The 57,671-nt window shown below is 60.3% G+C and carries 48 protein-coding genes (1 of these 48 running past the window's edge); 29 read left to right on the top strand and 19 right to left on the bottom strand.

What is annotated here, in order from left to right; genetic code table 11:
* The 7 genes from PIB16_RS14030 to PIB16_RS14000 form a co-directional block, all read left to right on the top strand.
* Positions 1-86, top strand: partial view of a branched-chain amino acid ABC transporter permease gene (locus PIB16_RS14030; protein ID WP_065657338.1) — the end only. Its footprint begins 922 nt before the window's first position; only the last 86 of its 1,008 coding nucleotides appear in the window; its start codon lies beyond the left edge, outside the window; its stop codon occupies positions 84-86.
* A gap of 74 nt (positions 87-160) precedes the next feature.
* Complete coding sequence (locus tag PIB16_RS14025; RefSeq protein ID WP_065657337.1) at positions 161-1,756, top strand: GMC family oxidoreductase; 1,596 nt, start codon at positions 161-163, stop codon at positions 1,754-1,756.
* Positions 1,757-1,769: 13 nt separating this feature from the next.
* Positions 1,770-2,654 carry a 3-hydroxyisobutyrate dehydrogenase gene (gene mmsB / locus PIB16_RS14020; RefSeq protein WP_065657336.1) on the top strand — a complete coding sequence of 295 codons (885 nt, stop codon included), beginning with the start codon at positions 1,770-1,772 and terminating at the stop codon, positions 2,652-2,654.
* Positions 2,651-4,606, top strand: coding sequence for an acetoacetate--CoA ligase (locus PIB16_RS14015; protein WP_271045780.1), 1,956 nt, complete (start codon positions 2,651-2,653; stop codon positions 4,604-4,606). Before mmsB ends, PIB16_RS14015 begins: the two co-directional genes overlap by 4 nt.
* Positions 4,607-4,610: 4 nt before the next feature.
* A complete protein-coding gene (locus PIB16_RS14010) occupies positions 4,611-5,396 on the top strand; it encodes a 3-hydroxybutyrate dehydrogenase (protein ID WP_065657334.1) in 786 nt (261 codons plus the stop codon).
* Between the two features lie 137 nt (positions 5,397-5,533).
* Positions 5,534-5,872: a hypothetical protein gene (locus PIB16_RS14005; RefSeq protein ID WP_065657333.1), complete on the top strand. Its 339-nt coding sequence runs from the start codon at positions 5,534-5,536 to the stop codon at positions 5,870-5,872.
* Between the two features lie 103 nt (positions 5,873-5,975).
* The gene (locus PIB16_RS14000) at positions 5,976-8,312 is read left to right on the top strand and encodes a glucose/quinate/shikimate family membrane-bound PQQ-dependent dehydrogenase (RefSeq protein ID WP_065657332.1); all 2,337 of its coding nucleotides are present in this window, start codon (positions 5,976-5,978) and stop codon (positions 8,310-8,312) included.
* Between the two features lie 71 nt (positions 8,313-8,383).
* On the opposite strand, the gene PIB16_RS13995 is transcribed toward PIB16_RS14000, so the two are convergent.
* A complete protein-coding gene (locus tag PIB16_RS13995; protein ID WP_065657331.1) occupies positions 8,384-8,884 on the bottom strand; it encodes a YciE/YciF ferroxidase family protein in 501 nt (166 codons plus the stop codon).
* A gap of 172 nt (positions 8,885-9,056) precedes the next feature.
* Between PIB16_RS13995 and PIB16_RS13990 the strand changes: the two genes are divergently transcribed.
* Positions 9,057-9,542 carry an MgtC/SapB family protein gene (locus PIB16_RS13990; protein ID WP_065657330.1) on the top strand — a complete coding sequence of 162 codons (486 nt, stop codon included), beginning with the start codon at positions 9,057-9,059 and terminating at the stop codon, positions 9,540-9,542.
* Positions 9,543-9,548: 6 nt separating this feature from the next.
* Here PIB16_RS13990 and PIB16_RS13985 read toward each other — a convergent pair whose 3' ends face one another.
* The 6 genes from PIB16_RS13985 to PIB16_RS13960 all read right to left on the bottom strand — a co-directional run bounded on the left by PIB16_RS13985 (position 9,549) and on the right by PIB16_RS13960 (position 13,427).
* Positions 9,549-10,775: an NAD(P)/FAD-dependent oxidoreductase gene (locus tag PIB16_RS13985; RefSeq protein WP_065657508.1), complete on the bottom strand. Its 1,227-nt coding sequence runs from the start codon at positions 10,773-10,775 to the stop codon at positions 9,549-9,551.
* 17 nt (positions 10,776-10,792) lie between these two features.
* Positions 10,793-11,203: a TIGR02588 family protein gene (locus PIB16_RS13980; protein WP_065657329.1), complete on the bottom strand. Its 411-nt coding sequence runs from the start codon at positions 11,201-11,203 to the stop codon at positions 10,793-10,795.
* Between the two features lie 7 nt (positions 11,204-11,210).
* Entirely contained in the window at positions 11,211-12,071 is an 861-nt protein-coding gene (locus PIB16_RS13975; RefSeq protein ID WP_065657328.1) for a TIGR02587 family membrane protein, read from the bottom strand.
* Positions 12,072-12,124: 53 nt separating this feature from the next.
* On the bottom strand, positions 12,125-12,565 hold the full coding sequence (locus tag PIB16_RS13970) for a PPC domain-containing DNA-binding protein (protein WP_065657327.1): 441 nt from the start codon (positions 12,563-12,565) through the stop codon (positions 12,125-12,127).
* 61 nt (positions 12,566-12,626) lie between these two features.
* Positions 12,627-13,187, bottom strand: a complete 561-nt coding sequence (locus PIB16_RS13965) for a type 1 glutamine amidotransferase domain-containing protein (RefSeq protein WP_065657326.1) — start codon at positions 13,185-13,187, stop codon at positions 12,627-12,629.
* Between the two features lie 18 nt (positions 13,188-13,205).
* Complete coding sequence (locus tag PIB16_RS13960; protein ID WP_065657507.1) at positions 13,206-13,427, bottom strand: hypothetical protein; 222 nt, start codon at positions 13,425-13,427, stop codon at positions 13,206-13,208.
* Positions 13,428-13,720: 293 nt separating this feature from the next.
* Here PIB16_RS13960 and PIB16_RS13955 point away from each other — a divergent pair, with 293 nt between their 5' ends.
* From PIB16_RS13955 to PIB16_RS13945, 3 genes are read left to right on the top strand one after another with little or no spacing between them, the layout of a single operon-like run.
* On the top strand, positions 13,721-14,551 hold the full coding sequence (locus tag PIB16_RS13955) for an N-formylglutamate amidohydrolase (RefSeq protein ID WP_065657325.1): 831 nt from the start codon (positions 13,721-13,723) through the stop codon (positions 14,549-14,551).
* Positions 14,548-16,425, top strand: coding sequence for a flavohemoglobin expression-modulating QEGLA motif protein (locus tag PIB16_RS13950; protein ID WP_271045779.1), 1,878 nt, complete (start codon positions 14,548-14,550; stop codon positions 16,423-16,425). The genes PIB16_RS13955 and PIB16_RS13950 overlap by 4 nt, the downstream gene beginning before the upstream one ends.
* 10 nt (positions 16,426-16,435) lie before the next feature.
* Complete coding sequence (locus tag PIB16_RS13945; RefSeq protein ID WP_003522515.1) at positions 16,436-17,482, top strand: glutathione synthase; 1,047 nt, start codon at positions 16,436-16,438, stop codon at positions 17,480-17,482.
* A gap of 2 nt (positions 17,483-17,484) precedes the next feature.
* Here PIB16_RS13945 and PIB16_RS13940 read toward each other — a convergent pair whose 3' ends face one another.
* Both PIB16_RS13940 and PIB16_RS13935 read right to left on the bottom strand, forming a co-directional pair.
* A complete protein-coding gene (locus PIB16_RS13940) occupies positions 17,485-18,507 on the bottom strand; it encodes an NAD-dependent epimerase (RefSeq protein WP_065657323.1) in 1,023 nt (340 codons plus the stop codon).
* An 86-nt stretch (positions 18,508-18,593) separates the two neighbouring features.
* The gene (locus PIB16_RS13935) at positions 18,594-19,925 is read right to left on the bottom strand and encodes a UDP-glucose dehydrogenase family protein (protein WP_104679830.1); all 1,332 of its coding nucleotides are present in this window, start codon (positions 19,923-19,925) and stop codon (positions 18,594-18,596) included.
* Between the two features lie 384 nt (positions 19,926-20,309).
* Between PIB16_RS13935 and PIB16_RS13930 the strand changes: the two genes are divergently transcribed.
* Complete coding sequence (locus PIB16_RS13930; protein ID WP_104679831.1) at positions 20,310-21,197, top strand: DMT family transporter; 888 nt, start codon at positions 20,310-20,312, stop codon at positions 21,195-21,197.
* Positions 21,198-21,301: 104 nt separating this feature from the next.
* Positions 21,302-22,282: a glutathione S-transferase family protein gene (locus PIB16_RS13925; RefSeq protein WP_104679832.1), complete on the top strand. Its 981-nt coding sequence runs from the start codon at positions 21,302-21,304 to the stop codon at positions 22,280-22,282.
* Between the two features lie 12 nt (positions 22,283-22,294).
* Here PIB16_RS13925 and PIB16_RS13920 read toward each other — a convergent pair whose 3' ends face one another.
* Complete coding sequence (locus PIB16_RS13920; RefSeq protein WP_104679833.1) at positions 22,295-23,197, bottom strand: LysR family transcriptional regulator; 903 nt, start codon at positions 23,195-23,197, stop codon at positions 22,295-22,297.
* A 202-nt stretch (positions 23,198-23,399) separates the two neighbouring features.
* On the opposite strand from PIB16_RS13920, the gene amaB reads away from it, so the two are divergent.
* The 4 genes from amaB (at position 23,400) to PIB16_RS13900 (ending at position 27,756) form a co-directional block, all read left to right on the top strand.
* Complete coding sequence (gene amaB, locus PIB16_RS13915; protein WP_080858188.1) at positions 23,400-24,929, top strand: L-piperidine-6-carboxylate dehydrogenase; 1,530 nt, start codon at positions 23,400-23,402, stop codon at positions 24,927-24,929.
* A gap of 242 nt (positions 24,930-25,171) precedes the next feature.
* The gene (locus PIB16_RS13910) at positions 25,172-26,125 is read left to right on the top strand and encodes an aliphatic sulfonate ABC transporter substrate-binding protein (RefSeq protein WP_065657317.1); all 954 of its coding nucleotides are present in this window, start codon (positions 25,172-25,174) and stop codon (positions 26,123-26,125) included.
* A gap of 21 nt (positions 26,126-26,146) precedes the next feature.
* Positions 26,147-26,926 carry an ABC transporter permease subunit gene (locus PIB16_RS13905; RefSeq protein ID WP_065657316.1) on the top strand — a complete coding sequence of 260 codons (780 nt, stop codon included), beginning with the start codon at positions 26,147-26,149 and terminating at the stop codon, positions 26,924-26,926.
* An 8-nt stretch (positions 26,927-26,934) separates the two neighbouring features.
* Positions 26,935-27,756, top strand: a complete 822-nt coding sequence (locus PIB16_RS13900) for an ABC transporter ATP-binding protein (protein ID WP_104679834.1) — start codon at positions 26,935-26,937, stop codon at positions 27,754-27,756.
* Between the two features lie 40 nt (positions 27,757-27,796).
* Here the strand turns inward: PIB16_RS13900 and putA are convergent, their stop codons facing one another.
* On the bottom strand, positions 27,797-31,471 hold the full coding sequence (putA, locus tag PIB16_RS13895; protein ID WP_065657314.1) for a trifunctional transcriptional regulator/proline dehydrogenase/L-glutamate gamma-semialdehyde dehydrogenase: 3,675 nt from the start codon (positions 31,469-31,471) through the stop codon (positions 27,797-27,799).
* 177 nt (positions 31,472-31,648) lie between these two features.
* Here putA and PIB16_RS13890 point away from each other — a divergent pair, with 177 nt between their 5' ends.
* Positions 31,649-32,119: an Lrp/AsnC ligand binding domain-containing protein gene (locus PIB16_RS13890; RefSeq protein WP_003522526.1), complete on the top strand. Its 471-nt coding sequence runs from the start codon at positions 31,649-31,651 to the stop codon at positions 32,117-32,119.
* 248 nt (positions 32,120-32,367) lie between these two features.
* Here PIB16_RS13890 and PIB16_RS13885 read toward each other — a convergent pair whose 3' ends face one another.
* Together PIB16_RS13885 and PIB16_RS13880 are read right to left on the bottom strand one after the other, a co-directional pair.
* Positions 32,368-32,934, bottom strand: coding sequence for a sigma-70 family RNA polymerase sigma factor (locus PIB16_RS13885; protein ID WP_065657313.1), 567 nt, complete (start codon positions 32,932-32,934; stop codon positions 32,368-32,370).
* The gene (locus PIB16_RS13880; RefSeq protein WP_003522527.1) at positions 32,934-33,140 is read right to left on the bottom strand and encodes a NepR family anti-sigma factor; all 207 of its coding nucleotides are present in this window, start codon (positions 33,138-33,140) and stop codon (positions 32,934-32,936) included. Before PIB16_RS13880 ends, PIB16_RS13885 begins: the two co-directional genes overlap by 1 nt.
* A gap of 138 nt (positions 33,141-33,278) precedes the next feature.
* Here PIB16_RS13880 and PIB16_RS13875 point away from each other — a divergent pair, with 138 nt between their 5' ends.
* Positions 33,279-34,073 carry a response regulator gene (locus tag PIB16_RS13875; protein WP_065657312.1) on the top strand — a complete coding sequence of 265 codons (795 nt, stop codon included), beginning with the start codon at positions 33,279-33,281 and terminating at the stop codon, positions 34,071-34,073.
* 101 nt (positions 34,074-34,174) lie between these two features.
* Positions 34,175-35,158, top strand: coding sequence for a sensor histidine kinase (locus PIB16_RS13870; RefSeq protein WP_065657311.1), 984 nt, complete (start codon positions 34,175-34,177; stop codon positions 35,156-35,158).
* A gap of 293 nt (positions 35,159-35,451) precedes the next feature.
* Here PIB16_RS13870 and PIB16_RS13865 read toward each other — a convergent pair whose 3' ends face one another.
* Positions 35,452-37,176, bottom strand: coding sequence for a sensor histidine kinase (locus PIB16_RS13865; protein ID WP_065657310.1), 1,725 nt, complete (start codon positions 37,174-37,176; stop codon positions 35,452-35,454).
* Positions 37,177-37,412: 236 nt separating this feature from the next.
* Here PIB16_RS13865 and PIB16_RS13860 point away from each other — a divergent pair, with 236 nt between their 5' ends.
* Positions 37,413-37,988, top strand: a complete 576-nt coding sequence (locus PIB16_RS13860; protein ID WP_059756996.1) for a PRC-barrel domain-containing protein — start codon at positions 37,413-37,415, stop codon at positions 37,986-37,988.
* Between the two features lie 104 nt (positions 37,989-38,092).
* Here PIB16_RS13860 and galE read toward each other — a convergent pair whose 3' ends face one another.
* From galE to PIB16_RS13845, 3 genes are all read right to left on the bottom strand, one after another.
* Entirely contained in the window at positions 38,093-39,076 is a 984-nt protein-coding gene (gene galE, locus PIB16_RS13855) for a UDP-glucose 4-epimerase GalE (protein WP_104679835.1), read from the bottom strand.
* A gap of 181 nt (positions 39,077-39,257) precedes the next feature.
* Complete coding sequence (locus tag PIB16_RS13850) at positions 39,258-39,695, bottom strand: hypothetical protein (RefSeq protein ID WP_065657308.1); 438 nt, start codon at positions 39,693-39,695, stop codon at positions 39,258-39,260.
* 10 nt (positions 39,696-39,705) lie between these two features.
* The gene (locus PIB16_RS13845) at positions 39,706-40,050 is read right to left on the bottom strand and encodes a DUF883 family protein (RefSeq protein WP_003522534.1); all 345 of its coding nucleotides are present in this window, start codon (positions 40,048-40,050) and stop codon (positions 39,706-39,708) included.
* Positions 40,051-40,323: 273 nt separating this feature from the next.
* Between PIB16_RS13845 and nspC the strand changes: the two genes are divergently transcribed.
* On the top strand, positions 40,324-41,421 hold the full coding sequence (nspC, locus tag PIB16_RS13840) for a carboxynorspermidine decarboxylase (protein ID WP_065657307.1): 1,098 nt from the start codon (positions 40,324-40,326) through the stop codon (positions 41,419-41,421).
* Between the two features lie 60 nt (positions 41,422-41,481).
* Entirely contained in the window at positions 41,482-42,720 is a 1,239-nt protein-coding gene (locus PIB16_RS13835) for a saccharopine dehydrogenase family protein (RefSeq protein WP_065657306.1), read from the top strand.
* A gap of 298 nt (positions 42,721-43,018) precedes the next feature.
* Here the strand turns inward: PIB16_RS13835 and PIB16_RS13830 are convergent, their stop codons facing one another.
* Positions 43,019-44,866: a DEAD/DEAH box helicase gene (locus tag PIB16_RS13830; RefSeq protein WP_065657305.1), complete on the bottom strand. Its 1,848-nt coding sequence runs from the start codon at positions 44,864-44,866 to the stop codon at positions 43,019-43,021.
* 390 nt (positions 44,867-45,256) lie between these two features.
* Between PIB16_RS13830 and PIB16_RS13825 the strand changes: the two genes are divergently transcribed.
* From PIB16_RS13825 to clpB, 6 genes are all read left to right on the top strand, one after another.
* Positions 45,257-46,534, top strand: coding sequence for an aspartate kinase (locus PIB16_RS13825; protein ID WP_003522538.1), 1,278 nt, complete (start codon positions 45,257-45,259; stop codon positions 46,532-46,534).
* 174 nt (positions 46,535-46,708) lie between these two features.
* Positions 46,709-48,976 carry a phosphoenolpyruvate--protein phosphotransferase gene (ptsP, locus tag PIB16_RS13820; RefSeq protein ID WP_065657304.1) on the top strand — a complete coding sequence of 756 codons (2,268 nt, stop codon included), beginning with the start codon at positions 46,709-46,711 and terminating at the stop codon, positions 48,974-48,976.
* Positions 48,977-49,106: 130 nt separating this feature from the next.
* A complete protein-coding gene (gene prfA / locus PIB16_RS13815) occupies positions 49,107-50,186 on the top strand; it encodes a peptide chain release factor 1 (protein ID WP_065657303.1) in 1,080 nt (359 codons plus the stop codon).
* A complete protein-coding gene (gene prmC, locus PIB16_RS13810) occupies positions 50,183-51,052 on the top strand; it encodes a peptide chain release factor N(5)-glutamine methyltransferase (RefSeq protein WP_065657302.1) in 870 nt (289 codons plus the stop codon). Before prfA ends, prmC begins: the two co-directional genes overlap by 4 nt.
* Positions 51,053-51,448: 396 nt before the next feature.
* Complete coding sequence (locus PIB16_RS13805) at positions 51,449-52,228, top strand: DUF4167 domain-containing protein (RefSeq protein ID WP_065657301.1); 780 nt, start codon at positions 51,449-51,451, stop codon at positions 52,226-52,228.
* 366 nt (positions 52,229-52,594) lie between these two features.
* Positions 52,595-55,219 carry an ATP-dependent chaperone ClpB gene (gene clpB / locus PIB16_RS13800; RefSeq protein WP_271045778.1) on the top strand — a complete coding sequence of 875 codons (2,625 nt, stop codon included), beginning with the start codon at positions 52,595-52,597 and terminating at the stop codon, positions 55,217-55,219.
* 106 nt (positions 55,220-55,325) lie between these two features.
* On the opposite strand, the gene PIB16_RS13795 is transcribed toward clpB, so the two are convergent.
* A complete protein-coding gene (locus tag PIB16_RS13795; RefSeq protein WP_020811299.1) occupies positions 55,326-57,272 on the bottom strand; it encodes a M23 family metallopeptidase in 1,947 nt (648 codons plus the stop codon).
* Between the last annotated feature and the right edge of the window lie 399 nt (positions 57,273-57,671).

Genomic DNA, 57,671 nt, shown 5'->3' with positions numbered 1-57,671 from the left:
GCGTTCTGGTGTTCCGGCGTGGTTTGATCGGCGAATTTTACGCGTCGCGGCTCGGCAGAAAACTCGGCTTTCAGCACCGTAGCTAGGCGTTTTTGAGAACACAGGAAAGGCCTCCTCCGCGTCCGGGACGACGCGGCAAGGGCGGCGCGTGGAGAACAGCATGGGCGAATATGACTATATCGTCATCGGAGCGGGGAGTGCCGGATGCGTTCTCGCCAACCGCCTTTCGAAAGATCCGAACAACCGCGTGCTGCTGCTGGAAGCGGGCGGCAACGACAATTACCACTGGATCCATATTCCGGTCGGTTATCTCTATTGCATCAACAATCCGCGCACCGACTGGTGTTTCAAGACGGCGGAAGAGCCGGGGCTTAACGGCCGCTCGCTGATCTATCCGCGCGGCAAGGTGCTTGGCGGCTGCTCCTCCATCAACGGCATGATCTATATGCGCGGCCAGGCGCGGGACTACGACGTCTGGCGTCAACTCGGCTGCGAGGGCTGGGGGTGGAACGACATCCTGCCCTATTTCCTGAAATCGGAAGACTTTTATCGGGGAAAAAGCGATCTGCACTCCGCCGGCGGCGAGTGGCGCGTGGAAAAGGCCCGTGTGCGCTGGGATGTGCTGGATGCTTTCCAGAAGGCGGCGGGCGAAGCGGGCATTCCCGCAACCGACGATTTCAACCGGGGCGACAATGAGGGGGCCGGTTATTTCGATGTGAACCAGCGCTCCGGCTGGCGCTGGAATACGGCCAAGGCATTTCTGAAGCCGGCGCTTGGTCGCAAGAACCTGACGGTTCTGACCAAGGCCCATGTCAAGCGTCTCATCATCGAAGAAGGCCATGTTACGGGGGTGGAGTTCCACCATGACGGCGTCCTGAAAAAGATGCGGGCGCGGCGCGAGACGGTGCTTTCCGCCGGTGCCATCGGCTCGCCGCATGTTCTGGAGCTTTCCGGCGTCGGCCGTGGCGATGTGTTGCAGGCGGCCGGTATCGACACGGTGGCGGAGGTTCAGGGCGTGGGTGAAAACCTGCAGGACCATCTGCAACTGCGCATGGTATACAAGGTCTCCGGTGTCCTGACGCTGAATGAAAGGGCCTCCACCCTGTTCGGCAAGGCGCGGATCGGTCTCGAATATGCGCTGACGCGCTCCGGGCCAATGTCGATGGCGCCGAGCCAGCTCGGTGTTTTCACCCGTTCTTCACCCGAGAAGGAAACCGCCGATCTGGAGTATCATGTCCAGCCGGTTTCGCTCGACAAGTTCGGCGATCCGGTTCACACTTTTCCGGCCATTACCGCAAGTGTCTGCAATCTGCGGCCGGAAAGCCGGGGCTCAGTGCATGTGAAAGGACCGGATTTCGCCATGCAGCCGGAAATCCGCCCGAACTATCTTTCCACCGAAGGCGATCGCCAGGTGGCCATCGACGCCATGCGGCTGACGCGCCGCATCGTCGCCCAACCGGCCTTCGCGCGCTTCAAGCCGCAGGAATACAAGCCGGGTCCCTCGTTCGAAAACGACAATGATCTTGCCAAGGCGGCGGGCGATATCGGCACCACCATCTTCCACCCCGTCGGCACGCTGCGCATGGGGTCGGATATGGAAAGCGTGGTCGATGCGCGTCTGAAATTCCGCAGGCTCGCCGGGCTGCGCGTCGCCGACGCATCGGTGATGCCGCGCATCACATCCGGAAATACCAATTCCCCGACGATCATGATTGCCGAAAAGGCCGCCGACATGATCCTTGCGGACAATCGCTGAAAGGAGCGCTCCGATGAAGACCGTCGCTTTTATCGGGCTGGGACATATGGGCCTGCCCATGGCCGCCAATCTCGTCAAGGCCGGATATGCCGTCAGGGGTCACGATCTTTCCGAAGCCTGCCGCGCGGCGGCGAGAGAGGCCGGTGTTCCCGTTGCTGCGGGTTCTGCCGAGGCTATCGAAGCCGCTGACGTCATCATCACCATGCTGCCGAAGGGCGAACATGTCGTTTCGGTCTATGGCGATCTGGTTCGGAAAATCCCTGCCGGAACGCTTCTCATCGACTGCTCGACGGTGGATATGGAAAGCGCGCTTAAGGCGCATGAACTGGCCGCTTCTGCCGGTTGCCCCTCGGTCGATGCGCCCGTATCGGGCGGAACGGGCGGGGCTGCCGCCGGCACCCTGACCTTCATGTGCGGCGGCGAGGCTGCGGCCTTCTCTGCGGCAAAGCCGGTGCTGGAGGCGATGGGCAAGAAGATCGTGCATTGCGGCAAGGGCGGTAACGGCCAGGCGGCCAAAATCTGCAACAACATGATCCTCGGCATTTCCATGATCGCCGTTTCGGAAGCTTTTGTTCTGGGCGAAAAACTCGGCCTCTCGCATCAGGCGCTGTTCGACGTCGCCTCCACCTCTTCCGGGCAATGCTGGTCGCTCACCACCTATTGCCCGGTGCCGGGACCGGTGCCGACATCGCCCGCCAACAAGGATTACCAGCCCGGATTTGCGGCGGCCCTGATGCTGAAGGATCTGAAGCTTTCGCAGGAGGCCGCCAATGGAGCCGGGGCTTCCACCCCGCTCGGTGCGGCGGCGGCCGCGCTTTACGAGAACTTCGTCGATGAGGGGAGCGGCGGGCGCGATTTTTCCGCCATTGTCGAAATGCTGCGCGGGAGCGAAGCATGACGGACACCGCGCCTTCCGATATTTTGTGGGTGCCGCCGAGGGAAACGCTGGCGCGCTCGGCGCTTTTTTCCTTCGCAGAGAAAACTGCAAAACTGCACGGGGTGGCCGCCGATGATTATGCCGGCCTGTTGCGCTGGTCCATCGATGCGCCGGACGCCTTTTACGATGCTCTGTGGGATGAGCTCGGCATTATCGGCACACGTGGAGAAACGGCATTCAAAGCCGGTGCGACGATCCGAGATGTTGAGTTTTATCCCGGTGCCCGGCTCAACTATGCTGAAAACCTGCTGCGCGATGCCGACGCGCGGCTGGCCATCATCGCTCATCGCGACGATGGCACACGGCGCGAAATTACTCGCAGAGAGCTTTACGACGAAGTGTCCCGCATGGTGCAGGCGCTTGCTGATGCGGGTGTGAGCGAAGGCGACCGCGTCGGGGCCATCGTCACCCATGATATTGAGGCGATCGTCTGCTATCTGGCCGCGAGCGCCATCGGCGCGATCTGGTCGTCGTGCTCGCCGGATTTCGGCCCGGCGGGAGCCTCCGACCGCCTGTCGCAGATCGGTCCGAAAATCCTCATCGCCGTGCCGGAATATGGTTATGCCGGCAAGCGCATCGATGTCGGCCCGACCATCCGCGCCGTCGCGGAAAGTGCGACGCCTGAGAAGATCGTGCTGATCGGCGACGCCGTGCCCGAAAGCCTTGCCGATCTCGGCTGCGTGACGCTTACGGATTTCGTCGCGCCTTATGCGGCGGGCGAGATTGCCTTCAACCGTCTGCCCGTCAAGGCGCCGCTGGCGATCCTTTATTCCTCGGGCACCACCGGCAAGCCGAAATGCATCACCCATTCCGGCGGCGGTTTGCTTCTTCAGCACATGAAGGAGCTGAAGCTGCAATGCGATATTCAGGAAGGGGAGCGCTTCTTCTATTTCACCACCTGCGGCTGGATGATGTGGAACTGGCAGGTCTCCGGTCTGGCGCTCGGCGCTACGCTCGTCACCTATGACGGCAATCCCGGTTATCCCAACCCTGCGCGGCTAATCGACCTCATCGACGCCGAACGGATCGCCACTTTCGGCACGTCGGCGAAGTTTATCGACGCCTGCCTGAAGGCCGGGCTGAAGCCGCGTGAAAGCCACGATCTTTCATCGCTGCGGACAATTCTTTCCACCGGCTCGCCGCTCATCCCGCAATCCTTCGATTATATCTATCGCGACTGGAAGGCTGAGGTGCACCTCGCCTCGATCTCCGGCGGCACGGATATCTGCGCCTGTTTCGTTGGCGGCAACCCTTTGCAGCCGGTGCATCGCGGTGAATTGCAGGGTGCGATGCTGGGCATGGATATCGACACCCTGGACGATGAGGGCCGTTCCGTTCGAGGCGTCGCCGGCGAACTCGTCTGCCGCAATGCGCATCTGTCCCTGCCGGTGAAGTTCTGGGGCGATGAGGATGGTTCGCGCTATCAGGCCGCCTATTTCGACCGGTTTCCGGGCATCTGGGCGCATGGCGATTTCGCCGAAATGCGCCCCTCCGGCGGCTATGTCATCCATGGGCGTTCGGATACGACGCTCAATCCCGGCGGGGTGCGCATCGGGACTGCGGAAATCTACCGCCAGGTGGAGACCGTGCCCGAAGTCGAAGAGGCCATTGCCGTGGGGCAGGATATAGATGGCGACCAGCGGGTCATCCTCTTCCTGCGCATGAAGGGCGGCGCAGCGCTGACGGAAGAGCTGGAAAAGACTATCCGCAGCCGCATCCGTTCGGGCGCCACGCCGCGGCATGTGCCGGCAAGGATCATTGCCGTCAGCGCCATTCCCCGCACCCGTTCCGGCAAGATTTCCGAAATCGCGGTGCGCGACACCATTCATGGCCGGCCGGTGAAGAATGCCGATGCGCTCGCCAATCCCGAAGCGCTTGAACTTTTCCGCAACCTGCCGCAGCTGAAGGACTAGGCCGATGGAGGATCAACCGAAAACCGTGCTTGTCACGGGTTCCACCAGCGGCATCGGGCTTGCCATCGCCAAGCGTTTCGCCAAGGCGGGGTATCTGGTCGGGGTGCATGGCATAGAGAGGGCGGAGGAGGCGACGCAGGCGCTGGAGGCGGTCGCGAAGGTGGCGCGGCACAGGCCGGTCTATTTTGCCGCCAATCTCGCCAATTATGATGAAAGCGCGCATCTGCCGGAGACCGTCATCGCCGAATTCGGTCATATCGACGTCCTCGTCAACAATGCCGGCATTCAGAAGGTCGCGCCGATCGACGAGTTCGATTTCGCCGATTTCTCCCGCATCGTCGCCATCTCGCTCGACAGCGCGTTTCACACCATCCATGCGGCCTTGCCGGGCATGAAGGAAAGGGGCTGGGGCCGCATCGTCAACATCGCTTCCGCGCATGGCCTGCGCGCCTCGCCCTTCAAGGGGCCTTACGTCGCGACCAAACATGCGGTGGTGGGCCTGACGAAAAGCGTGGCGCTGGAAGTGGCCGAACTTGGCATCACCTGCAACGCCATCTGCCCCGGTTATGTCTGGACGCCGCTCGTCGCCGCCCAGGTCGCCGATCAGGCGCGCGTGCATGGCATGAGCGAGGAGGATGTGGTGAAGAAGGTGATGCTTGCGCCGCAGCCGACAAGGCGGTTCGTGCAACCGGAAGAAGTGGCGGAAATGGCGCTTTATCTCGCGGGGGACATGGCCCGCTCCATCACCGGCACCACCATCTCGATCGATGGCGGCTGGACCGCGAAATAATCTTCGCATATCCGACGCTGCGCTGGCGCTTCGATACGCAGGCCGCTGGAATGGGGTTGAAACTAATCCTTTTCCGCGTCTGGAACAAAACCCTGACCCCAATGATTAGATCAACAGGGTTACAGGGAGTGAAAGACATGGCCAGAGAAAATACCAGCTATCTCGACGGTCGGGATGCGAAAAGCGAAACGGCAACGCGCGCGCGGCAGGGATCGCGCGGACGTCCCGTGCTTGTCATTCTGATCGTCAGCGTGCTTCTTGCATTGGTGGTTTGGGCCGTTGTCGAATATTCGGTTTTCGAACCCGACGAGAACCTGCCGCAGAACCCGCAGACCGAGACTGCGCCCGTGCCGCAGCAGCCGTCGGGATCCGGAAGCTTCGACAACAATCCGGCGAATGGCCGACCCCAGCCGCCGTCATCGACAGAGACAAATCCCGCGCCGCAGGATTCGACCGGCGCGCCGCAAAACCCATGACCACCATGGCGTGAAGTTTTTTCGCGCCGATGATGATTTTCATGGAACCAGATCGCGCCCGATTTCATTTCACGCAAAGTGACAGGAATCGGGGGTTTCATTCATGGCAGTCACCGTCACTGCAGTTGTTCTCACGCTGATCGGTCTTGCGCTGTTCGGTTTCGGCTCTCAGCTCGTCATGCTGGGCGGGAGCTTCTATTACGTACTTTCCGGGTTGGCCTTTCTGCTGACGGCCGTTCTGCTGTTCAAGCGCAATCGCGCAGCCCTTCACGTCTATGCCGTCTTCATTGTCGCGACGCTCGCCTGGGCCATATGGGAAGTCGGCTTCGACTGGTGGCAGCTTGGTCCGCGCGGCGGTGTAATCATTCTCATAGGCCTCTGGCTTCTGGTTCCCTGGGTAAGAAAGCCGCTCGGTTTTTCGAGCCCGACCGGGCTTAGCTACGGGCCGAATGCCTGGCCGCTCGCGCTGTCCGTCCTCGCCTCCATCGTCGTGGCCGGATATTCCATGGCGCAGGATCCGCATGATACGGCAGGTTCCCTGCCTCAGGAAACGGCCTCGGCCACGCCCGCCTATGGCGGCAATGTGCCTGACGGTGACTGGCATCAATATGGCCGCACGCCCTATGGCCAGCGTTATTCGCCGCTCACCCAGGTCAATGTCGACAATGTCTCGCAGCTCAAGGAAGCCTGGCGTTACCAGACGGGCGATGTGAAGCTGCCTGATGATGTGGGGGAAACCACCTATCAGGTGACGCCGCTGAAGATCGGGAACACGCTTTATATCTGCACGCCGCATAATTGGGCGATTGCCATCGATGCCGCCACCGGCAAGGAAAAGTGGAAATACGACCCCAATGTCGGTCTCAATCCGGATCGCCAGCACCAGACATGCCGCGGCGTTTCCTATTATGCCGAGCCGAATGCCACGCAGGGCACGGCCTGCGCCGAGCGCGTCTACCTGCCGACCTCGGATGCGCGGCTGATCGCGCTTGACGCCGCCACCGGTCAGGTCTGCACGTCCTTTGCCGATCAGGGTGTGCTGCATCTCGAGCAGGGCATGAAATACAATCCCGCCGGTTATTATTATTCGACCTCGCCGCCCGTCATCGTGGCGGGCAAGATCATCATCGGCGGCGCGGTGAACGACAACTATTCCACGCAGGAACAGTCCGGCGTCATCCGCGCTTTCGATGTGAACAGCGGCGCGCTCGTCTGGAACTGGGATTCCGGCAACCCGGCGAAAACCGAACCGATTGCGGCGGGTGAAACCTACACCACCAATTCGCCCAACAGCTGGTCGGTCTTCAGTTACGATGAAGGCCTTGGCCTCGTTTATATCCCGCTCGGCAATCAGGTGCCGGATCAGCTCGGCATGGGCCGCAGCGAGAATGTGGAGAAATATTCCTCCTCCATCGTTGCGCTGGATATAAACACCGGCAAGGATCGCTGGGTGCGCCAGACGGTTCATCACGATCTCTGGGACATGGACGTGCCGGCCCAGCCGGTGCTGCTCGACATCACCAAGGACGGCCAGACCGTGCCGGCTCTCGTCGGCCCCACTAAGCAGGGCGATATCTACGTTCTCGACCGGCGCACCGGCGAGCCGCTTCTGCCGATCACCGAAGAGCCCGCGCCGGGCGGCGCCATACCGGAGGACTTCACCTCCCCGACGCAGCCGACGACGGCCCTGTCCTTCAAGCCGGCGCCATTGCAGGAAAAGGACATGTGGGGCGTCTCCATGTTCGATCAGCTCGCCTGCCGCATCCGCTTCCATCAGCTGAACTACAAGGGTCGCTACACGCCGCCTTCGGTGACCGGCTCGATCATCTATCCAGGCAATTTCGGCACCTTCAACTGGGGCAGCGTGGCGGTCGATCCCGAGCGTCAGGTCATGTTCGGCATGCCGACCTATCTCGCCTTCACCTCGCAGCTCGTACCGCGCGCTGACATTCCGCCGAAGGGTCAGGACGAAAAGGGAAGCGAACAGGGCCTCAACCGCAATGACGGCGCACCCTATGGCGTGTTCATGGGTCCGTTCCTCGGTCCGTTGCAGATTCCCTGCCAGGCCCCGCCATGGGGTTATGTCGCGGGTGCTGATCTGCGCACCGGCGATATCGCTTACAAACACAAGAACGGCACGGTCCATGACATGACGCCGCTGCCGCTGCCCTTCAAGGTGGGTGTGCCGGGCATTGGCGGGCCGATGATCACCAAGGGCGGCGTCGCCTTCCTCGGTGCTGCCGTTGACAACTATCTTCGCGCCTATGATCTGACCACCGGCAGGCAGCTTTGGGAAGCGCGCCTGCCGGCCGGCGGTCAGGCAACGCCGATGACCTATGCGCTGGATGGCGGCAAGCAATATGTGGTGATGGTTGCGGGTGGCCACGGCTCCGTCGGCACCAAACCGGGCGACTATGTGATCGCCTATACCCTGCCGTAATCTCTGCAGGTTTCAAGATACAAAAAAACCGGAATGGGCGACCATTCCGGTTTTTGTTGCCAAGAGGGGTATCAAGCCGCTTTTTTCTCGGCGGCGGCGTTAACCGACGTTTTGGCGAGCGCGGTCAGCGCATCATCGGTTTTCGCTTCTTCCTTGAGCGTGGCATCCAGCAACGAAACTGCTTTCGTGTGGCCCAGCTTTTCCGCCCATGCCTTCAGCGTGCCGTAACGGGCGATCTCATAGTGCTCGACCGCCTGCGCCGAGGAAACCAGGCCGGCGTCGAGGGCGGGCGTGCCCTTGAAGTCCTCCATGATTTCCTCGCCCTCGGCGATGATGCCCTGAATGGCTTCGCAGGTCTTGCCCTGTGCCCGCTTGCCGATGATCTCAAACACCTCCTGCAGGCGCTCGACGTGCCCCTGGGTTTCTTCCTTGTGTTTTTCAAAAGCCTGTTTCAGCTTCGGATCGGTCGCCGCCCGCGCCATTTTCGGCAGGGCTTTCAGGATCTGCCTTTCGGCGTAGTAGATATCCTTCAGCGTATCGTAAAACAGGTCGTCGAGTTTCTTCTCGGCCATTGTTCCTTCTCCCATGTGTGAAAATGCATGACGTGCGCCCGTGCGCACGGGAGACAAACCCTTTGCTGCGCCCATGGTTCCGGCTCGGTTGCGCGCAACGTTTATATTGCCGCGCGGAACCAACACGCCTTTGCGAACTTAGTGTGAAGAAATTTCGGGAGGAGACGCGACAGTGCCCCAGAGCCTTGCAGAAGAATTTTCCATGAATATTTCCATCCCCTTCGAGGTGCTGCTGGTGCGTGTGTTCGGCGCAGTCATCCTGTGCGGCCTGATCGGTCTGGAACGTGAGTTTCACAAGAACACCGCCGGCCTGCGCACCAACATGCTGATCGGCCTTGCCGCCGTCACCTTCTGCGTTATCACCATTCACATGATGGAGACGATGGCGGAAGGCCATGAGGCCGCGCGGCTCGATCCTATCCGGCTGGTGGAGGCCGTAACGGCGGGCATCGCCTTTCTCGCGGCGGGTGTGGTCGTTTATACGAGAGGCGATGTCAAAGGCCTGACGACTGGCGCCAGCATGTGGCTTTCGGCGGCAATCGGCCTCTCGGCCGGCCTTGGCATGTGGCCGCTTGCTCTTCTCGCTTCGGGAATGGGCATTGTCGTCCTGTGGACGCTGCGCCGCTTACAGGTGGCGGCGGGCATCAAGGAGGAATGAACGACATCAGCCGAAGCGGAAAAGATCGGCGTCGGGGTCCTTGCCGCCATTGATGGCTGCGGCCACGATTTCAGCGGCGATCTGGCTGAAGGTGATGCCGTTGCCGCCGAAACCCATCACGGCATAGACGTTGTTCATTCCGGGCACCGCGCCAATCAGCGGCAGGCCGGTGGTGGTCGTGCCGAAGGCCGCCGCCCAGCGATATTCCGGCTTTCCCATGTCGATGCCGAGAAGCTTTTCGATCTTGCGGCGGATCGTCTCCGCCTTGGCGGCGAGCTTGCGCTCCGACTGGTATGCGGTGGGGTTTTCCTCGTCCTCGCCTCCGGCGATCATCCGCCCCTCCCGGTCGGTGCGCAGGTAGAGATAGGGATCGGAGGCCTCCCAGATGATATGGTTCTCCAGCCAGTCGGGTAGGTCGAGCCCCTTTCGGCTCGCCAGCGCCCAGGTGGAAATGATCTGGTGTTTCGGGCTCTCCAGCACTTTCAGGAATTCATAGCCGGTGCAGAAAACGACATTGCGCGCTGAAAGGATTTTGCCGCCGGCGGTGGCAAGGACAACCTCGTCGCCGAGGTTCCTGAGATCGGTGATCTCAAGCTGGGAAACAATTTCGGCGCCGGCGCCTGCCGTGTGGCGCAGCAGGCCGGCCGTCAGCTGTGCGGGATTGGCGGAGGCCGAAATATCGCTGAGGATGGCCCCGGTCCGGTGCAAGCCGTATTGCTCTCTCAGTTCCGCGGCGTTGAGGAGGCGGGCCTCGATGCCCGCTTCTTTGCGGGCTTCTGCTTCGGCCTTCAATGCGCGCGATCCCATTTCGTCTCCAGCCAGATAAAGGGCCTGTTTGCGCCTCATGCTGCAGGAGATGCCGAGCGAAGAAACGATTTCCTCCAGCCGCAGGACGGCGCGGGCGGAACGCTGCCATGCCCTGTCAGCCGCGTCCCTGCCGATCATCTTTCGAAGCTGCGTCAGCGGCGTGTCGATTTCGTGCTGGATCATCGCGGTGCTGGCGACGCTGCTGCCCATGACCGGTTCGCGCCGGTCGACAATCAGCATGGATTGACCTGTCCGTTGCAGGGCGTGGGACACCAGCGCGCCACTGATACCGGCGCCGACGACGATCGTGTCGTAATGGTCGGCCTCCGGCGTGTGCCTGCTGCGGACGCCAATGCGCGGTGTATCCGCCCACACGGGCTTTGAATCCCTGAGGTCGCGTTCTTTCGTCAGTTCCGATGTCGGCATGAAATCATCCTGAAAGGTCACGGCTCGGTATAGCCGGCGACATTGATGGTGAGCGTTGCGCTGCGGGGATCGTTGCGGAAGAAGAGCGTGCCGGTATCGCGAGACTCCGAGGCGACGTAATCGAACGTCACATCGGCGTTCTCCAGCGTCGCGCCGTTTTGCTGCAGGTCGCCGCGCACCTGCACCTGCGCCGCCGTCGTCATGGAAAGATTGCGGATATCGAACCGCACCCGGTATTGCCCGGCCTGCGCCTGCACACCGGTAACGGCGATTTCGAAGCGGGCATCCTCCGGCCTGTAGCGATAAATGTCATAACCGATCCAGCTGAGCATGGCGGCGACAAGGAGCGTGCAGATGGCGCCCGTCAGCCATTCCACCCAATGGGGCTCGGGGCTTTCCGTATGTTTGCGGCCCTTGGATATCGTCATCTTGTCCTCACAGGATCAGTCGGGCAGAGGCCGCGCCGATCGAGGCGGGAACGCCGAGAATGACGGCGGCATTCATGATCTGCGACAGCGATGTGTGGTCGAGGCGCTCGAAGGTCCAGAGCGTATAGATGCTGATGGCGATGGCGATGACGTAGCCGGGCAGGGTGAAGCGGATGAAGGATTGCCACCACTTCTGCCCTTCGTGCAGCTGGTGCGAGCCCTTGAAGTGAAGCGCGTAGACAAAGCCATGCATGATGGCGACCGACAGCAGGCAGAGCGCCAGAATGTGATAGGGCGTCACCTTATAGGCGATCAGGATCATTTCTTCCGTCGGCGCAACATTGAGGCTGAGGAAAAGCGCGCCGACCACCATCATGAACAGTTCGTGCAGATAACCCGTCTCGCCGGAATATTCGCCCTCCTCTTCATCCTCCGCGTCGGAATGCTGACCGAGCTGGCTGCGCCCAAGCAGTGCGCCGATGCTGGCTGGAACGGATTGCAGCGCAATCTTGGCGACGATGTTGGAGGCGGTGATCTGGTCGTTCAGAATGCCGAACAGCAGCAGCACGGCGGCGCTGACAGCAATGCCCAGCCCATAGGCCGTTATCGCATCGCGCAGCGCCTGGTTCCAGGAGTGAATATTCTCGAAGCCGATGCGGCGGGCGAGAAGAAGCAGCAGCGGCAGGTTAAGAATGCAGAGCAGAAGAAGCCGCCAGGAATTGACGTAAAGACCGAGAAACCACATTTCCATGGTCATCAGCATGGGCAGGGCAAACAGCAATGCACCCGCCATGCCGCGCGCGAGGCCGATTAGAAATTGCCCGACCTCGTCATCGTCCGCATCTCTTCGATTGATCGCTGTCACCATGCCGCCCCCTGTCCACAGCGATAACGCAATGGCGTTTTTCCGGTTCCGTGGGTTTATTTCGCGGGATCGATGAGAGCGATGCCGAATTCCGGCCGATAGCTGCGCCGCAATTCCGCAGGTGTTTCGCGGATGACGACTTCCAGCGTAGGCCGCACCACCCCTTTTAGAAAATGGCCGCCCCTGGTGGAGCCATCGGCAAAGCCCAGAACCACATGCAGGTGCGGATTGGGCGTATCGTTCTCGTCAAGGGTGATATCGCCAAGCAGGCTTAGGACCTCGCTCTGGTCGGTGACCGGTATTTCCTTATAGTCCTGCGTCGAAAGATCGAAAAAGGCGAGTGTTGCCGTGGCGAAGGCGCCGATCGCGGTAACTGAGGCGGCGTTGATATTCTCGGCCGTGGCAAAGCGCCTGATGGCCTCGAAGGCTTCTTCCTCGGGATCGATGACGAGGATGAAGGTGCGCTCCGCGCCGCTTGCCAGCAATCTGCTTTTCATGTCTTCCTCCCAAATAGAAGTGCCGCCGGAAAACCGGCGGCACGGGAATAGGGTGTGTGTCTTAAGCGGCGCGGCGTTCGTGGCGGCCTTCCCCGACCTCTTCCACGATCTTGGCGACGAAGGCGTCAAGATCGTCAGGGCTGCGGGAGGTAATGATTCCCTTGTCGGTCACCACCTTTTCATCCTTCCAGTTTGCGCCGGCGTTCTTGAGGTCGGTCTTGATCGACCAATAGGAGGTGGCGTCGCGGCCACGCAGGGCGTCGGCTTCTACAAGCAGCCAGGGTGCGTGGCAGATGGCGGCCACCACCTTGCCGGATTTGATGAAATCACGCACCACCCGCATCGCATCCTCGTCATGGCGCAGAACGTCCGGATTGATCTGGCCGCCGGGTAGAACCAGCGCGTCAAAATCTTCGGTTTTTACGGCCTTGGCGGATAGATCGACGGCGATGCTGTCACCCCAGTCTTTCTTGTCCCAGCTCTTGATCTCGCCCTCCTTGATTGAGGCGACCTTTACGTCTGCACCTTTGGCCTTCAGCTGGTCATAGGGCACGCGCAATTCGGAACGCTCATAGCCGTCCGTTGCGAGAATGAGGATTTTTGCAGCGTTGATGGCAGTCATGTCTGTCTCCCTTCGGGTTCAGTCTTCCTTGTCGGAATTGATGGAGGGCAGGAAAAATTCCACGTCCTTGAGCCGCTCCGCGTCGAGATTTTCGATATGCGTTTGCCAGAACCGTTCGGCTTCCGCCGGTTCGTGCTGCCATTGGCGCACGAAGGTCTTGTTGTCGTCGATCATCACCTGACGCGTGCCGCCGAGACGCAAATATTCTTCCGCAAGTCTGCGTGTTTCGGTCTTTTCCATGTCGCGGCTCCTTGTGCGTGGAAAGCGGGAACGGAGGGGTGCCGGATGGGTAAGAAGCTCGGCTGCCATTTCGTTGGCCACCGGGAGAAAACGGAAAAATCCCGATGTTCTTCAGCGCCATCGCGTCCGTTTGACACGGCGGCCCCTCCTGCTGGAACAACGTGAGCTTTCCGGTAAGGTTCCGTAGTTTTTTCCAGCGGCCTCGTTGCCGAAGCCGAATATATCGCGCGCAATTTTTTACCGGAACAAACGGGCATGTCCCGCTGTTTTATCCCCGATGCAGGGGAGGCAGCATGGCAGCCAGACAGAGCGACGGCGAACACCACGGTGACAACGACAACAAGGGTTTCTGGTCGATCGATTTCGGCAACTCACCGGTTATAGGCACGGCCATTCACGACGGTCATCGCATTAGACCGGACGTATCCGGGCTCATCGCCCTTTCCCCGGAACAGCGGCTGCGGGAGGAAGACCCTTTCACCGGTGAGATGATCGCGGGACTGACAAACCGTCTCGTCGTTCACCATTCGCGTTTCGAAATCGATCTCAACCGTGCGGCCGATCAGGCGATCTATCTGAAGCCGGAACAATCCTGGGGGCTGGAGGTCTGGAAAGAGGAGCCGGCGCAGAAAGCTATCCGGCAATCGCTCGATTTTCACGCCGACTATTATGCGATGCTGGAGACAGTGCTCTCTGCAATCGAAAGGCGGCACGGCGCCTTCGTCGTGCTGGATGTACACAGCTATAATCATCGCCGGCAGGGCGCCGCTGCGCCGCCGACGGCGCAGGCGGAGGCGCCCGATATCAATATCGGCACCTTTTCCATGGATCGCAGCCGCTGGGGCGATATCGTGAGCGCGGTCGGGCACCACTTCGCGTCAGCGACCATCGGCGGACGCCGCCTCGATGTTCGCGAGAACGTTGCGTTCCAGGGCAAGGGGGAGCAGACCCGTTTCATCCACGAAAGGTTCGTCGAAAATGGCTGCGCCATCGCAATCGAGTTCAAGAAATTCTTCATGGACGAGTGGACGGGAAAGCCGGATGCGCGTGTGGTGGCGGATATTCGTCAAGCGATAACAGCACTCCAGCCGGTGCTCGAAGAGTGCCTGAGGTCGCGGCGATGAACCTCTCTCCCGCCCGCAGCGCACCGTCTCCCATCGCCGATCTGGTCGATGATGTCGTGTCCTGCCTCGAGGCCGGCAAGGCCATCCGCCGCGATGTCGGCAAAGACGGTCGTCTGCATATCGACCGGCCGCTGCCGTTCCTCTGCCTGCATTTGACCGGCGGCACGAAAAATCTCGCCGCCCGCGATATCGCCGCCGCCCATGCCTCCTATCTGATCGCGTCGACCATTCAGGAGGCTGCACCGCTGATCGAGGCCGTTGGCACGGTCATGCGGCAGCGCTTCGGCGCATTCATCGTCCTCGATATCGGTGAACTGGAGCATGACATCCTGCTGGCCGACGATTCGCCTTTCCTGCCGCATTATGAGGTTTCCGTCTCGGCGACGGCTGAGCCAGAAACGCAGAATGCCCGCCGGGTCTTCATCAAGGCGGTTTGCGATGCCGAAGTGCGTTTTCGCACGCCGCGCATCACCCGACCGGAACCGGATGCCGATCCCGTTCTGCGATTCAAAAAAGCGGGCCTCGATTTTCCCTGTATCAGCGTGCGTTTTGCGCCTATCTACCGCCAGCCGGAATCCGGTGCGGATTATCCGGGCCTGCGGGTGACGATGATCGCCGATCTTTTCGATGCCGGTCTGCAGGCTTTTTCATCCTTCGCTTCGGGCAAGGACGCGCTCAAGGTTACCAGCCACCGTGCGCTGGGGCGCAAGGCCTTCGTCGATGCCGTCAGGCGTGCCGACCGGTCCGTCGACGATATTGTTTCATCCTTCGATTTTCTGCTTTCCGTCACGCCCATCAATGCCCGGCGGGCCTTCGAGGAGTTTCGCGATGGCGGCTTTCAGTTTGCGCCGCGCCTGCTCTACCGGCCGCTCGGCGTCGATGTCGAGGAGCAGAAACGCAAGCTTTATTCCGTCGTGTTCGATCATCTGGAAGACCCGGTGCTTTATAATCTCTACCGGGAGAAACAGCAGGAGATCGATCTGCAGCTGACGATGCTCGCCAACCTGCACCATCGCACCTTCACCGATTTTTCACGCGCCCTTTATGGCGCTGTCGAACCGGCCCTTCTTCAGCTGGCGCTGCGGGTGCTTGCGGATTGCCCGCGCCGGGAGGAAAGCAGCGAAATCGCCATGGTCGATTGTTACGCGGTCGCCAAGAAGTCGCGGGAGATGGTCGAGACCTATCTTGCGGAAGCCCCAAAATTCAAGGCGCGCGTTGAAATCCGCGACGACCTGCCGCCGGGTCTGATGGTGACGGGTGAGAAGCTTTTGATTTCCCGCCACACTGTCATGGAACAGCGCCGTGTCGAGGCACTGCTGTCGCATGAGATCGGCGTGCATCTTCTGACCTATTTCAACGGCTCGTTTCAGGGGCTGCGTCTCTTCCGCACCGGCCTTTCCGGTTATGAGGGCGTGCAGGAAGGGCTGGCGGTGCTGGCGGAACATCTGGCCGGCGGCATGACGCGTGAGCGCCTGCGGCTGATCGCCGGCCGCGTTATCGGCTGCGCCGCCATGCTGGATGGGGCGAGCTTCGTGGAGACCTTCCGCACCATGACCCGCGATCACGGTTTCGATGAGGCCGGGGCCTTCAACATGGTGCTGCGCATCTATCGCGGCGGCGGTCTTTCCAAGGATGCGATCTATCTGCGCGGGCTGGTGGAGGTGCTGGACCATCTGGGCAGGGGCGGGGCGCTCGATCCGTTCTGGATGGGCAAGATCGCCGCCGCCCATTTTCCGGTGATGCAGGAGCTTGCCCTGCGCGGCCTGTTGCGGCCGCCGGGCGTCAGGCCCGCATTTCTGCTGCCCGCCAAGGCCAATGAACGGCTGGAAAAAATACGGGCGGGATTATCCATTGCCGAACTGGCGACATTATAGGAGGGGCTTCATGCGTATCGCATTTTTCGTCAATTCCATCGAAACAGAGGGACCGAACTACGCGACCGGGCTGCTTGCCATGGCGGCGCTCAATCGCGGTCATGAGGTGGTCTATCTGACACCCGGCGATTTCACATTACGCTCGGACGACAGTCTGACCATTCACGCCACCGTGCTGCCGAAGGGTAAAATCAAGAAAGGCGAGACGTTCCATTCCACACTTCAGGATAAGGCGCTGGAGCGGCGAACCATGGATGTGGAGGAAATCGATGCGCTGATGCTGCGCAACGACCCCTCGCTCGACCAGACGACACGGCCATGGGCGGTGCATGCCGGTATCCTGTTCGGGCGGCTGGCCGAACAGCGGGGCGTCGTCGTGCTGAACGATCCCGAAGGTCTGGCGCTCGCGCAGAACAAGCTCTATTTTCAGAGTTTTCCCGAAATCGTCCGCCCGACCACGATCATTTCGCGCAATGTCGAGGAAATCCGCGCCTTTGCCGACGCGCACCCCAAGGGCGTCATCGTCAAGCCGCTGCAGGGCTCGGGCGGCAAGAACGTCTTCAAGATCGGCTCCAGCAAAGAGACCAATCTCAACCAGATTTTCGAGGCGGTGAGCCTTGAGGGATATCTGATCGCGCAAGCCTATCTGCCGGCCGCCAAGGATGGCGACATCCGCTTCTTCATGATGAATGGCCGGCCGCTGATGCGTGAAGGCAAATATGCCGCCCTTCGCCGCGTGCCCGCCAAGGGCGACCTGCGCTCCAATATCCATGCCCATGGCACGGCGGAAGCCGTGAAGGTGACGGATGAGATCGTGGCGCTTGCCGAAATGGTGCGGCCGAAGCTGGTGGAGGACGGCATGTTCCTCGTCGGGCTCGATATCGTTGGCGACAAGATACTGGAAGTGAACGTGTTTTCGCCGGGTGGCCTTTCCAATATCCGCGATCTCACGGAGATGGATTTCAGCGACACGATCATCGAGGCCGTGGAAACCAAGATCACCATGCAGAGCGCTTCCGGCGGCACCATCTCCAACCGCCTGCTGGCGACGCTGTGAGGTTATTCCCGTAATTCGGCCGGGTGCATCTCGCGATACCAGGCGACGAGGGCCTTGATGCCCTCTTCGACCGGGGTTTGCGGCACGTAACCGGTCAATGCCCTCAGAAGATCGGGAGAGGCGAAGGTGCGGGGGACATCGCCCTGCTGCATCGGCAGCATATTGCGGATCGCGGGTTTCCCGACCGCCTTTTCGACCGTTTCGACGAAATGCATCAGCTCCACCGGCTGGCCGCCGCCGATATTGACCACGCGGAAGGGTGCGTGGTGCGACAGCGTGTCCGTGACGCCTTCCTGCGTAACACGGTTTTCCTCGGACGGGATGACCGTGCTCAGCCGGACGATGCCCTCCACCAGATCGTCGATATAGGTGAAATCGCGGCTCATATTGCCTTGCCCGTAAATATCGATCGGCCGACCGTTGGAAACGGCGTCGACGAATTTGATCGGCGCCATGTCCGGCCGCCCCCACGGGCCGTAGACCGTGAAGAAACGGAAGGCGGTGGTAGGCAGCTTGTGCAGATGGGCATAGCTGTGCGCCATCAGCTCCATCGATTTTTTGGTGGCGGCGTAGAGCGTCATCGGCTCGTCGGCCTTGTCGCTTTCCGCGAAGGGGATTTTTTCGTTGGCGCCGTAGATTGAGGAGGTCGATGCCAGCATCAGGTGCTTGACCTGCAAGCTTCTGGCGAGCTCCAGCATGTTGAACGAGCCGATGAGGTTGGAATCGATATAGGCGCGCGGATTTTCAAGGCTGTAACGAACGCCTGCCTGTGCCGCGAGGTGGATGATGATCTCAGGCTCGGCGGCCTCTGCCGCGCGCTTTAGCGCATCCGTATCTTCCAGCATGCCGATTTCGGCACGGAAGCCGTTGGAGCGGGAAAGAATGGCGTGGCGTTTTTCCTTGAGGCTGACATCGTAATATTTCGTCATGCCGTCGAAACCGGTCACGAAGTGGCCGGCGTCCAACAGCCGCTTGGCAACATAAAAGCCGATGAAGCCAGCCGTGCCGGTAACCAGATAACGCATGATGATTATATCCCGAATTCGTTGGTGCGTTTGCGGTCTGACCGAAGCGCAGAAAACCTTTTAATGAAATGGCGAAAACGAAACCTCTATGCGCCCTTGTCGGAACCGCCTTCATGCGGGCGACCGACGGCGGCATAGATGAAACCATGCGCGGCGACCTCATCCGTGCGGTAGATATTGCGCAGATCCACCAGCACCGGATGTTTCATGATCGCCTTCAGGCGCGGAAGGTCGAGCGCGCGGAACTGGTTCCATTCCGTCACGATCACCACGGCGTCGGCATCTTCCGCCGCCTCGTAGGGGCCGGCCGCGTATTCGATGTCTTCCATCAGATGGCGGGCATTCGCCATGCCTTCCGGGTCGTAACCGACCACTTTCGCACCGCCATCCTGCAGGGTCTGGATGATGGCGATTGCCGGGCTGTCGCGCATGTCGTCGGTATTCGGCTTGAAGGTGAGGCCAAGCACGGCGATCTTCTTGCCGCGCACATCGCCGCCCACCGCATTGATGACCTTGCGGCCCATGGCGCGTTTGCGGTTGTCGTTGATGGCGATGGTGGTCTCGATCAACCGCACCGGCGCATCATAATCCTGCGCGGTCTTGGCAAGCGCCAGCGTGTCCTTCGGGAAACAGGAGCCGCCATAACCGGGGCCGGCATGCAGGAATTTCGGGCCGATACGGCCATCGAGACCGATGCCGCGCGAGACATCCTGCACATTGGCGCCGACCTTTTCGCAGAGATCAGCCATCTCGTTGATGAAGGTGATCTTCATCGCCAGAAAGGCGTTGGCGGCATATTTGATGAGTTCGGAAGCGCGCCTTGTGGTGAAGAGCAGCGGCGACTGGTTAAGATAGAGCGGGCGGTAAACCTCGGTCATGACGGGGCGGGCGCGCTCGTCCGAAAGGCCGACGACGATGCGGTCCGGCCGCTTGAAATCCTCGATGGCGGCGCCTTCGCGCAGGAATTCAGGGTTGGAGACGACAGCGAAATCGGCCGAGGGGTTTTCCTCGTGGATGATACGCTCTACCTCGTCGCCGGTACCGACGGGAACGGTGGATTTGGTGACGATAACCGTGAAACCGTCCAGCGCATGGGCGATCTCTTTCGCCGCCGCATAGACATAACCAAGATCGGCATGGCCATCGCCGCGCCGCGAGGGCGTGCCGACCGCAATGAAGACGACATCGGCATTGGCGACGGCTGCGGAAAGATCGGTGGTGAAGCTCAATCGCCCGGCCTTTGCATTGGTGGCCACGATGACATCGAGACCCGGCTCGAAGATCGGGATATGGCCGTTTTTCAGGGCTTCAATCTTCTCCGGCATCTTGTCGACGCAGACCACATCGTGGCCGAAATCTGCAAAACACGCGCCGGACACGAGGCCGACATAACCCGAACCGATCATCACAATCCGCATTCTTTTTCCTTTCGGTTAGCGAGGCCATGGTAACGCAGCAATATCAGCCGGGGAAATCGGCGGGTGAAAATCGCATGATAATATTTAGCCGCCTTCATGCCCGTCGCCAAGCGCCACGATGAACACCGGCTAACCTCTTTCCATGACGGGGATGTGATGGCCATGGCGGGACAAATTTGCCGCACCTTGCAGCCATTTGCACTGGCCGGGTCCAATCGGGCAATTTTACTTCTTTTGCGGCTTGCACTCATAGGTAGCCGGGTCTAGCCATAGGGCTGAGGATCAAATCTGCCAGACTGTCTGTCCCTTGAAAGGGGCGTCCGGGTCGCCTTCCACGCGGCCGGGGGATGCTTTGCATTGCGGTCGGTGTTTGGGGACGTTCAAATGCAAAAGGGTTTTCTGCTCGGTCTGTTCGCTTATGCGACCTTTTCCATGGGCGATGCCACCATCAAGTCGCTTGGATCGCAGATCAGCGTTTTCGAAATCGGCTTCTTCAGCATTCTGTTTTCCGGCATCTTCATTTTCTTCAGCAAGCCGCGCGAGGAAAGGTGGCGTGAATTCTGGCGCATGAGCCGGCCCTTCGCCGTGCACGGGCGCGCCATCTCCGGCCTTTTCGCCGGTATTTTCGGCATCTATGCCTTCACCACCATTCCGCTGGCGGAAGCCTATGCGCTGATCTTCCTGTCGCCGCTCTTCGTGACCGTGCTTTCCGCCGTCGTGCTGAAGGAGAGTATCGGCCCATGGCGCTGGGCGGCGGTTCTGGCCGGCATCGTCGGTGTCATCCTCGTCGTGCGGCCGGGCTTCAAGACGCTGGAACTCGGGCATTTTGCCGCCATCGGCGTTGCGTTCCTCGCGGCGATGACCATCGTTTTGCTGCGCTCGCTTGCGGGCAAGGAAAAGCGCACTTCGATCATGGGCGTGCTGCTGATTTACGGCCTCACCTTCAACGGCATTGCCTCCATCCCCGAATTCGTCATGCCCAACCTGCACCAGCTATTGGCCTTCGCCTTCATCGGCCTTTGCACAGCGACGGGGCAGATCACCCTTCTGGTTGCAACCCGCATCGCGCCGGCAAGCCAGATCGCGCCATCGCATTATTCGCAAATCCTCTGGGCGGTGGCGATCGGCATGGCCTTCTTCCACGAATATCCGGATGCGGTCGCCGTGCTTGGTCTGGCCGTCATCGCCGCATCGGGACTGCTGACGATGATCCGCGAAAAGGTGAGGCTTGGCACCGTGCGCTGGAACCCGTTTTTCCGCAATCGCCTGTGAATTCACCCTTGATCGGAAACAGTGCGTCAACCGAAGCGCGGCTTGTGAAGCGGTGGCAACCCGGCCGATAAGGCTTTCATCTTTAGATGAACGGAGAGCCGCGAATGCTCGTGGATGGAAAATGGACTGCCGAATGGCATCCGGTGCAGGCAACCGACAAGAAGGGCGGCTTCGTTCGCCAGACCTCCGGCTTCCGCAACTGGGTAACGCCTGACGGTTCGGCGGGGCCGACGGGCGAGGGCGGTTTTGCGGCCGAAAGCGGCCGTTATCATCTTTACGTCGCGCTGATCTGCCCCTGGGCGTCGCGCACGCTGATCGGCCGAAAGCTCAAGAAGCTGGAGGAGGTGATTTCCGTTTCCGTGGTTGAGCCGGCGCTTTCCGACGAGGGCTGGAAATTCGGCGACTATCCGGGTTCGGACCGCGATACGCTCAACGGCTTTACCTATATGCACGAGGTCTATACCAGCGCGGATCCGCATTATACCGGCCGGGCCACCGTGCCCGTGCTTTGGGATAAAAAGACGAAAACCATCGTCAACAACGAATCCGCCGATATTCTACGCATGCTGAATTCCGGTTTCGGCGCTCTGGCCGATAATAGCGTGGACCTCTATCCAGAGGCGCTGCGCGATGAGATCGACGCTCTCAATGACCACATCTATCCGCGCCTCAACAACGGCGTTTACAGAACCGGTTTCGCCACCACGCAGGTTGCTTATGAAGAGGCCTTTGCCGATGTGTTTGCGACGCTTCAGGAGCTCGAAAGCCGCCTCATCTCAGGCGGGCCTTTCCTTTTCGGCGATCACCTGACCGAAACGGATGTCCGGCTCTTCGTGACGCTGGTTCGTTTCGATGCCGCCTATTATGGCCTGTTCAAATGCAATCTTCGCCGCATCGCCGATTATCCTGCGCTGCAGGCCTATATGATGCGAGTGCTGACCATTCCGGGCGTGCGCGATACGGTCAATATCGACCATATCAAGCGCGGTTACTATTCCATCAAGGCGCTCAACCCGACCCGCATCGTGCCCGTCGGCCCCGATCTTCCGGGACTTGACGATGTTTCCCTCCGCCCTTCGAACTGAGCGGATGACGGATTACACCGGTTTGCCGACCTGATCGAGCAGCCAGGCCTGAAAGGCGCGGGCCAGCGCATTGTCCTGCCGCCCTTCCGGCAGGGCGACGTAATAGCTTTTGTCGGTCTGCAAGGGGATGTCGAAGACGATTTCGAGGCGGCCGGAGGCAAGTTCCGCCTCGATGAGATATTTCGGCAGAAGGGCAAAGCCGATGCCGCTTGCGGCGGCCTCAATGATCATCGAGAACTGGTCGAAACGGCTGCCCTGATAGGCATTCTCGGCTGTCACCCCGTTCATCTCCAGCCATTCCGTCCATAGTTTCGGCCGCGTCGTCACATGCAGCAGCGGCTGCCCGGTCAGATCCTGCGGCTTGCTCACGCTGGCGCGGCGCAACAGGGCGGGGCTTGCGACTGGCACAATGACTTCGTTGCACAAAAATGTGCAGGTGCCATGCGCCCAGACCGGCTGGCCGTAGTGAATGGCGAGATCGAAACCTTCTTCATCAAAATCGAAGGGATGCGAGCGCGAGCCGATGGTGATCGTTATTTCCGGATTGTCGTCGATGAAGCGGTGGAGGCGCGGCATCAGCCAGCGGCTGCCAAAGGTGGGCAGCGTCGCGACGGAAAGCGATGCGTGTGAAGTTCCGGCCGAGACCGCGCGCACCATCAACTGTTCGGATTGCTGCAACAGGCGCCGCACATCGGGCAGGAATTTACGCCCCGCCTCCGAAAGCACCACCCGCCTGCGGATGCGCTCGAAAAGCTGCATTCCCGTCTGCGCTTCCAGTTCGCCGATCTGCCGGCTCACCGCGCTCTGCGTGAGGTTGAGTTCTTCCGCCGCACGCGTAAAATTGCCATGCCGTGCCGCGCATTCGAACGCCTGCAGGGTAACGATGTCAGGGACCAGTCTTCTGCGCGGATCCATTCCATTCTCGCATCAACTTACCCGCTTTCCTCATTGGAAAAGGGTCATTATGGCCATATATGATTACGGGAAAGAATGGAACGGTGTAAAACGCCAGTTTCACAGAACGAATGGTAAATTCGGGGAAAGAAGAGTGACGGGAGTTGAAAGCGCCGTATCGAAACGGCCTTTCCTCCCATTTTAAGCCAAAAGGACGATGGACATGGATGCGACCACGAAGCTCGACGTGAAACAGGAAGCCGCGGCCCTGCTCGACAGGATGGGCGTTGCCCGCGATCTCTATACCGGCGGCGATATGGCCTCCTTCAGCCCGGTGACGGGTGAACAGGTCGCAAGCCTCAAGACCGTTTCGGTCGAGGGTGTAGCAGCCGTGATCGACCGGGCCGATGCCGCCTTCAAGGCATGGCGCAATGTGCCGGCGCCCCGTCGCGGTGAACTGATCCGGCTGCTCGGCGAAGAATTGCGCGCCTTCAAGGCGGATCTCGGCCGTCTCGTCTCGCTCGAAGCGGGTAAGGTTCCCTCCGAGGGCCTCGGCGAAGTGCAGGAAATGATCGATATCTGCGATTTCGCGGTCGGCCTTTCCCGCCAGCTTTATGGTCTTACCATCGCCACCGAACGCCCCGGCCACCGCATGATGGAAACCTGGCATCCGCTCGGCGTCGTCGGCGTCATCTCCGCCTTCAACTTCCCGGTCGCCGTCTGGTCGTGGAATGCGGCGCTTGCCATCGTCTGCGGCAATTCGGTTGTCTGGAAGCCTTCGGAAAAGACCCCGCTCACGGCGCTTGCCGTTCAGGGCATCTTCGAGCGCGCGGCCGCCCGTTTCGGCGATGCGCCGGAAGGTCTTTCGCAGCTTCTGATCGGCGACCGCGCGGTGGGTGAAGCTCTGGTGGACAATCCCAAGGTGCCGCTCGTCTCCGCCACTGGCTCCACCCGCATGGGCCGCGATGTCGGCCCGCGTCTGGCGAAACGCTTTGCCCGCGCCATTCTGGAACTCGGCGGCAACAATGCCGGCATCGTCTGCCCTTCCGCCGATCTCGACATGGCGCTGCGCGCCATCGCCTTCGGCGCCATGGGCACGGCCGGCCAGCGCTGCACCACGCTTCGCCGTCTCTTCGTGCATGACAGCGTCTATGACCAGCTCGTGCCGCGTCTGAAAAAAGCCTATGCCTCCGTTTCCGTCGGCAACCCGCTAGAAACCTCCGCACTCGTCGGCCCGCTGGTCGACAAGGCGGCTTTCGACGGCATGCAGAAGGCCCTCGAAGCGGCGAAAGCCCATGATGGCGTGGTGAATGGCGGCGGGCGTGTGGATACGGGTGCGCCGGATGCCTATTACGTCAAGCCTGCTCTGGTCGAAATGCCGAAGCAGGCTGGACCGGTGCTGGAAGAAACCTTCGCGCCGATCCTCTATGTCATGAAATATAGCGATCTCGATCAGGCGATAGAAGACCATAACGCTGTCGCTGCTGGTCTTTCCTCATCGATCTTCACCCGCGATATGCAGGAATCGGAACGGTTCCTGTCGTCGGAAGGCTCCGACTGTGGCATTGCCAACGTCAATATCGGCACCTCGGGTGCGGAAATCGGCGGCGCCTTCGGCGGTGAAAAGGAAACCGGCGGCGGCCGTGAATCCGGTTCGGATGCGTGGAAGGCCTATATGCGCCGCGCCACCAACACCATCAACTACTCCAAGGCGCTGCCGCTGGCGCAGGGCGTTTCCTTCGATATCGAATAATCGCGTCCTCCATAGAGAAATTAATACATCATGCCGGCGCGGTTCCATCCGCGCCGGCATTTCTATTCGATGGGTCGGACGAGGGCGTCCGCGACGATTTGCGGAAAAGAGGCATCTGCGCGGAATTTTATTCCCGCAATATTGCTCATATTGAATTATCGTCTCTCTATCGTTTTAATAGAAAACCCTAGCATTGCTCCATATCGTGAGCCGGCCAGAGGGGCTGGTGACAAGGAGATGAAATGCCAGCCATCACCCGCCGCGCGCTTTCCGCCAGCCTTTTTGTTGCCGCCGCATTCTCGGTCCTGCCGCTTCAGGCGCAGGCGGCGGAGGAGCTGAAGATCGGTTATCAGAAAACCGGCCTGCCGGTGATCGCCCGCCAGCAGGGCGTCATCGAAAAGGCGCTTGAGGCCAAGGGCGTGAAGGTTTCCTGGGTTGAGTTCACCGCTGGCCCGCCGCTGGTGGAGGCGCTGAATGTCGGCTCCATCAATGTCGGCTGGACGGGGGATGCGCCGCCGATCTTCGGTCAGGCGGCGGGTTCCGCCATCGTTTATGTCGCGGCCCTTCCTTCGAACGGCAAGGGTGAGGCGATCTTCACCAAGCCTGAAAGCGGCATCAAATCGGTTACCGATCTCAAGGGCAAGAAGGTCGGTGTCGGCAAGGGCACCAGCGCGCATAATCTGCTGGTGGCGGCGCTGGAGAAGAACGGCCTGAAATTCAGCGACATCGAGGTGGTGTATCTCAGCCCCGCCGATGCTTCCGCCGCCTTCGCCAGCGACAAGATCGACGCCTGGGCCGTCTGGGATCCCTTCTATGCGATTGCCGAAACCCGCTACAAGCCGGTCACTCTGGCCCGCACCAGCGATGTGCTTGCTGTCAGCACCTATTTCCTCGCCAATCGCGATTACGCCAAATCCAATGCAGACACCATCAACATCACCATCGATGCTCTGGGCGAGGCGGCGAAATGGTCCGCCGCCAACCGCGACAAGGTCGCCGCAGCTTTGCATGAGGTGACGGGCGTGCCGCTGGAGGCGCAGACGCTTGCCGCGAACCGCTCGGAATTCGGCATTACCAGGATCGACGACAAGATCGTCGCCAGCCAGCAGGAAACCGCCGACCGCTTTTATCGTCTCGGCCTCATCCCGAAACAGATCAGCATCAAGGATGCCGTCTGGTCGGGCGCGACGAACTGAGCAAGAGCCGGAGGGTATGCCATGAGCACCGCAAAGCGTATCGAGATTGGCGGCATCACAGGCTGGCTGCTCCCCGCCCTCATTCTTGCAGGCTGGGAGGCGGCGGCGCGTGCCGGTCTGATTTCCGCCAATGTGCTGCCGGCCCCTTCGGCTGTCGCAGAAGCCTTCTGGCGGCTTCTGCTCTCGGGTGAGCTTGTCGCCAATATCGGCGTCAGTTCCGCCCGCGCACTCGCCGGTTTCGCCATTGGCGGCTCCATCGGTTTCATCTTCGGGCTGGCCAATGGCCTCTCCAAATTCTCCCGCAGCTTCACCGATACGACGCTGCAGATGATCCGCAACATTCCGCATCTGGCGCTCATTCCTCTCGTCATCCTGTGGTTCGGCATCGATGAGGAGGCGAAGCTGTTCCTCGTCGCGCTCGGTGTGTTTTTCCCGATCTACATCAACACGCTGCTCGGCATTCAGGGTGTCGATCCGCAACTGGTGGAAATGGGCCGTACCTATGGCATGTCGCCCTTTACGCTGTTCCGGCGGGTCATTTTGCCCGGCGCGCTGCCCGCCATTTTCACCGGCTTGCGTTATGCGCTCGGCATCATGTGGCTGACGCTCATCGTCGCCGAAACCATCTCTTCCTCGTCCGGCCTCGGCTATATGGCCATGCAGGCGCGCGAGTTCCTGCTGATCGACGTCGTGGTTCTGTCGATCCTCATCTATGCGCTTCTCGGCAAGCTGGCCGACAGTTTCGCCCGCTTCCTCGAAAGCGTCTTCCTGCAATGGCATCCAGCCTTCAAGAAAGTCTGAGGTAACCCATGTCGACCGGCAATGTGACGACGCTGAGACGCCCGGATGCCCCGCCATCCCTCCCGTCGCAGGCGAAAATCGAACAACGCGAGAAGACGAGCGACGGCAAGGTCGCCTTCAGCTTCCGCAATGTGGCGAAGAGTTTTGGCGACAAACCGGTTCTGCGCGGCATCGATCTCGATGTGCGGGAAGGCGAGTTTCTGGCCATCATCGGCAAGAGCGGCTGCGGCAAGAGCACGCTCCTGCGCATTCTGGCCGGCCTCGACACGCCGACCACCGGAACCGTCTCGAAGGATGCATCGAGCCGCACCCGCATGATGTTTCAGGAGCCGCGTCTTCTGCCGTGGGAACGTATCGCGAGCAACGTCTCCGTGGGGCTGACCGGCATCGCCAAGGGCGAGGCGGCGCAGGAACAGGCGCTTACAATTCTCGAAGAGGTCGGTCTGAAAGACCGGGCTGGCGAATGGCCCTATGTGCTTTCCGGCGGCCAGAAGCAGCGCGTGGCGCTGGCGCGTGCGCTGGTGGCCCATCCGCAAATCCTGGCGCTGGATGAGCCGCTCGGCGCGCTCGATGCGCTCACCCGCATTGAAATGCAGCTTCTGCTGGAGCGCATCTGGCGCAAGCAGAAATTCACCGCCGTACTCGTCACGCATGATGTATCGGAGGCCGTGGCGCTTGCGGATCGCATCGTCGTCATCGATGAAGGGCGCATTGCGCTCGATCTCGATGTGAAACTGCCGCGTCCGCGCCGTCATGGCACGGCGGAATTCGCAAGGCTGGAAGAGCAGGTTCTGAACCAGCTCTTCGGCCGCGGTGACACCAACGGATAAGGCATGAACCGGCAGGGCCGAGACCCCGCCGGAACCTGTTTTAACCAATGCTCATCAGGCTGGCATTGCCGCCGGCGGCTGTGGTGTTGACGCTGACGGAAACCTCTTCGACCAACCAATCGAGATTATAAGGCTGGCTGTCCCCGGAAAGCGCTTCCGTTGACGCTGCCTGAACGAGAACCAGCGGGCCGGGCAGGGCGGCGATCTTTTTATTGACCGCCACGATACGCTCCGCATCGCCCTCGACCAGCGCGCCGGCGAAGGTGCCGGACTTCGCCCAGTCATCGGCCCAGACGATGCGCGAGGTCACGGTTGCCGGCAGTCCGTAAATGGATTTCTCCAGTCCCGAAGCGTTGTCGATGACAACCGCGTTTCCGGTCGCAAGCGCTGCCGCAAGCTGGCGGTAAAGCCCCTGTTCGGTTGCCGGAACCAGCAGAACCTTTCCACGCGGATGCAGCGCATAAACATTGCGCTCGCCGACAGGACCCGCCAGCTCGGTTTCGAAACCGAGGCCGGAAAGAACTGCCGTCTGTCGCGCGGCTTCGGCCGCAACGGTTTCGCCGTTTTCATCCAGCCAGCGGGCAAGATCGACTGCTGCCTGATCCTGCTGGCTCGCAACCCGGTCTATCTTTGGGGCAACCTGTGTCATGCGGCCGAGATAAAGCGGACCGCCTGCCTTGGGACCGGTGCCGGAAAGGCCGCGTCCGCCAAAGGGCTGTACGCCGACCACCGCGCCGATGATGTTGCGGTTCACATAAAGATTGCCAGCCGCGACGCGCGACAGCACATGCTGGATCGTATCGTCAAGGCGGGTATGCAGGCCGAAGGTCAGGCCATAGCCGGTAGCGTTGATCTCATCGATCAGCCGGTCGAGATTGTCGCGCTTGAAGCGGATGACGTGCAGCACCGGGCCGAAGACTTCGCGTTTCAGATCGGCGAGCGATTTCATCTCGATGATCGTCGGCGGCACGAAGGTGCCCTTGCCGGTTTCGCCGGCAAGCGTGATCTGCTCGATGCGATGGCCGAGCCCGCGCATTCCCTCGATGTGCTTTTCGATGATGCCCTTCGCCTCGGCGGTAATGACGGGACCGACATCGACGGAAAGCTTGTCGGTGCGGCCGATCCGCAATTCATGCAGTGCGCCCTTCAGCATGGTGAGCGTGCGGTCCGCCACATCTTCCTGCAGGCAGAGAATGCGCAATGCCGAGCAGCGCTGGCCGGCGCTGTCGAAGGCAGACGCGATGACATCGGCAACGACCTGTTCGGCAAGTGCAGAGGAATCGACGATCATGGCGTTCTGGCCGCCGGTCTCGGCAATCAGCGGAACCGGCTGGCCATTGGCCAGAACCCGGCCGGCAAGCTGACCCTGAATGAGCCGCGCCACTTCCGTCGAGCCTGTGAACATTACACCGGCTGTAAGGGGTGAGCCAACAAGTGCGGCACCCGTCTTGCCGTCGCCCGGCAGAAGCTGCACGGCATCCTGCGGAACGCCGGCCTCATGCAGCAGGCGCACGCCCTGCGCCGCGATCAGCGGCGTTTCTTCGGCCGGCTTTGCCAGAACCGGATTGCCGGCAACCAGCGCCGCCGTCACCTGACCGATGAAGATGGCGAGCGGGAAGTTCCACGGGCTGATGCAGACAACAGGGCCGAGCGGCGTTTCGCCGGTCTTGAAGTTTCTGCGGGCTTCCGCCGCGTAATAACGCAGGAAGTCGATGGCTTCGCGCACCTCGGCAATGGCGTTCGGCATGGATTTTCCCGCTTCGCGCATGATGAGGCCGAGCAGGGCAGGCATTTCCGCCTGCATGGCGTCGGCGGCGCGCTCCAGGCAGGCGGCGCGCTCTTCCACCGGGGCGGATGACCAGTTAGAGGCCACCGCCCGCTGCATGGCGGCTTCGACATCGGCTTCAGTCGGCTCCGTCACATGGCCGACGATATCATTATGGTCGCCGGGATTGAGAACCGGGCGCGTGTTGCCACCTGCCTGCGGTGCCGACGCTTTCCACTCCGTCGCAGGACCTGCCTTCAGGGTTTTGTCCAGCGCGGCGAGCGTCGTTTCACTGGAAAGATCGAGGCCGGCGGAATTTTTGCGTTCCGGGCCGAACAGGCCTTCGGGGGCGGCGATGCGGTCGTGACGCGCGCCGGGAACGGGATAGGCCTTGACCACCGCGACCGGGTCTTCCAGCAGGGAATCCACCGGCACGGCGGGGTCGGCAATGCGGTTGACGAAGGAAGAGTTCGCACCGTTTTCCAAAAGGCGGCGGACGAGATAGGCGAGCAGCGTCTCATGGGTGCCGACGGGGGCATAGAAACGGCAGGGCCGGTCGAGCTTCTTCTTGCCGACGACTTCGCTGTAAAGCGGTTCGCCCATGCCATGCAGGCACTGGAACTCATAGTCGCCGAGTTTGAAGCCGGGGCCGGCGAGATGGTAGATCGTCGCCATGGACTGCGCATTGTGGGTCGCAAATTGCGGGAAGACCAGATCGCGCGCGGCGAGCAGCTTGCGGGCGCAGGCAATGTAGGAGACATCCGTGTGGACCTTGCGGGTGAAGACCGGGAAGTCCTCCAGCCCCTCCACCTGCGCGCGCTTGATTTCCGCATCCCAATAGGCGCCCTTGACGAGACGCACCATGATACGCCGGCCCGAGCGGCGGGCGAGATCGATGATGTAGTCGAGAACGAAAGGGCAGCGGCGACCATAGGCCTGCACGACGAAACCGAGGCCATTCCAGCCGGCGAGGTCCCTGTCGAGCGCCAGTTCCTCCAGAAGGTCAAGCGACAGTTCCAGACGGTCGGCTTCCTCCGCATCGATGTTGAGGCCGATATCGTATTTCTTGCTGAGCAGCATCAGCGATTTGACGCGTGGAAGAAGCTCCGCCATCACCCGCTCTGCCTGCGCGCGGGCGTAACGCGGATGCAGCGCCGAAAGCTTGATGGAAATGCCCGGACCGCCATAGATGCCGCGCCCGGCCGATGCCTTGCCGATGGCGTGGATGGCGTTTTCGTAGTCCTTGTAATAACGCTCCGCATCCTTGGCGGTGGTCGCGGCTTCGCCCAGCATGTCGTAGGAATATTGGAAGCCCTGTTCTTCCAGCGGCTTCGAACGCTTGATCGCTTCGCCGATCGTTTCGCCGGTCACGAACTGTTCGCCCATCATGCGCATGGCCATATCGACGCCACGGCGGATGACGGGTTCGCCAGCGCGGGCGATCAGCTTGGTCAGCGCCGCCGAAAGGCCGCTGTCGTTTACCGTCGAGGTCAGCTTGCCGGTGATGACGAGGCCCCAGGTGGCGGCATTGACGAAGAGCGAGCGCCCGCCGCCAATATGGGACTTCCAGTCGCCGCGCGCGATCTTGTCGCGGATCAGCGCGTCGCGGGTGGCTGTGTCGGGAATGCGCAGCAGCGCTTCGGCAAGGCACATCAGCGCCACGCCCTCGTGGCTGGAGAGCGAATATTCCTGCACCAGACCTTCGACGCCGGTGCCCCTGGTCTTGGCGCGCAATGCCTCGATCAGTTTGCGGGCCGTGTCGCGAATGGCTTTCGTTTCTTCCGCCGTCACCGTTGCCGCCTCGATCAGCGGCGCCAGGCATTCTTCCTCCGGGCGACGATAGGCGGCGGTGATCGCCTTGCGCAGCAGGCTTTGCTCGCGCACCGGCGGCGCAAAATTCTGGAAGATACCGTTCGCCACTACACCGGCGTTGCTTGCACCATCGGCCATTCTGAAAAATCCTGAAAACGCTGTTGAAGATAGACCTTCGGCGGCAGCGTGTCCTCCGCCCCGCCGCTTGTCATCCTGTGACAGACAATATCATCACCGCAGAAATTGCTATGGCCCTATTTTCAGGATAAAACAGGCAATATGAACTTTTATTTTTGAAATATGGCGTTAAATCACATGGCAAATAGTCAAAAAACAGACGATCTGGATCATTTCGATCTCAAGATTCTCGAGGCGCTGAGCGAAGACGGGCGCATGTCCGTGCTGCAGCTCTCGAAAAGAGTCGGTCTTTCCAAGACGCCCTGCCAGACACGGCTGAAACGGCTGGTGGATGAGGGCTATATTCTCGGCTTCCGCGCCATGCTCAATCCGCAGAAGCTCGGTGTCGATCACATCGCCTTCGCCGAGGTAAAGCTTTCCGATACGCGCGAAAAGGCGCTGGAGGAATTCAACGCGGCGGTGCGCAAGATCAAGGAAGTGGAGGAGTGCCACATGATCGCCGGCGCCTTCGATTATCTTCTGAAGGTGCGCACCAGCGATATCCGCAAGTATCGAAGGGTACTCGGCGAGAAAATCTCAAGCCTGCCATCCGTCGCCAACACCTCGACCTTCGTGGTTATGCAATCGGTCAAGGAAACCGGCATCTGAAGGGGTGACACGAAGACAGTGGCGGGCGCGCGCTCGCCGTATCATCCGCACACCGTCACCCCGGACTAGATCCGGGGTCCAGTGCGATCAAGTCATTGATCGCGAGAGAGTCCTTTCACGGCGCAGACGCGCCGTGGCTGGATGCCGGATCTAGTCCGGCATGACGGAGGAGAGGTTTGCGGCGTTTGTCATCGTCTTAACGGGCAGACGTAGGCCTGCCCGTTCACCGCTGTTCGAATTCAGCGCTCTCAGCGCGCCGTGGCGGCGGCGGTCACCGCGGTCATCTGCGCGTCCGGGCCGAACTCGTTTTCGTTTTCGATGCCGAGCAGCTCCTGCAGCCGCAGCCTTGCGCGGCTGACACGGCTTTTGATGGTGCCGACTGGGCAACCGCAGATTTCGGCGGCTTCTTCGTAGGCAAAACCCGAAGCCCCGATCAGCAGGATCGCTTCACGCTGGTCGTCCGGCAGCTTTGCGAGTGCTGCGCGGAAGTCCTGAAGGTCGACCGAACCATGCTGTTCTGGCGGTACCGACAGGCGCGAGGTATAGACCCCGTCCGTATCCTGCACCTCACGGCCGGATTTGCGGATCTGGCTGTAGAACTCGTTGCGCAGGATCGTTACCAGCCATGCCCGCATATTGGTGCCCGGCTGGTAGCTGTCCTGTTTCGCCCATGCCTTCATGATCGTGTCCTGCACGAGGTCGTCGGCACGGTCCCGCGAGCGGATCAGCGAAATAGCGAAGGCGCGCAGGTTCGGCAGCGCCGCCAGCATTTCCCGTTTGAAGTTGTATTCTGTCAGCTCCGGCTCTTTCGCCATCATTCCTCCGAAGCCTTCATTTTGGCTCTGCTTTCGGCTTCATCGAGTTTTTCGAGAAGGTCGAGGAATTTGTCAGGGATGCCTTCATCCTGGACGGCATCATAAAGCTCCCTGAGCTTACGGGAAATCACCGCCCGCCCGGAGTGTGGAACCTGGGGGGCGGCCGAATTGTCCGGCTGATCTTGGTCCGATTGAAATATGCTCATAACGTCCGGTATTCCTTTTGCGTCGTGGCAAAGAATGCGCCGTGAAAAAAATAGTTCCGGCGGAACGGAACTTTTTTTGCAACGCGCACGTTGCTATCGTGGGTTTGCGTTGCAGACCGCATGAAAGGGGAGAATTCCATGTCAGTTTCTACACGCATCGCACCGCACCTGCCATATCTGCGCAGGTTCGCGCGTGCCGTTTGCGGCTCACAATCGACGGGCGATGCCTATGTTGCGGCAACACTCGAAGCTCTGATCGCCGATATCAGCATTTTTCCGCAGACAAGCGGCGATCGCGTTTCGCTCTATCAATTGTTCGTATCGATCTTTAGTTCCGTCACGATCAATATTAAGACCGACGAAAACCTGTCGGGATGGGAAAAACGCGCCTCGGCCAACCTCTCCGCCGTGCCGGCGCTTGCCCGCCAGGCGTTCCTTTTGACGACGGTCGAAGAATTCACACCTTCGGAAACCGCAGAGGTTCTGAAAGTCTCCGAGGATCAGGTCGGCAAGCTGATCGATGAGGCAGCCTCTGAAATCGCCCGCCAGGTGGCAACCGATATCATGATCATCGAGGACGAACCTCTGATCGCCATGGATATCGAGCAGATGGTCACCGATCTCGGCCACCGCGTCACGGGCATCGCCCGCACCCACACGGAAGCGCTCGATCTCTTCCATCGCACCCAGCCGAAGATGATCCTTGCCGATATTCAGCTCGCCGATGGCAGTTCCGGTCTCGATGCGATGAAGGACATCCTGCAGATGACCACGCTGCCGGTAATCTTCATCACCGCCTTCCCCGAGCGTCTTCTGACGGGCGAGCGGCCGGAGCCGACCTTCCTTGTGACGAAGCCGTTTAATCCGGACATGGTGAAAGCGCTTATCAGCCAGGCCCTGTTTTTCAACGAAAGCTCACGCGTCGCGGCGTGAATTTTGCCGAAACCGCAGACTGACCGGGAACCACTCTGGTGCCCGGGCGTTGGCGGTTACGGTCGTGGGGCTGCCCCGCGGCTTTCTGCAAGGAGACGAATTTGCATCGGCTGGCATGGCATAACGCGGAGAGGGACGAAAGCGAACTTCACGATTCGCTCGTCCTCGCCTTGCTCGATTCGGGTGAGACAGTCATGCTGCAGGACTGGAACCGCGACTATATATTCGTGGCCAATCTGCCGGATGTCTGGAAAATTCCGGCAGAATCCCGTCCCACAGATGAAAATCTGTTCGGTAACGATCTCTCCGCCCGACTGGCCGATCTCAAGAAGGACATGAACACGGCGGGCAGCCGCGGCATGCTGGAAGTCAATGCCGGCAATGATCGCGTCTTCCAGTTTCAGGTTCATTCCACTCTCAACCAGACGAACCAGGTGGTGATGAAAACCACCATTCGCGAGGTGACGGCGGAAAGGCGGCGCGAGCAGCTTCTGCGCTCGCTGCTGCGCGAGGTCAGCCACCGTTCCAAGAACCTCCTGGCGATCATCCAGAGCCTTGCCGGCCAGACTGCCCGGTTCAGCCTGACCAAGGATGATTTTCTGCGCAAGTTCCGCGGCAGACTACACGCTCTCGCCCAGAGTCAGGATCTCATTACGGATTCGGACTGGCGGGGCGCGCGCATATTCGAGTTGTTGCGCCAGCAATTCGATCTTTATGTGCCGGAATATCCGAACCTCATCCGTATGGAAGGCGAAAACCTGCTGCTCAATCCGAATGGCGCGCTTTATATCGGGCTCGCCTTCCATGAGCTGGTCGTCAACACCGTCAGCCACAGCGGCAATCTCGCCTATCACCCGCCCATATCCCTGCAATGCCGTCAGGAGGGTGATTTTTATATCGTGGAATGGAATGAGCCGATGATGCCGTCGAAAGAGCCGGCGGAGACCCGGCGCGGCAGCTTCGGCAGCGTGGTGCTGGAAAAGGTGGTTCCCTCCGCATTGGGGGGAAGTGCCGAATACGAGTTGACGCCCGAACGGATCGTCTACCGGCTGAAATTTCCCTCCGGCGACGGCGCGGATGCCTGAAATCGCGATATCGCGCGCAACGCCGGGTTCATCGTTCATTTCATGAAAGCCAAAACAAATAGCACGGCTCATGAAAGAGCCGTGCTATTTTTATGACAGGTTTTCAGGGGCGAAACCTGTTTATTTTCAGCCAAGCTTCAGGCGGGGACGGGGGAATTGCTTGGCCTGCAGTAAAAACACGCCTGACCGGATTCGGTTCCCAAAAAATGCGTTTTTTTAACATTGCGCAAAATACCGGCCATTTTGCCGGTTTTTTGCCGTCTGCACAGCGGATAGGTCCGCAAGTCGCGGCCTTAATGCGTGCCTGTCTGTTCCGATCGTTTGGGCGTGAAGTAACGCATCGGCGCTTCCAGCGACCACTCGAAGCCGGATTCACGATATTCCGTCAGCACCTGCCCGCCGAAGGCGCCTTCCGCATGCCTTTTGATGACCGTGGTGCCGAAGCCTTTGCGGCTCGGTTCTCTGGCGGGCGGTCCGCCCGTTTCGGTCCAGACGAGATGGATCATCTGCCGCCCGTCTTTTTCACGCGACTGCCAGCGCAGGGTAATTTTTCCCGCTGGAGCCGACAATGAGCCGTATTTGATGGAATTCGTCGTCAGCTCATGGACCACCAGACCGAAATTCTGTGCCGCTTCCGGGGAAAGCATGAAATCCTCTCCCACCAGCACGATGCGCTGCGCCACGGTTCCGAAAACATCGAGGTGGGTTTCGATCAGCTTGCGGATCGGCAGACCCTGCCATTGAACCTCCGCCAGGGCCCGGATCGACATTCCAAGGCCGCGCAGGCGGTGATCGACCTCCTTCTGGAATTCTGGAATGCTTTTATTTTCGCGTCCCAATTGCCGTATCATCGCCTGAACCAGCGTCAGAATGTTCTTGGAACGGTGAACCAACTCGTGCAGCAGCAATTGCAGGCGCTCTTCCGACTGGCTTCTGTCGAAGGATGCGTTGGAGAGCGCGATGGCGACCTGGTTGGCCTCCTTTATCTTCGTATCGACGGGCGCGACGATTTCGCCCTCGCCGATGCGCTCGGCCATCAGGGTCAGGTCACGGATGGAGCTGCGCAATTGCCGGCCGACCAGATAGGCGCCGCCAATGGCAATCAGCACCAGCATCAGGCTGCCGATCATCATCTGCCGCCAGGTGTCTATCAGCGCCGCCTGGCTTGCGGCGAGCGGACCCCACATCACCGTCTTCCATTGCCAGCCCGGCAATTGAGCATAGGCGTAGAGATTACCCTTGCCGTCGAAAAAATTGCCGCTGAAGGCCTGCATTTCCGAAAGGACATCGGGGGTGACAAAGGGCTTGCCCACTTCCGCCTCTTCGGGCGCGCTTGAGACGACAACGCGGTTATTGCCGTCAATGATGGCGACCGCCCAGTGGCGCGGCAGGTTTTCCGTGGGGATGAGCCTGCTCAGGTCGCTGGTATTCTGCGTCAGGATCAGGGCGTCTCCGGCGGGGTCCAGGTCCGGGCCTAGCGGCATGGTGACGTTGAACACCCATTCCTTGCTGGTCGAGCCGAAAAACATGTCCGAGACGGTGATGCGGCGGGAGTCGATCGCCTTGGCCAGATTGGCTTCCTCCGACACCTTGCCGAGCGGCTGGCCATAGGGCACGCGCGTATTGAGACGCTGCTGACCATCTTTGGTGGCGAGAATGGCATAAAGGCCCTCCCGCTTCAGACTGTCGGCGACGCGCCCCTGAAACGCGGCGAGGTTGCCGCTCTCAAGTTCCGGGAATTGCGACAGGAGATTGAGCGAGGTGGCGATTTCCTGCAGGCGGCGGTCGATGTTGCGGGAGACCACCCGTACATCCTCGATGGTTTCCCGTTGCAGGTCGTCGCGTTTTTCCGCCTCGAGGCGCAGCATCAGATAGCCGCCGAAAAGAATGAGCGGCAGGGTAATGACGGTAGCCATCACCACCAGATAGGTGCCGATGGAGGCGGTCGGGAAAAAATTCGCACTGCGCCGACGCAAAGCCGAGATCATGTCTTTCAGTCTGTCGCCGGGTCGAGGCATACAAAAAACTCCGGCAGTTATGGCATTGTTACGACACGGATAATACCGTGCCGTCCCCCTTTAGCAATGCCTGATTTTTACCTTCGGTTGTTGCGGCCGGTCACAATCGCACAGACTCGGTTGAAAAAATCGGAACTATTTCAACGACCAACCCGTTTGCCAGACGAACCGGCCGAGGAGCGGACACGAAATTCATCACCGCCGGCCAGTTGAGAACGATGAAAGGAAGGTACGAAATGGCAAAGAAACTTACAATCCTCGTCACTGCCGCTCTGATGGGCACGACGGCTTTCGCGCCGCTGGCCATCGCTCAGGGCACTACCCAGCCTGCGCCGGCAAATCCGAGTGCGCAGACGGAGCCTGCAACCCCGCCCGCCACACCGATGACGCCTGCTGCTCCTTCGACCAATGACAGCGCGGCTACAACGACAGGCGGCGCTTATCTCACCGAACAGGGCGAAACGCAGGTCAGCGCCAATGATTATATCGGCAAGGCGGTCTATACCGCGGCCGATGAAAGCATCGGTAACGTCACCAACCTGATCATGGAAGAAGACGGTGGTCTGGTTGCGGCCGTGATCGGCGTCGGCGGCTTCCTGGGTATCGGCGCAAAGGACGTCGCCGTTCCGATGGACAAGGTAACGATGACGCGCAACGCGCAGGACGGCACCATCCGCCTGACCACGACCGAAACGGCGGAAACGCTGAAGGCGGCTCCCGAATTCAAGACGCTGGAACAGAAGGCCAGCGAAAAGAATGCGGCAACGCCGGCGGCTCCTGACAGCACGACGACGTCCGCCACCAAGCCCTAATTCCCGTCCCTGGGAGGCAGGAGCGGGACCGGCTTCAATCAGCTGTCCCGCAGGAGGCACCGGCCAACAGGCCGGTGTCTTTTTTATGTTTGTTCGCCGGCTGTTCAATCCCCGGCATTGCGGGAGGAATGCCATGCCCAGGCGGATTTGATGATGTCCGACAGGGAATAACGCGGCTCCCAGCCGAGAACCTCCTTCGCCTTGTCGTTATTGGCGACCAGCGTCGTGGAATCGCCGTCGCGCCGCCCGGTATATTCGACGGGGAAGGGGCGGCCGGAAACCTCCGAAATCGCCGCCAGCAATTCTTTCACCGTGGTGCCGGTGCCGGTGCCGAGGTTGAGTTCGACGGTCTCTCCGCCGGCCAGCAGATAATCCACGGCCCGGACATGCGCATCGGCGAGATCGAGAATGTGGATATAGTCGCGCACGCAGGTGCCGTCGCGCGTGTCGTAATCCGTGCCGAACACCTTGAAGCCCTGACGCCGGCCGAGTGCGGCCTCGATGGCCAGCGGGATCGCGTGGGTTTCCGGCTTGTGCCATTCGCCGATGCGGCCTTCGAAATCCGCGCCGGCGGCATTGAAGTAGCGCAGCATCACGGAGCGCAGCCCCTTATAGGTGCTGTAGTCCTTCAGCGCCTGCTCCACCACCCATTTGGTGCGGCCATAGGGGTTGATCGGCGCCTGCCGGTGCGTCTCGTCGATCGGCACCTGTTCCGGCAACCCGTAAGTTGCGCAGGTGGACGAAAAAACGAATGCCGTGACGCCGGCATCGATGGCGGCGGAGAGCAGGTTGAGCGAGCCGATGACATTGTTGTCGTAGAAAGCCACGGGCTGCTTGACGGATTCGCCGACTTCGATCAGCGCGGCGAAATGCAGAACGGCTTCCGGCCGGTGTTTGGCGAAGACCTCATCCAGCCGCGCCCGGTCGCGAATATCGCCCTGTTCGAATGGTCCCCAGCGGACGAATTCCTCATGCCCGTTGGACAGATTGTCGAAAACGACCGGTTCATATCCTCGCTCAGACAGGAGAAGGCAGGTGTGCGAACCGATATAGCCGGCACCGCCGACGACAAGGACTTTCTTCTTCATCAATTGCCTTTCAGAAAATTACGGACGCGTCGAGACTGCCCGAGACTGTATGTCACTTTGTTCAAATAAGGGCGGCGTGGCGGTTAACGCCATCAACCAGTCTATCCTTCGCGGGTAACATAAAAAAAAACGCGCATCCATCGTCTGGACGCGCGGTTTGCCTTGTCGTGTCGCCAAGAAATTACTTGGACTTTTTCGTATTGACCCTTGTGGCCAGGAAACCGGCCGCGACAGCCACGGCGAGCGTCGCATAGGGACGTGCCTGGATCGCCAGCGTCAGCAGCGATTGCAGGGCAATCGGGGCTGCGGCAAGCGGCGCCGCCGTCAAAGGAGTGACAGCGGGACGTGCTGCATAGACCCTCGGACGTTTGACGATCGCCAGCGCCACCAGCATGATGACGCCGAGCAGGAACGCCGTCCCGGCGACGACGAGCGCCGCTGGGCCTGCACCCACATGCCGGGCAAGATAGATTGACCCCGCCACCACGGCGGCGATGAAGGCGATCAGAAAAAATATCCCTGTCAGGACCGACAGGATTATGGTCGCGCGCAATCGCCGTGTCACGACACGCCCCTCGCGCTGGGTCTCCCCCAGATAGACCAGCAATGCCTCAAGCATGAGCGCGGCCTTATCGACGCGTCAGAAGGGCGAGCACGAAACCGACGCCGACGGCGATGCCGAGGGACTGGAGCGGGTTCTTCTGGACGTGGTCGGTGAGGTTGTCGTTGAGCGTGGAGATTTCATTGCGAACGCTGTCGGCCATTTCTCCGGATGCGGTGAGGGCGTCATCGGCCACGCGGGCGGCCTGCGCCTTCAGCTCATGCGAAGCGCCGACGCCAAGCGCCTTCACGCTTTTGGCAAGACTAGCCAGATCTTCGCGAAGCTGGGCGAGCTGCGCTGCCACATCGGCCGCATCGCCGTTTTCGAGGGATTGCTGGATCTTGTCGCTGACGCTGCTACGCACGCTTGCCATAGGTGAGGTCCTTCCTGAACATCATTGATGGGACGACGACACGTCACCGTCGTCCGTGAAGCTTCGTTTCGGCGGCCGAAACACCCGCCTGTCCGTCAGTCAAACGCGCCGATGCCGGCTTGGTTCCGCAACGGGACGGGTTTTCTTGATGGCACTTCGGCTCGGGGGCGATTTTCGAGGAATTCGGTGCCTGACATTTGTTTTCCTGTCACAAGCATCCTATAAGGCCCCTCATCGAGACGTACCTTGACTTCAATCAATATGTGAAACGACATGCTCCAGACGCCCTATTACCTGATCGACAAGACAAAACTTCTTCGCAACATGGAGAAGATTGCCTATGTGCGGGAAAAATCCGGCGCCAAGGCGCTCTTGGCGCTGAAGTGCTTCGCCACATGGTCGGTGTTCGATTTCATGTCGCAATATATGGACGGCACCACCTCGTCCTCGCTTTATGAAGTGCGCCTCGGCCGCGAGAAATTCGGCGGCGAGACCCATGCCTATTCCGTCGCCTATGCCGATTATGAAATCGACGAGGTGATTGCGAATGCGGACAAGATCATCTTCAATTCCATCGGTCAGCTCGAGCGTTTCGCCGACAAGGCTGCCGGCATCACACGCGGTCTGCGCCTCAACCCGCAGGTCAGCTCCTCGAGCTTCGATCTTGCCGATCCTGCGCGCCCCTTCAGCCGGCTGGGCGAATGGGATGTCGCCAAGGTCGACAAGGTCATGGACCGTATCTCCGGCTTCATGATCCATAATAATTGCGAAAACAGCGATTTTTCCCTGTTCGACCGCATGTTGACGCAGATCGAGGAGAAATTCGGATCGCTGCTGTCGCGTGCGGAGTGGGTCAGCCTCGGCGGCGGCATCCACTTTACCGGCGACAATTATCCGCTCGACCAGTTCTGCGACCGTCTGCGCGCCTTCTCGGAAAAATACGGCGTGCAGGTCTATCTGGAACCGGGCGAAGCCTCGATCACCAAAAGCACGACCCTGGAAGTGACGGTTCTCGACACGCTGTTCAACGGCAAGAACCTCGCCATCGTCGACAGCTCCATCGAAGCGCATATGCTCGATCTGCTGATCTATCGTGAGAGTGCCAAGGTTTCACCGAACGAAGGCGAGCACCCCTACATGGTCTGCGGCAAATCCTGCCTTGCAGGCGATATCTTCGGCGATTTCCGCTTCGACAGGGAATTGAAGGTCGGCGACCGTATCTCCTTCCAGGACGCGGCCGGCTACACCATGGTCAAGAAGAACTGGTTCAACGGCGTCAAGATGCCGACCATCGCCATCAAGGAACTGGACGGCACCGTGCGCGCCGTTCGTGAATTCGACTTTGCCGATTTCGAGCAAAGCCTGTCTTAAACCCTGTTTTTAACATGAAACGAAGCTCATCCCTGCGGGGAAAAGGAGGCATCACCTGAAATGAAGAAGAACGTTCTGATCATCGGCGCCGGTGGCGTAGCACAGGTCGTGGCGCATAAATGCGCCCAGAACAGCGATGTATTGGGAGACATTCATATTGCGTCACGGACTTTGGGAAAGTGCCGCAAGATTGTCGAGTCCGTACGCGAAAAGAAGAGCCTCAAGACAGATGTGAAACTTGAGGCCCATGCGCTTGACGCGATGGATATCGAGGCGACGAAAGCCTTGATTAAACAGACCGGTGTTGAAATCGTTATCAACGTCGGTTCGGCTTTCGTCAACATGTCCGTTCTTCGTGCCTGCATGGACACGGGTGTTGCCTATATGGATACGGCGATCCACGAGGATCCGACCAAGATTTGCGAGACGCCGCCGTGGTACGGAAACTACGAGTGGAAGCGCGCTGAAGAGTGCAAGGAAAAGGGCATTACCGCCATTCTCGGCGTCGGCTTCGATCCGGGCGTGGTGAACGCCTATGCGCGTCTCGCCAAGGATGACTATTTCGACAAGGTCACCTCGGTCGATATCGTCGATATCAATGCCGGCAGCCACGGTCGCTGGTTCTCCACCAACTTCGACCCGGAGATCAACTTCCGCGAATTCACTGGTGTTGTTTACTCCTGGCAGAATGGCCAGTGGCAGACGAACCAGATGTTCGAAGTCGGCCAGGAATTTGACCTGCCGGTCGTCGGCAAGCAGAAGGCCTATATGACCGGCCATGACGAAGTGCATTCGCTGTCCAAGAACATGGACGGTGCCGATGTGCGCTTCTGGATGGGCTTTGGCGATCACTATATCAACGTCTTCACGGTGCTGAAGAACCTCGGCCTCCTGTCCGAAAAGCCGGTCAAGACCGCCGAAGGCCTGGAAGTCGTGCCGCTCAAGGTGGTCAAGGCCGTGCTGCCCGATCCGTCTTCGCTGGCGCCCGACTACGTCGGCAAGACCTGCATCGGCGATATCGTCAAGGGCATCAAGGACGGCAAGGAGCGCGAAGTCTTCATCTACAACGTGGCCGACCACAAGGAAGCCTATGAAGAAGTCGGCTCGCAGGGCATTTCCTACACCGCCGGCGTTCCGCCGGTCGCCGCCGCCATGCTCATCGCCACCGGCGAATGGGACGTGAAGCAGATGGCCAATGTGGAAGAACTGCCGCCGAAGCCGTTCCTGAACCTTCTCAACAAGATCGGCCTTCCGAACCGCATCAAGGACGAAAACGGCGACCGCGCGCTGGAGTTCTGAGTGATGGTGTTGTGATTGCGTTAAATAGAAAGCCCCGCGAAAGCGGGGCTTTTTTGTTGGTGGCGACGTCTGCCGACCAGAATAGTTTGGCGAATTCGTAGCATCCTTACCGTCACCCCGGATTTAGTCCGGGGTCCAGCGCGATCAAGTCCTTGATCGCGGGAGAGTCTTCTCACGGCGCAGACGCGCCGTGGCTGGATGCCGGCTCAAGGCCGGCATGACGGCCGAAACCTTGCTGCCGGTCTCAAGTCCCAGATGAACGTGAGCCGAGATTGCTGAGGCTTGTGACGAGTGGCCCTCAGCCCTTCGTCGGCTTCGGCCCACGCTTTTCGAAGGGCTTGTCCTTCTTGCCCTCGTATTTCGGCTTGTCGCCGAAGGGCTTTTTCTTTTTCCAGGGCTTGTCGTCGCCCTTGCGGTCATCGCGGGGGCCGCTTGCATTGTCCGATTTGCTGAATTTCCGCTGCGCCTTGGCCGGGCGTGTGTCTTCGCGGAAACCGCCGGTCATTTCCGGCTTGCCTTCCAGCGCCTTCAGACGGATGCCCTTTTCGAGCGTCATGTCCTTGCCGATGGCGGAGGTGAAACGGTCGACGGCGTCAGCCGCCAGTTCCACGAAGGTCTCCGTCTGCTGCATGCGGATCGCGCCGATATCCTGGCGGGTGATCTTGCCGAAACGGCAGAGCATGGGGATCAGCCAGCGCGGTTCGGCGCTCTGCTTGCGGCCGACGGACAGCGAAAACCAGGCGCTGTCGGCGAAATCGGAGCGTTCGCGGCGCGGCGCATTGTTCTCGACCGTCTCGAAACTGTCGCGGCGCGGCTTGCGGTTGTTGTCCAGCGAGACTTCGGCGATGTCTTCGGGCGCGGAACGTCCGGCGTGGTAAAGGCGCACGAAAGCGGCGGCGACCTTTTCCGCGCCATGCTGTTCGAGCAGCCTGGTGACGAAATCGCGCTCGTCCTCGGCCACGGCCTCGGTGAGCGATGGATCGGCCAGAAGCCGGGCGCCATCGCGCTCAACGATCTCTTCAGCCGAAGGCGGGCGAACCCATGCCGGGCTGACCTTGGCGCCTTCCAGCAGGCGCTCTGCCTTGCGGCGCTGGTTGATCGGCACCACGATGGCGCTGACGCCCTTCTGACCGGCGCGGCCGGTGCGGCCGGAGCGATGCAGAAGCGTTTCGGAATTGGTCGGCAGGTCGGCGTGGATGACGAGTTCGAGACCCGGCAGGTCGATACCGCGGGCGGCAACGTCGGTCGCCACACAAACGCGTGCGCGGCCGTCGCGCATGGCCTGCAGCGCATGGGTGCGCTCGTTCTGGGTCAGTTCGCCGGAAAGGGCCACCACGGCAAAGCCGCGATTGTTCAGGCGCGCCGTCAGATGGTTCACCGCCGCACGGGTGGAGCAGAAGACGATGGCGTTGCGGGCTTCATAAAAGCGCAGCGCATTGATGATGGCGTTCTCGCGGTCGGCCGGCGTCACCAGCATGGCGCGGTATTCGATATCGACATGCTGCTTCTGTTCGGAAGCGGTGGCGATGCGCACGGCGTTCTTCTGGTAGCTTTCTGCAAGCTTGGCGATGCTGCGCGGAACGGTGGCCGAGAACATCAGCGTGCGCCGGGTTTCCGGCGATTCTTCCAGAATGAATTCCAGATCTTCACGGAAACCGAGATCGAGCATCTCGTCGGCTTCATCCAGCACCACGGCGCGGATGGACGACAGATCGAGCGCGCCGCGCTTGATGTGGTCGCAAAGACGTCCGGGTGTGCCGACGACGATGTGAGCGCCGCGTTCGAGCGCCCGGCGCTCGTTGCGCACATCCATGCCGCCGACGCAGGAGGCAATCGAGACACCGGCGAATTCATAGAGCCACTCCAGCTCGCGCTTGACCTGCATGGCCAGTTCGCGGGTCGGCGCGATGGCGAGCGCCAGCGGTGCGGAAGCCTGACCGAAACGGCCGCTCTCCGGCAGCAGCGTCGGCGCCAGTGCAATGCCGAAGGCAACCGTCTTGCCGGAGCCGGTCTGTGCGGAAACCAGCGCATCCTTGTCGGCCAGTTCGGGTGCAAGCATCGCCTGCTGCACGGGGGTCAAATCTTTATAGCCGCGTTTTTCCAACGCCTGCGCGATCGCCGGGGCGATACCCTGGGTGTCTGTCATCTACCGTCTTTCGGATATGAAGCCGCCCGCATCCGCCCGAAACCAATAGGTCCTAAAGTCTCCGGGGCAGCCGATACAGGCCATTTCGGCCATCTGGCCGGTTGCATTGCCGCGCTCATACTGCGAATGGGCCGGTTTGTACAGTGCACTGCGGTACGCTCTTTTGCGGGTGCTTTATCCCGCCGACGTTTTCATCCCGCCATTGTTCCGGAGCGACGCTGCGAAAAAGGCGTACCGCATGGTTCATAAACGGCATTGCGTGCCCCCCGCCTTTTCGCTAAGAGACCCGCAACTTGAGGCTCTTTGTCAGGAAGAGCCGACTGGGTTTGTTCTTGTCCGTCCGCTTCCTGAAGGAGCCGGCGGGAAAATGGGATGGTACTGGTCAAGGCTATGGCTCGCATTGTCATGAAATTCGGCGGCACGTCCGTCGCGAACCTCGAACGCATTCACAATGTCGCACGGCATGTGAAACGCGAAGTGGATGCCGGCCATGAAGTGGCCGTGGTCGTTTCCGCCATGTCCGGCAAAACCAATGAGCTGGTGGACTGGGTGCAGAACGCCGCGAAGGTGGCCGGCGCCAATGCCGCCTCCTTTTTCGATGCGCGCGAATATGACGCGGTTGTTGCATCCGGCGAGCAGGTGACGTCAGGCCTTCTGGCGATCACGCTGCAATCCATGGGCATCAATGCGCGCTCCTGGCAGGGCTGGCAGATCCCGATCCGCACCGACAATGCGCATGGCGCCGCCCGCATTCTTGAAATCGACGGTTCAGATATCATCCATCGCATGGGTGAAGGCCAGGTTGCCGTTGTCGCCGGTTTCCAGGGCATCGGCCCGGACAACCGCATCGCGACGCTCGGACGTGGCGGTTCGGATACGTCCGCAGTGGCGATTGCCGCTGCCGTCAAGGCGGATCGTTGCGACATCTATACCGATGTCGACGGCGTTTATACGACCGATCCGCGCATCGAGCCCAAGGCTCGCCGCATGAAGAAGATCGCTTTCGAGGAAATGCTCGAAATGGCGTCTCTCGGCGCGAAGGTTCTGCAGGTTCGCTCGGTCGAGCTTGCCATGGTACACAAGGTGCGCACCTTCGTTCGCTCCAGTTTCGAGGATCCCGATGCGCCGGGCATGGGCGACCTCATCAACCCGCCCGGTACTTTGATTTGTGACGAGGATGAAATCGTGGAACAGGAAGTCGTAACCGGCATCGCCTATGCCAAGGATGAAGCACAGATCTCGCTGCGCCGCGTGGCCGACCGTCCGGGCGTTTCCGCCGCGATCTTCGGGCCGCTTGCCGAAGCGCATATCAACGTCGACATGATCGTGCAGAACATCTCTGAAGACGGTTCGCGCACCGACATGACCTTCACCGTTCCTTCGGGCGACGTTGCCAAGGCGATCAAGCTTCTGGAAGACAACAAGGCCCAGATCGGCTTCGACGTCGCGCAGAACGAGACCGGTCTCGCAAAGGTTTCGGTCATCGGTATCGGCATGCGCAGCCACGCCGGCGTTGCCGCCAGCGCGTTTAAGGCGCTTGCCGAGAAGAACATCAACATCAAGGCGATCACCACCTCCGAGATCAAGATTTCGATCCTGATCGACGGCGCCTATGCCGAACTTGCGGTTCGCACTTTGCATTCCGCCTACGGTCTCGATAAGAGCTAAGCCGAGACATCGGTTCCCGATGCTCCGATTCTTCGGAGTTGCGTTCTTCCGATGTGGCGTTTCATGAAAGCGTGTCCCTTGCGGGACGCGCTTCTCGCGCTATAAATTTTTAAATGACCTTTTGATTCCCGAATATTATGACATTCGGATCGGAAGTGTCGGGGAGCAAACGCGATGAGAGACCTTTCCGCAGGTCCGCGCGTCCTGCTCAAGCGGCTGCGCGAAATGATGGCGGAGCACCTTGAACCGCAGGACCGTCTGGACCAGATCGTCCGTCAGATTGCCAGCAACATGGTGGCGGAGGTTTGCTCGGTCTATGTGCTGCGCTCCGACAGCGTGCTCGAGCTTTACGCGACCGAAGGTCTGAACAAGGATGCCGTGCATCTCGCCCAGCTGAAAATGGGGCAGGGTCTTGTCGGCACCATCGCCGCTTCCGCCCAACCTCTCAATCTTTCCGATGCGCAGGCGCATCCCGCTTTCCGCTATCTTCCTGAAACCGGTGAGGAAATTTATCATTCCTTCCTCGGCGTGCCGATTTTGCGTTCCGGTCGCACTCTTGGCGTTCTTGTGGTCCAGAACAAGGCCAGCCGAACATACCGGGAGGATGAAGTGGAAGCGCTTGAGACAACCGCGATGCTCATTGCCGAAATAGTGGCGAGCGGCGAGTTGAAGAAGATCACCCGCCCCGGGGTGGAGCTGGACCTGACGCGCGCCGTTTCCATCGATGGCGACGGCTATGGCGAAGGCATCGGTCTTGGCCATGTCGTGTTGCATGATCCGCGTATCGTCGTCACCAACCTGCTCAATGAAGATGCCGATACGGAAATCCGGCGTCTTGCCGATGCCATCGGCTCGCTGCGTCTGTCCATCGACGACATGCTGCAGCGTCGCGATGTGCCGACCGAGGGTGAGCACCGCGAGGTTCTGGAAACCTACCGCATGTTCGCTCACGACCAGGGCTGGGTGCGGCGCATGGAAGAGGCGATCCGAAACGGCCTGACGGCGGAGGCGGCGGTCGAGAAGGTGCAGAGCGACACCAAGGCGCGCATGATGCGCCTGACCGATCCCTATCTGCGCGAGCGCATGCATGATTTCGACGATCTCGCCAACCGGCTGCTGCGGCAGTTGATCGGTTTTGGCGGTCGTGGGCCGGAGCAGGATTTCCCGCTCGACGCCATCGTTTTGGCGCGCGCCATGGGTGCTGCCGAACTGCTGGATTACCCGCGTGAAAAACTGCGTGGTCTGGTGCTGGAAGATGGCGCGGTGACGAGCCATGTCGTCATTGTGGCCCGTGCCATGGGCATTCCGATCATCGGACAGGCGACCGGTATCGTCGCTCTGGCGGAAAACAACGATCCCATCATTATCGATGGCGATGACGGCCAGGTGCATCTGCGCCCGATGTCGGATTTGCAGCGTGCTTATGAAGAAAAGGTGCGCCTGCGCGCCCGGCGGCAGGAGCAGTTCCGCGCGCTGCGCAATGTCGAGCCGATCACCAAGGATGGCCAGAAGGTCAATCTGAAGATGAATGCGGGCCTTCTGGTGGACCTGCCGCAGCTTGACGAATCCGGCGCCGACGGCATTGGCCTGTTCCGCACCGAGCTGCAATTCATGATCGCCTCCAACATGCCGAAGGGCGAGGAGCAGGAGGCGTTCTATCGCTCCGTCCTGCGGCAGGCGAAGGGTAAGAGCGTCACCTTCCGCACGCTCGATATCGGCGGCGACAAGGTCGTTTCTTATATGCGCGGCCAGGAAGAGGAAAATCCGGCGCTGGGCTGGCGGGCGATCCGCCTGTCGCTGGACCGGCCGGGCCTGATGCGAACGCAGATGCGCGCGCTGCTGCGCGCCGCCTCGGGTGCCGAACTGCGCATGATGCTGCCGATGGTGACGGAAGTGTCGGAAATCCGCGCCGCTCGCGACCTTTTGCAGAAGGAAGTGCAGCATCTTTCGAAATTCAGCCATGCGTTGCCGAAAAAGCTGCAATTCGGCGCCATGCTGGAAGTGCCATCGCTGATGTGGCAGCTCGATGAGCTGATGCAGGAGGTGGATTTCGTGTCCGTCGGTTCGAACGACCTGTTCCAGTTCTCGATGGCGGTAGACCGCGGCAATGCGCGTGTTTCGGATCGTTTCGACAATCTCGGCAAGCCGTTTCTGCGCATTCTGCGCGATATCGTCCGCGCTGGCGAAAGGCACCACACCTCGGTCACGCTGTGCGGCGAAATGGCGGGCAAGCCGCTTTCGGCCATGGCTTTGATCGGCCTCGGTTTCCGTTCTGTTTCCATGTCGCCGACGGCCATCGGTCCGGTCAAGGCCATGCTTCTCGGGCTCGATGCCGCGCGCCTCGCCGAAGAGCTGAACGCGGCGCTGGACGACCATAATTCGCTGGAAAGCGCGCGCGAGGTGTTGTTACGCTTTGCCGCGACGCATTCCATTCCCATTTAGAGCATTTCCAGGAAAAGTGGATCCCGGTTTTCCGTCCGGAAATGCGTTAGAGCAAAAGGTTAAAGCGTTTTCGCGTTTCGAAGAAAAGCGAAAACCCTCTAAAAGACCTGTTTCATTATTGGAGTGACTGGTGGCGAAGCTTCCCGTCGAAAAAATGCGCGAGTTGGAAAGGCGTTTCGGTGAGATCGAAGCGCGTATGTCGGCCGGGCCTGCTGCGGATGTCTATGTGAAACTGGCTTCGGAATATTCCGAACTCGAGCCGGTGGTGAAGAAAATCCGCGACTACGAGAAGGCGGTTTCCGAAGCCGCCGATCTGGAGGCGCTGCTGGCCGACAAGTCGACCGACAAGGATATGCGCGATCTGGCGGAAATGGAGCTGCCGGATGTCGAGGTCCGCATCGGTGAGCTTGAAAAGGACATGCAGGTTCTGCTGCTGCCGAAGGATGCGGCGGACGAAAAAAGCGCGATTCTCGAAATTCGGGCGGGCACCGGCGGCTCCGAGGCAGCCCTTTTCGCCGGCGATCTGTTCCGCATGTATGAGCGCTTCGCCTCGACCAAGGGCTGGAAGGTGGAAGTGCTTTCCGCAAGCGAGGGCGAAGCGGGCGGTTACAAGGAAATCATCGCGACGATCAGCGGGCGAGGGGTGTTCTCCAAGCTGAAATTCGAATCCGGCGTGCACCGGGTGCAGCGCGTGCCGGAAACGGAAGCGAGCGGCCGCATCCATACGTCTGCCGCCACCGTTGCGGTCCTGCCGGAAGCGGAAGATATCGATATCGAAATCCGCCCGGAAGACATTCGTATCGACACGATGCGTGCTTCGGGTGCAGGCGGCCAGCACGTCAACACCACCGACTCCGCCGTTCGCATCACCCATCTGCCGACGGGCCTGATCGTTACCAGCTCGGAGAAATCGCAGCATCAGAACCGCGCCAAGGCCATGCAGGTCCTGCGCTCGCGTCTCTACGACATCGAGCGCCAGAAAGTGGAGAGCGAACGTTCAGCCGACCGTAAGAGCCAGGTAGGTTCCGGCGACCGTTCCGAGCGCATCCGCACCTATAACTTCCCGCAGGGCCGCGTTACCGATCACCGCATCAACCTCACGCTCTACAAGCTGGACCGGATGATCGAAGGCGAGATCGATGAGCTGGTGGATGCGCTGATCGCAGACTATCAGGCGGGGCAGCTTGCACAGCTCGGCGAACAGCTTTGAGCACGGCCGCTGAAGCGAGTGTTGCGAGTGCGCTTGCCGCAGCCCGCAAAAGATTGCAGGCGGCGGGGATCGCCGATCCGCTTCTCGATGCGCGGCTTTTGATTGCGGAGGTTGTCGGTTTTTCATTGACCGATTTCGTGATGAAACCTGATCGTGCCGTTATGCCGGAAGAAAGCGCCCGTATCGCGGCCATGATCGAAAGGCGGGCGAATGGCGAGCCCGTTCACCGTATTCTCGGCCACCGGGAATTTCATGGCCTCGACCTTCTTTTATCGAAGGAGACGCTCGAGCCCCGGCCGGATACGGAAGTTCTTGTCGATACCCTGTTGCCGGCGCTGAAAAAAGCCGTTTCCGCCAAGGGCAACGCCCGCATTCTGGATATGGGCACCGGGACCGGCGCGATCTGTCTGGCGCTGTTGAAGGAGTGCCCCGAAGCAACCGGTATCGGCAGCGATATTTCCGCCGATGCGCTCGAAACGGCGGTCCGGAATGCGGCCCGAAACGATCTCGGCGGGCGCTTCGAGGCCATACGCAGCGACTGGTTTGAAAAAATCTCCGGCCGCTTTGACATAATTGTGTCGAATCCGCCTTATATAAGGACTGATATCGTCGCAACGCTTGACCAGGAGGTTCGTAACCACGACCCGATGGCGGCGCTGGATGGAGGTCAGGACGGCCTTGCACCGTACCGCCTCATCGCTGCCGATGCAGGCCGCTTTCTTGTGGAAAACGGGATTGTCGGTGTGGAGATCGGTTTCGATCAAAGGCTTGATGTTTCCGCTATATTTGCTTCCCACGGCTTCTCTCTTCTGGACGCCGTGAAGGATTATGGCGGTAACGACAGAGTTTTGACCTTCCGGAGATAGTTGTTCGCGATATGTCTTCGGATTTTTTGCAAGGATATTTTGCACAGCAAAAGAAAAGGCTTGGATTTCCGCAGGAAGCGGGATAGTTTGCGGCCACATGCCGGGTGGCTGAGGACGAACACAGATTCGTCAGGGTATGGGTCAGTCCCGAAGCGGGTTCTTTAAAGAGCCCTGAAAGGCTGGGCGTTTCCGGCATGTGAATCAGTAAACTTTGTTCGCAGGCGGCTCGGTGCAGCATTTGCGCAGCCGGTCGTCATACGCGAGGTCTTGCCCTGGGGTTATCTTCGGCAAGGCGCGTGATGGAGCAATTTCAGGAAAAATTTCCAGCGGTTTTCCGCCCGGAATTGCATGAAAACAACCAGATTGTCAGCAAAACAGAATTCAGGTGAGCAATTGATGAGGCCAGGACAGCAAAACAAGCGCGGCCGGGGGCGTGGAAACAACAACAATAACAATGGTGGCGGTAACAACAACTTCAACCGCAAGGGCGGCAACCCGCTCACCAGGACTTATGACAGTTCCGGCCCCGATGTTAAAATCCGTGGCACAGCCCAGCACATAGCGGAAAAATACGCGGCTCTGGCGCGCGATGCGCAGAGTTCCGGCGACCGCGTGATCGCTGAGAACTATCTGCAGCACGCTGAACACTATAACCGCATCATCGCTTCGGCTCAGGCCCAGATGCAGGAACGTTTCCAGCGCGACGACCGCGGCGAGTACAATGCTGCCGATGGCGACGATATGGATGTGAACGACGGCGATGAAGGCGTCGTTGCACCGCAGCAGCAGGCCGAACAGGCCGAGCGCGCGCAGCAGCCGGAACGTCAGGAGCGTACTGAGCGGAACGAACAGCGTCGTGAGCGCCCGGACCGCCGCGAACGGCAGGAGCGTCAGCCGCGCCAGCCGCAGGTCGTCGCCGAACAGCAGCCGCCGGTATACGACGCCAGCCAGGCGCCGCAGCCCGTCATCGAAGGCACGCCCATGGAAGTCGCCGTCGAGGAAGAGCAGCAGCAGGCGGAAGCTCCGGCGGGCGAACGCGCACCGAAGACGCGCCGTGCAACCGGACCGCGCCAGCGCCGCCCGCGCCGCACCGCCGCTGCGGAAGGTGCCGAAGGCGAAGATGCGCCGGCCGGTGAAGAGGCGGCACCCGCCACGCTTGAGAACGCTGCCGAATAAGCAGCTTCTGCAAACAACTCTGCAATCGAAAAACTCCGGCCTGCCGGAGTTTTTTGTTTTTGGCGGTTGGTTATGAACATTCCGCCAGCAATCGGCGTGGTTTCATGTGGCGAATTGATGCCTGTCAAATCATGTGAAAATTTCCCGGATGATGGGTTTTTCTCCCTTTAAACCGATGAAAATGCCTCCCATATTCGTGCAGGACGGACGGAAGCCGCATTCGCCGGCAACCGACCATCAAGAGGCGGCGATCGTGAAATCCTATAAACACGGCTGTCGTAGCGGGGCTTGCCTTTTGAGGGAGCCTCAACCCTAACACCCGGAGCCGTGCCGAAAGCGGGCGGGCCGGTCAATGGAGGTTCGACTATGAATATTGAAAAATACTCCGAACGCGTTCGCGGTTTTCTGCAATCGGCACAGACCTTTGCGCTGGCCGAAAACCATCAGCAGTTTTCGCCCGAACACGTTCTGAAAGTTCTGCTCGATGACGAGCAGGGCATGGCGGCATCGCTGATCGAGCGCGCCGGCGGCAACGCCAAGGAAGCGCGTCTTGCCAATGATGCGGCGCTTGCCAAGTTGCCCAAGGTTTCCGGCGGCAATGGCGGCCTTTCGCTCACCGCGCCGCTCGCCAAAGTGTTCTCGACCGCGGAAGATCTCGCCAAGAAGGCCGGCGACAGTTTCGTCACTGTCGAGCGTCTGCTGCAGGCGCTTGCGATTGAAAGCTCCGCCACCACCTCGGCTTCTCTGAAGAAGGCCGGCGCAACGGCACAGGCGCTCAATCAGGTCATCAACGATATCCGCAAGGGCCGCACCGCCGATAGCGCCAATGCCGAACAGGGCTTCGATGCGCTGAAGAAATTCGCGCGCGACCTGACGGAAGAGGCTCGTGAAGGCAAGCTCGATCCGGTGATCGGTCGCGACGACGAAATCCGCCGCACCATCCAGGTGCTCTCGCGCCGCACCAAGAACAATCCCGTGCTGATCGGTGAACCGGGCGTCGGTAAAACGGCGATTGCCGAAGGCCTTGCGTTGCGCATCGTCAATGGCGACGTGCCGGAAAGCCTGAAGGACAAGAAGCTGATGGCGCTCGATATGGGCGCGCTGATCGCCGGTGCGAAATATCGCGGTGAGTTCGAAGAGCGTCTGAAGGCTGTGCTCAATGAGGTGCAGGCCGAAAATGGCGGCATTATCTTGTTCATCGATGAGATGCACACGCTGGTCGGCGCCGGCAAGGCCGATGGCGCGATGGATGCGTCCAATCTCCTGAAGCCCGCGCTTGCCCGTGGCGAGTTGCACTGCGTCGGCGCCACCACGCTCGATGAGTACCGCAAGCATGTGGAAAAGGATCCGGCCCTTGCCCGCCGTTTCCAGCCCGTTCTTGTGGACGAGCCGACCGTGGAAGACACGATCTCGATCCTGCGCGGCCTGAAGGAAAAATACGAACAGCATCACAAGGTCCGCATCTCGGATTCGGCCCTGGTTGCAGCTGCGACGCTTTCCAACCGTTATATCACCGACCGCTTCCTGCCCGACAAGGCAATCGACCTGATGGACGAAGCCGCTTCGCGGCTTCGCATGCAGGTGGATTCCAAGCCGGAGGAACTGGACGAACTGGATCGCCGCATCATTCAGCTCAAGATCGAGCGCGAAGCCCTGAAGCAGGAAACGGACCAGTCGTCCGCCGACCGCCTCAAGAAGCTCGAGGACGAGTTGGCCGATACGGAAGAAAAGGCGGATGCGCTGACGGCCCGCTGGCAGGCGGAAAAGCAGAAGCTCGGCCATGCCGCAGACCTCAAGAAGCGGCTGGACGAAGCCCGCAACGAATTGGCGATTGCCCAGCGCAACGGCCAGTTCCAGCGCGCCGGCGAGCTGACCTATGGCATCATTCCGGGTCTCGAAAAGGAACTGGCTGCGGCGGAAGCCCGCGATAGCAGCGGTGTCGGCTCGATGGTTCAGGAAGTGGTGACGGCGGACAATATCGCCCATGTCGTTTCCCGCTGGACAGGCATTCCGGTCGACAAGATGCTGGAAGGCCAGCGCGAAAAGCTGCTGCGCATGGAAGACGAGCTTGCCAAGTCCGTTGTCGGGCAAGGCGAGGCCGTTCAGGCGGTTTCCAAGGCGGTTCGCCGTTCGCGCGCCGGCCTTCAGGATCCCAACCGGCCGATCGGTTCGTTCATCTTCCTCGGCCCGACGGGCGTGGGCAAGACCGAGCTGACCAAGTCGCTCGCCCGCTTCCTGTTCGACGACGAAACCGCGATGGTTCGCCTCGACATGTCGGAATATATGGAGAAACACTCCGTTGCCCGGCTGATCGGTGCGCCTCCCGGCTATGTCGGTTACGAAGAAGGCGGGGCGCTCACGGAAGCGGTTCGCCGCCGGCCCTATCAGGTCGTGCTGTTCGACGAGATCGAGAAAGCGCATCCGGACGTGTTCAACGTCCTCTTGCAGGTGCTGGATGATGGCCGCCTCACGGATGGCCAGGGCCGCACCGTCGATTTCAAGAACACCATCATCATCATGACCTCGAACCTCGGTTCGGAATTCATGACGCAGATGGGCGACAATGACGATGTGGATTCGGTTCGCGATCTGGTTATGGAGCGGGTCCGGTCGCATTTCCGGCCGGAATTCGTCAACCGTATCGACGATATCATCCTCTTTCACCGCCTGCGGCGCGACGAAATGGGTGCAATTGTCGAAATCCAGCTGAAGCGCCTCATCTCGCTGCTCGGCGATCGCAAGATTTCGCTCGAACTGGATGAGGATGCCCGCAACTGGCTTGCCAATAAGGGTTACGATCCGGCTTACGGCGCGCGTCCGCTGAAACGGGTGATCCAGAAGGCAGTTCAGGACAGGCTTGCCGAAATGATCCTCGGCGGCGAAGTCCCGGATGGATCGCGGGTCAAGGTGACCTCGGGCACGGACCGGCTGCTGTTCAAGGTCAAGCCCGCCAAGGGTGAGGCCGAAGCTGAAACGGCCGATGCCGCATAAAATGAAAGGGCTCCGGAAACGGAGCCCTTTTTATATGATCGGACCCTTTTCACATGACCGGGCCCTTTTCATGCGCCCGGGATTGTCGTTCGGGGTTCTCCGCAGATCAGCGGCTCGCCACCTGATTGGGCTTTTCGTCAATATTCAGCAGATTGTCGATGCGCTTTCTCTCGTCGGAGAAACGCGCCAGCGCCTCGCCGGAAAGCGACTTGCCGCCCGGCAGGCGCACTTTCATCGCGTCCACCTTGGTGCCGTTGACGATCAGCTCGTAATGCAGATGCGCGCCGGTCGAAAGGCCGGTCGATCCCACATAACCGATGACCTGGCCCTGCCGGACCTTTGCGCCTTCGGTGACACCCTTGGCGATGGCGCTCTGGTGGTTATAGGAAGAGACATAGCCATTGGCATGGCGGATCAGCGTCTGGTTGCCGTAACCGGAGGCCCATCCGGCCTTTTCGACAGTGCCGTTGCCCGTCGCGATGATCGGCGTGCCGCGGGCGGCGGCCCAGTCGGTGCCGGTATGCATGCGGCTGAATTTCAAAACCGGATGGCGGCGCATGCCGAAACCGGATGTCATGCGGCCGTTCGGAACCGGGTTGCGCAACAGGAATTGCCGGATGCTTTTGCCGTTCTCGTCGAAATAATCGATGCTGTTGTCGTCCGGGTTCTGGAATCGGTAAAAACGTGTCTCGTTGTCGCCGAATTTGGCGTTGACGTAGAGCAGTTCCGACTTGTCCGTCGCCTTGCCATCCGCGTCTTCCACGGAGAAGAAGGCTTCGAGCGTATCTGCCGGCTTGAGCTGCGCCTGAAAATCGACGCTGCTGGCCAGAAGCTTGATGAGCTGCGAAACCATGCCTTGGTTCATGCCGTAAGCCAGAGCCGCACGGTAGACCCCGTCATAAACGCTCGGCAGATCGCGTCCGGCGGCAGGTGCCGGGGTGCTGTCGAAGGCGGTCGCCACGGCATCGAGCTTCGGCGGTTCGCTGGCCTTTATGAAACGCTTGCTGTCATCGATGGCCATGGTGACCATGTGACGGCCCTTGCGATAAAGGCTCACGCGCACGATATCGCTTTTCTCGTCTTCCTGAATAATGCCGACGCGCAGCACATCGCCGCTTTCGACATTGTTCGACTGGATTTGCGGCGATAGCAGCCCGGCGATTTCCGAGGACTGCGCCTTCGAATAGCCGGCGCCGAAAAGGGCGGCCTCGATGGTTTCGGTCTGGCGGGCAGGGATCACGTCGTCGGCATATTCCTTGACAGGCACCGAGGCTGACTGCGGGGTCGAGACCGACATGTTCTGTTCGACGACACGGGCGGCAAGGCCCGCGGTAATGTCGACATCGCCGTCATCATTATCGAAACGGCGTGGGTCGATATAATAGAGCGCGGCCAGCTGCTCGTTGCCATCCGTCAGGATCGAACCGTTCGAGCGCACCGCCTCCTCGACCTCGTCGAAGCTCAATGAGCCGGCGAAGGCATATTTGGAATGCTGGACGGGAAAGGCGACAGTCTTCAGGCTGACTTCGGATTCAACCTCGGAGCCATAGATCGTTCCCGTCCGGCTAGGCGCGGGTGCCGATGCGTCCTTGTCTTCGTTGCTGGCAAAAATATTCAGGGGATCGAAGGCGGGATAGTCATCCTGCTTGGCGTAATTTGACGCCAGCGGAATCTTGACGTGAGAGAAGGGGACCTTGCGGACCACTTCCTTGTCGCCTTCATTGATGACGGTGGAGACTTCCATGATCGACCGGTCGGACGGCCGGGCCGCGATATTCGGTGCGACGAGGCGCGTTCCGCGACGGGCGGCTTCCGTGGCATTGTTGCCCATATCCGCCTTGGCGAAGGCTTCGGCGGGAATGGCAAGCTGCTGGCGACCGTCAAGAGCGGCAAACAGCGCCACGCCCATCAATATGGAAGAGGTAATGCCGGTGAGGAACGTGCCGGAAAGCCATCGGAGCGAAATTTCGCGACGATCGGGTGCACGGCGCCCTTCCGCCAGAATTGGCGGTTCCGTGCCTAGCGACCGGATCACATTGCGATCCGCAGTCATACCAGCTGTGCCCCGTCGGTCATGCGCTCTCCAGAAACTTCAGGCGAAGGTGTGCAACTTTCAAAGCTGGGAGTCAAATCGGTCGACGCACCAGCGGGATATGTCGCAGCAGCCCATATAAGGACACGCGCAGGCATGTCTCGTATTAACGCTTCGTTGACGAAGCAATTAGCGAGGAAGGGGGCTAAAAGAAGGCGTGAGCCCTGCCTTGATGCCCGGCGGCCTGTTCTCCTGTGCAAAACCAGGAGTGTGGTTGCGTCTTTTTATGCCGATAAGCTCATGAAAACGAAATTCCCTTTTACAATCAGTTAGATATCACATTTCTGATTTTTTTTGATATTGCTGTGTTGACTTGTTTGGTTGGGTGGATTTATAAGTCCGCTCACTGAACGAGGGCGG

The organism is Agrobacterium sp. ST15.13.015, assembly GCF_027871645.1.
Taxonomy (GTDB): Bacteria; Pseudomonadota; Alphaproteobacteria; order Rhizobiales; family Rhizobiaceae; genus Agrobacterium; species Agrobacterium leguminum.
Note: the sequence above shows the minus strand (reverse complement) of the source record. Positions and strands in the feature narration are given on the sequence as shown.

What these genes read in the sequence shown, in the direction of transcription:
- PIB16_RS14010 (WP_065657334.1), top strand. Translation starts at nt 4,611, where the DNA reads ATGGAGGATCAACCGAAAACCGTGCTTGTCACGGGTTCCACCAGCGGC.
- PIB16_RS13825 (WP_003522538.1), top strand. Translation starts at nt 45,257, where the DNA reads ATGGCTCGCATTGTCATGAAATTCGGCGGCACGTCCGTCGCGAACCTC.
- PIB16_RS13925 (WP_104679832.1), top strand. Translation starts at nt 21,302, where the DNA reads ATGCTCGTGGATGGAAAATGGACTGCCGAATGGCATCCGGTGCAGGCA.
- PIB16_RS13860 (WP_059756996.1), top strand. Translation starts at nt 37,413, where the DNA reads ATGGCAAAGAAACTTACAATCCTCGTCACTGCCGCTCTGATGGGCACG.
- PIB16_RS13940 (WP_065657323.1), bottom strand. Translation starts at nt 18,507, where the DNA reads ATGCGTTATCTGGTTACCGGCACGGCTGGCTTCATCGGCTTTTATGTT.
- PIB16_RS13950 (WP_271045779.1), top strand. Translation starts at nt 14,548, where the DNA reads ATGAACCTCTCTCCCGCCCGCAGCGCACCGTCTCCCATCGCCGATCTG.
- nspC (WP_065657307.1), top strand. Translation starts at nt 40,324, where the DNA reads ATGCTCCAGACGCCCTATTACCTGATCGACAAGACAAAACTTCTTCGC.
- PIB16_RS13805 (WP_065657301.1), top strand. Translation starts at nt 51,449, where the DNA reads ATGAGGCCAGGACAGCAAAACAAGCGCGGCCGGGGGCGTGGAAACAAC.
- PIB16_RS13935 (WP_104679830.1), bottom strand. Translation starts at nt 19,925, where the DNA reads ATGCGGATTGTGATGATCGGTTCGGGTTATGTCGGCCTCGTGTCCGGC.
- ptsP (WP_065657304.1), top strand. Translation starts at nt 46,709, where the DNA reads ATGAGAGACCTTTCCGCAGGTCCGCGCGTCCTGCTCAAGCGGCTGCGC.
- PIB16_RS13945 (WP_003522515.1), top strand. Translation starts at nt 16,436, where the DNA reads ATGCGTATCGCATTTTTCGTCAATTCCATCGAAACAGAGGGACCGAAC.
- PIB16_RS13835 (WP_065657306.1), top strand. Translation starts at nt 41,482, where the DNA reads ATGAAGAAGAACGTTCTGATCATCGGCGCCGGTGGCGTAGCACAGGTC.
- PIB16_RS13920 (WP_104679833.1), bottom strand. Translation starts at nt 23,197, where the DNA reads ATGGATCCGCGCAGAAGACTGGTCCCTGACATCGTTACCCTGCAGGCG.
- PIB16_RS14000 (WP_065657332.1), top strand. Translation starts at nt 5,976, where the DNA reads ATGGCAGTCACCGTCACTGCAGTTGTTCTCACGCTGATCGGTCTTGCG.
- PIB16_RS13995 (WP_065657331.1), bottom strand. Translation starts at nt 8,884, where the DNA reads ATGGCCGAGAAGAAACTCGACGACCTGTTTTACGATACGCTGAAGGAT.
- mmsB (WP_065657336.1), top strand. Translation starts at nt 1,770, where the DNA reads ATGAAGACCGTCGCTTTTATCGGGCTGGGACATATGGGCCTGCCCATG.
- PIB16_RS13865 (WP_065657310.1), bottom strand. Translation starts at nt 37,176, where the DNA reads ATGCCTCGACCCGGCGACAGACTGAAAGACATGATCTCGGCTTTGCGT.
- PIB16_RS13985 (WP_065657508.1), bottom strand. Translation starts at nt 10,775, where the DNA reads ATGCCGACATCGGAACTGACGAAAGAACGCGACCTCAGGGATTCAAAG.
- PIB16_RS13965 (WP_065657326.1), bottom strand. Translation starts at nt 13,187, where the DNA reads ATGACTGCCATCAACGCTGCAAAAATCCTCATTCTCGCAACGGACGGC.
- PIB16_RS13795 (WP_020811299.1), bottom strand. Translation starts at nt 57,272, where the DNA reads ATGACTGCGGATCGCAATGTGATCCGGTCGCTAGGCACGGAACCGCCA.
- PIB16_RS13885 (WP_065657313.1), bottom strand. Translation starts at nt 32,934, where the DNA reads ATGGCGAAAGAGCCGGAGCTGACAGAATACAACTTCAAACGGGAAATG.
- PIB16_RS14025 (WP_065657337.1), top strand. Translation starts at nt 161, where the DNA reads ATGGGCGAATATGACTATATCGTCATCGGAGCGGGGAGTGCCGGATGC.
- PIB16_RS13955 (WP_065657325.1), top strand. Translation starts at nt 13,721, where the DNA reads ATGGCAGCCAGACAGAGCGACGGCGAACACCACGGTGACAACGACAAC.
- amaB (WP_080858188.1), top strand. Translation starts at nt 23,400, where the DNA reads ATGGATGCGACCACGAAGCTCGACGTGAAACAGGAAGCCGCGGCCCTG.
- clpB (WP_271045778.1), top strand. Translation starts at nt 52,595, where the DNA reads ATGAATATTGAAAAATACTCCGAACGCGTTCGCGGTTTTCTGCAATCG.
- PIB16_RS13875 (WP_065657312.1), top strand. Translation starts at nt 33,279, where the DNA reads ATGTCAGTTTCTACACGCATCGCACCGCACCTGCCATATCTGCGCAGG.
- PIB16_RS13880 (WP_003522527.1), bottom strand. Translation starts at nt 33,140, where the DNA reads ATGAGCATATTTCAATCGGACCAAGATCAGCCGGACAATTCGGCCGCC.
- PIB16_RS13850 (WP_065657308.1), bottom strand. Translation starts at nt 39,695, where the DNA reads ATGCTTGAGGCATTGCTGGTCTATCTGGGGGAGACCCAGCGCGAGGGG.
- putA (WP_065657314.1), bottom strand. Translation starts at nt 31,471, where the DNA reads ATGGCCGATGGTGCAAGCAACGCCGGTGTAGTGGCGAACGGTATCTTC.
- PIB16_RS13970 (WP_065657327.1), bottom strand. Translation starts at nt 12,565, where the DNA reads ATGAAAAGCAGATTGCTGGCAAGCGGCGCGGAGCGCACCTTCATCCTC.
- PIB16_RS13830 (WP_065657305.1), bottom strand. Translation starts at nt 44,866, where the DNA reads ATGACAGACACCCAGGGTATCGCCCCGGCGATCGCGCAGGCGTTGGAA.
- PIB16_RS13960 (WP_065657507.1), bottom strand. Translation starts at nt 13,427, where the DNA reads ATGGAAAAGACCGAAACACGCAGACTTGCGGAAGAATATTTGCGTCTC.
- PIB16_RS14005 (WP_065657333.1), top strand. Translation starts at nt 5,534, where the DNA reads ATGGCCAGAGAAAATACCAGCTATCTCGACGGTCGGGATGCGAAAAGC.
- PIB16_RS13905 (WP_065657316.1), top strand. Translation starts at nt 26,147, where the DNA reads ATGAGCACCGCAAAGCGTATCGAGATTGGCGGCATCACAGGCTGGCTG.
- PIB16_RS13890 (WP_003522526.1), top strand. Translation starts at nt 31,649, where the DNA reads ATGGCAAATAGTCAAAAAACAGACGATCTGGATCATTTCGATCTCAAG.
- PIB16_RS13910 (WP_065657317.1), top strand. Translation starts at nt 25,172, where the DNA reads ATGCCAGCCATCACCCGCCGCGCGCTTTCCGCCAGCCTTTTTGTTGCC.
- PIB16_RS13845 (WP_003522534.1), bottom strand. Translation starts at nt 40,050, where the DNA reads ATGGCAAGCGTGCGTAGCAGCGTCAGCGACAAGATCCAGCAATCCCTC.
- PIB16_RS13980 (WP_065657329.1), bottom strand. Translation starts at nt 11,203, where the DNA reads ATGACGATATCCAAGGGCCGCAAACATACGGAAAGCCCCGAGCCCCAT.
- PIB16_RS14015 (WP_271045780.1), top strand. Translation starts at nt 2,651, where the DNA reads ATGACGGACACCGCGCCTTCCGATATTTTGTGGGTGCCGCCGAGGGAA.
- PIB16_RS13930 (WP_104679831.1), top strand. Translation starts at nt 20,310, where the DNA reads ATGCAAAAGGGTTTTCTGCTCGGTCTGTTCGCTTATGCGACCTTTTCC.
- PIB16_RS13900 (WP_104679834.1), top strand. Translation starts at nt 26,935, where the DNA reads ATGTCGACCGGCAATGTGACGACGCTGAGACGCCCGGATGCCCCGCCA.
- PIB16_RS13975 (WP_065657328.1), bottom strand. Translation starts at nt 12,071, where the DNA reads ATGGTGACAGCGATCAATCGAAGAGATGCGGACGATGACGAGGTCGGG.
- galE (WP_104679835.1), bottom strand. Translation starts at nt 39,076, where the DNA reads ATGAAGAAGAAAGTCCTTGTCGTCGGCGGTGCCGGCTATATCGGTTCG.